Source organism: Photorhabdus cinerea (assembly GCF_011189575.1).
Lineage (GTDB): Bacteria > Pseudomonadota > Gammaproteobacteria > Enterobacterales > Enterobacteriaceae > Photorhabdus > Photorhabdus cinerea.
On record NZ_PUJW01000020.1, the window covers coordinates 1 to 57,671 of the forward strand.

The window sequence follows — 57,671 nt, forward strand, 5'->3', positions numbered from 1 at the left end:
TAACCGGGGATAGGACGGTGAGAACCGTTTCTGACGCCCGGGATTGGCAGGGCACGGGCGGAGGGGGATGCGGAAACGCGCGCTTAGCGGTTTCGGATTGACCCTCTTTATTGTCTGCCTGTGGATCCTCAAAACCCGTTATAGTCATAGCCGGCCCGAAAAATAACTGAAACCCGGTTTCTGCAGGCGGATAGACTAAGGGGGCATGACATGCTACAGTTAGTCCGTTATTATCATTTTCTTTTAGAATATCGTTATTTCCTATCTCTTTTATAACCATATTATCACTATATTTATCATTGGAATTTGATTTAAATTGGCTTGTTGCCAGAGAAAGATCTGTATATTCCGGCTTTGAATATAAATCTCATGGTTCAATATTAATAATTAAACTGATTTGTTAAGTAATATTGTTCCTTTCGCGAGGTATATTACTTTAGTGTTATAGACTATAATTTAATTTCTTAATTTCTTTTTATTAAATATACCCGCGGTTTCGCATAGTAAGTACAACATAAATGGGTATAAAGCCTTCACTATTGGTAGTCCTGAGAAGGTGCTATAAATCATTCCCTTAAATCAGACTATAAATATTTTCATGATGGAAAGATATCCTTTTATATCTCTTCGAATAATCACCCAACTGTTTAAAAATTAAGTCCCGCAGAATTAATCGTTTTATTCATTCTTTATTTCTTTGGCCGTTTTTTTAGCTTTATTAAAAAATGATTGAGGTAAAGATGCTTGCTATATTAACAGAACGCCTTTCTGAAAAAATGCACTTGTATCATAGTAATTATGGTGGTTAGCTACCATCATAAGAAACAAGGTGAACCTCAGATTGCACATTTAAGCGAGATTTTGTTAATAAGCTAAAGCCCTTGTTTCACTTTCCACGCCAGCACCAATATTGAACGGTAACCAAGAGCAATGACTCTATATATACAAGTGAAATTGGCGTGATGGCATCAATAAGAGAGGGGGTTATCATGTATTATGTCGGAATAGATGTTAGCAAGAATAAACTGGATATTTGCTTGTTATATGATGGAGTTAAAGGTAAACGCAAAACAAAATCCCTTCTGAATAATGCGCATTCAGCCTGTATGTTAATAGAGTGGTTAGCTAAGCATATTCCTGCCCTACAACAAGCAAATATCGTTATGGAAGTCACTGGAGTCTATCATGAACGGTTGGCTTATGACCTTTATCAGGCTGGGGGAAGGATTGCAATCGCTAATCCTTTACGCATGCGTGATTTTGCTAAAGGTATGGGGATATTGACTAAAACAGACAAAGTAGATGCCTCTATTTTAGCCTGCTACAGCGCATTAAAACAACCCGATGTCTGTCTCCTATAGAAATTCGCGAATTGAAGGCTCTCCTATGCCGTCGGGACGCGTTATTAGAGGATATCCAGCGTGAACGTAACCGGTATGAGAAAAGCTGTTCAATCCCTATCCCAAAAGCAAAGCAGTCAGGCACATTGGTGCATGGTCGAGTGCGCTTATCTAAAACGGGTCCTGCTGAAATCCGTGCTAAGTTGTTTATGTCTGTACTAACTGCAATTCGTTTTAACCCCCATATAAATGATTTATATAATCGATTAATAAAGGAAAGGAAAAAATATTGGCTTTAGGAGCTGCGATGCGTAAGTTAGTTCATTTGTGCTACGGAGTACTAAATACGCAGCAATCATATGATGAAAACTATGCTATCAGAATTTGACCATCAAGACGGTAGCTTATTAGTCGAATTTGACACCCATTTTTACCGAAAATATCATTGAATTTTAAGGTGCTTCATCTCGTAATTGAATTAATCTGCCTTATTTCTTTTCTATGTGACAAATGAAATTCAAATTGTTTCCAAATTTAAATGTTAAAAATTTATTATCTATTATCACGTTGAACATCATGATATGACCAAAAATGAAATAATTTCAGCTTACTTGTAAAGCCTCGACATTCTGCTAATACTTAGTTAGATTTAGCTATCTAGAAGTCTAAACGTGTGAATGGATAAAAAGTCGAGGTTATAGCATGCCAATTTGTATACCGGATGAACTACCTGCAGTGAATTTTTTACGAGACGAGAATGTGTTCGTGATGACATCTACTCGTGCAAATATTCAAAATATACGTCCGTTAAAGGTATTGCTGCTTAACTTGATGCCAAAGAAAATTGAGACTGAAAATCAATTTTTACGGTTGCTATCCAACTCACCTTTACAGGTGGATATTCAACTGCTCAGGGTGGATAACCGGAAGTGCAGGAACACGCCTGCTGAGCATTTGGACAATTTTTATTGTGATTTTGAACAGATAAAACACCAAAATTTTGATGGTTTAATTGTCACTGGTGCTCCATTGGGATTAGTTGAATTCGAAGATGTGGCATATTGGGGACAGATCGAAAGAATAATGAGTTGGGCAAAGGAACATGTGACTTCGACTCTGTTTATCTGCTGGGCTGTACAAGCTGCATTGAATATTTTGTATGGTTTGCCCAAATTTACCAGAGAAGTGAAATTATCCGGTGTTTATTCTCACTCCACTCTGGACCCTCTGGCATTATTGACTCGTGGCTTTGATGAGTCTTTTTTTGCCCCTCATTCCCGCTATGCAGATTTTCCTGAGCATATTATCCGTGAACATACTGATTTGGATATTCTTTCCAGCTCTGAAGATGCAGGGGTATACTTATTAGCTAGCAAAGATAAACGTATGGTATTTGTCACCGGCCATCCTGAGTATGATAGTGAAACACTGGCTAGTGAATACTTACGTGATTTAGCGGCAGGTTTAGATCCAAAGATCCCAATAAATTATTTCCCGGATAATAATCCAAAAAGAAAACCACTGGCATCATGGCGTAGCCACGGGCATTTATTATTTTCTAACTGGCTGAATTACTATGTGTACCAGATTACGCCATATGATCTTACCTACATGAATCCAACACTGGACTAATACCTTCTGGGTGGCTGGATTTCAGCCACTCTACCACCCTGATTTTTTCTCATCTCTGCCAAAATACCGCACTTTTTGTAATTGATCTTACATAACAAAAACTTAATAAAGTAACTCTATATTTTATGGAATCAATTTCTCTAATTTAAAATAGTTATTTTTGTTTTTAACTAATTGTTTTTTATATAATAAAAATAAATTTTTTAAAAAATGGAAATCGTTTTTGATTTATTTTAAATATCTATTACTCTTATTCAGGTGTGTTTTAAAGTGAGGATGGATGGATGACGCAGCAAACTTTGGCGACTGAATTATCGTTTATTAAGCGATTTTGTGCAGCAGAACAGGAGATCTTGACGCCGCAGGCGGTAGATTTTCTGGTGGATCTGATTATTCGGTTTACTGATACTCGGAAAAAATTATTAGCCGATCGGGATATTTGGCAAAAGAAAATTGATAATGGTGAATTGCCTGATTTTATTTCGGAAACCAGTTCCATTCGTGATGGTGAATGGGAAATTCAAAATATTCCAACAGATCTCCGTGACCGCAGAGTAGAAATCACTGGACCGGTAGAACGGAAAATGGTTATCAATGCTTTGAATGCTAATGTAAAAGTTTTCATGGCGGATTTCGAAGATTCCTTAGCACCGGCTTGGGATAAGGTTATTGAAGGACAAATCAATTTACGTGATGCTGTTGATGGAACAATTTCTTACGTTAATGATCAGGGTAAACAATACCAGTTGCGATCAGATCCTGCTGTTTTGATCGCCCGAGTAAGAGGGCTTCATTTACCGGAAAAACATGTTCTCTATCAGGAAGAGCCAATTGCCGGCGGATTGTTTGATTTTGCTCTTTATTTTTATCACAACTATAAGCAATTGCTAGCAAAGGGCAGTGGCCCCTATTTCTATTTACCGAAAATTCAGTCTTACCATGAGGCACAGTGGTGGAATGATGTATTCAGTTTTGCAGAAGATCGCTTTGATCTGCCGAGAGGTACAATCAAAGCAACGGTGCTGATTGAAACTCTGCCTGCTGTATTCCAGATGGATGAGATTCTTTACCACCTCCGTCATCACATTGTTGGTCTTAATTGTGGTCGCTGGGATTACATTTTCAGCTATATAAAAACACTGAAAAGCCATGGAGATCGGGTTCTTCCTGATCGTCAATCAGTCACGATGGATCAACCTTTCCTTAGTGCTTATTCCCGTTTATTGATCAAAACCTGCCATAAGCGCGGTGCGTTTGCGATGGGGGGAATGGCGGCCTTTATTCCCAGCAAAGATACTGAACACAACAAATGGGTATTGGATAAAGTTAGAGCGGATAAAGAGTTGGAAGCACGTAATGGTCATGACGGTACATGGATTGCACATCCAGGTCTTGCGGATACGGTAATGGAGGTTTTCGACAAGGTATTGGGGAAACAACAAAACCAGTTGGATATCTTCCGTGAAGAAGATGCACCTATTATTGCGGTTCAATTATTGGAACCTTGTTCTGGAGATCGTACTGAGGAAGGTATGCGCGCCAATATCCGCGTAGCGGTTCAATACATTGAAGCTTGGATTTCAGGAAATGGATGCGTACCTATCTATGGCTTGATGGAAGATGCTGCGACAGCAGAAATTTCCCGGACATCCATTTGGCAGTGGATTCATCATGAAAAATCATTATCCAATGGTAAAAAAATTACAAAAAGTTTGTTCAGACAGATGTTGGTAGAGGAAATGGAAGTCATTAAGCAAGAGGTTGGGGAAACACGTTTCAGCCAAGGGCGATTTGGCGATGCGGCTAAGTTGATGGAGCGCATTACGACTCAGGACGAGCTGATAGATTTTCTGACTTTACCGGGATATCAATTGCTCGATTAAGCAACGAATAATAACAAAACACCATATCCGATTAATTTAATGAAAGATAGGAAGTAGACGTCATGACAATCTCCAGAACTCAACAAATCGCTCAACTGGAACAGGAATGGAAAAGTGACCGTTGGAAAGGGATTATTCGTCCGTACAGCGCGGAAGATGTGGTTAAATTGCGCGGTTCGGTTAATCCTGAGCATACATTGGCACAACTTGGTGCCAAAAAACTATGGGAATTACTGCATGGTAAATCAAAGAAAGGTTATGTGAACTCATTGGGTGCATTGACCGGTGGGCAGGCATTACAGCAGGCAAAAGCGGGCATTGAGGCGATTTATCTTTCTGGTTGGCAGGTTGCGGCTGATGCCAACACGGCATCCAGCATGTATCCGGATCAGTCTCTTTATCCGGTGGATTCGGTTCCGGCGGTGGTAAAACGTATTAATAATAGTTTCCGCCGTGCAGATCAGATTCAATGGGCAAATGGTATTGGTACTGATAGCCAGGAATATATCGATTATTTCCTGCCAATTGTGGCAGATGCGGAAGCTGGATTTGGTGGTGTCCTGAATGCTTTTGAATTGATGAAAGCCATGATTGAGGCTGGTGCGGCGGCGGTCCATTTTGAAGATCAACTGGCTGCTGTGAAGAAATGTGGTCATATGGGCGGTAAAGTTCTGGTTCCGACACAAGAGGCTATTCAGAAATTAGTTGCTGCGCGTCTGGCTGCGGATGTTGCTGGCGTACCAACACTGTTAATTGCCCGTACGGATGCTGATGCCGCTGATCTACTGACTTCTGATAGTGATACTTATGACAGTGAGTTTGTTACTGGCGAGCGGACTACTGAAGGATTCTTCCGTACCAGAGCCGGTATCGATCAGGCCATTAGTCGTGGTTTAGCTTATGCACCGTATGCTGATCTGGTGTGGTGCGAGACATCAACACCTGATATTGAAATGGCTCGTCGTTTTGCTGAGGCGATTCACGCTGAATATCCCGGTAAGTTACTGGCTTACAACTGTTCTCCATCATTCAATTGGAAAAAGAATTTGGATGATAAAACTATTGCGCGTTTCCAGGATGAACTGTCAGCAATGGGCTATAAATTCCAGTTTATTACTCTGGCGGGTATCCATAGCATGTGGTTTAACATGTTTGACCTGGCACACGCTTATGCGCAGGGTGAAGGCATGAGGCATTATGTGGAGAAAGTACAGGAAAGAGAGTTTGAATCCATTGAACGGGGTTATACCTTCTCTTCTCATCAACAGGAAGTTGGCACCGGTTATTTCGATAAAGTCACCACGATTATTCAGGGTGGCATATCGTCAGTAACCGCATTGACAGGTTCCACGGAGGAACAGCAGTTCTGATTGTTCCATTTCTGATTCTATTCAGCCTGCCTGTTGCAGGCTGAATATATTGAGGAGTTGCGATGGGGATAGATTCTGCACATCTGATAGCACAGACTATTTTACAGGGATTCGATGCACAATATGGCCGCTTTCTGGAAGTAACTTCAGGCGCACAGCAACGCTTTGAACAGGCTGATTGGCACGCTGTTCAGCAGGCCATGAAAAAGCGTATTAATCTTTATGATCACCACGTTGGTCTGGTTGTTGAACAGCTTAAATGTATACATGGTGTTTTCGGATACGATGAAGATTACCTTGCTAAGGTAAAGGTTGTTTATACCAATTTATTACCGGATTATCCCCGGTTTGAAATTGCAGAGAGCTTTTTTAACTCTGTTTATTGTCGTCTATTTGAACATCGTAACTTGACGCCAGATAAGTTATTTATTTTTACTTCCCAGCCTGTTCGCAGATTTCGGGATATTCCCCGTCCGTTATCGCGAGACTTTTTCCCTGATGGCAATCTCAATTCAATGCTACGGACAATGCTTAATGATTTGCCACTGCGTCTGCCTTGGGAAGATCTAGAGAGAGATATTCGTTATATCACGAATTATCTACAACGCACATTTCCAGATGGAGAAATATTACAGGCGACTTTTCAGATAGCTAATGAACTGTTCTATCGCAACAAAGCGGCTTGGTTGGTGGGTAAGATTCGAATTGGAAATAAAGTTTATCCTTTCTTGTTGCCGATCCATCATAACGAATCCGGCGGAATTTTTATTGATACCTGCCTAACCGATCATGCTGATGTCAGTATTGTATTTGGTTTCGCTCGCTCCTATTTTATGGTTTATGCTCCCTTGCCTGCGGCGTTAGTTGAATGGTTAAGAGAAATATTGCCTGCCAAATCAACGGCTGAGCTTTATATGGCTATTGGCTGTCAGAAGCATGGTAAGACAGAGTATTACCGGGAATATCTAGCATTCATTACCTTTTCTAAAGAGCAATTTATGATTGCTCCTGGTGTTAAGGGGATGGTGATGCTGGTGTTTACTTCACCGTCACTCGATAGAGTCTTCAAGGTGATTAAAGATAGATTTGCGCCACAAAAAGATGTCACTCAAGAGCGGGTACAGGAGTGTTACCGTCTGGTCAAAGAACATGACCGCGTGGGGCGGATGGCCGACACACAGGAGTTCGAAAATTTCGTTATTGATAAAGCTCGCATCAGCCCTGAACTGATGGACGAGTTGCAGAAAGAAATACCAGAAAAACTGGAAGATCTCGGGAGTAAGATCCTTATCAAGCATCTGTATATGGAGCGCCGGATGACACCGCTGAATATCTATATGGAACAGGTGGATGAACAGAAACTGAAAGATGCTATCGAAGAGTATGGTAATGCAATCAAACAACTTGCTGCGGCGAATATTTTCCCTGGAGATATGCTATTTAAAAACTTTGGCGTGACACGGCATGGACGCGTGGTGTTCTATGACTATGATGAAATCTGTTATATGACGGAAGTTAACTTCCGGGATATACCACCACCGCGTTACCCGGAAGATGAACTTGCCAGTGAACCGTGGTACAGCGTGGCGCCAAATGATATTTTTCCTGAAGAATTCCGGCATTTTCTTTGCACTGACAGTCGGGTTCGCTGTTATTTTGAAGAGATGCATAGTGATTTATTTAAAGCAAACTACTGGCGGGCGTTACAGGAACGGATCAAAAGTGGTCATGTGGAAGATGTGTTTGCCTATCGTCGTAAACAGCGGTTTAGTCAACGTACTGAGATAGAAACTTACTCTATTGCCAAAGTTTCAGCCTGATTTTATTGGGAATTGGCGTTTGCTGTTAGCGACCGCCATTTTCACCAATAGTTAATATACCCTTCATCTTTCAAGCTGCTGCTTTGTTGGCTGCTTTCACTTACCGCCGCGCTGCAACTTGAAATCTATTGGGTACATTATTATCCTCATTAAATTATTTCCCTAAGTTAAATATAAATTCATTCCTATTTGTTTTTCTTGTGCGGGGTGTGAATATTCTTAATAAAAATAAACCTGGAATTCAATATGAAATATATTAATTATTAGGAAAGCATAATTGGGATGTGAGTTAAAAATATATATTTAATGATTGCTTTAAGAAATAAAAATAGATCCACTTATTTGTGGAGGTTCTATAATTTTATAGAGTTTGGAAATCAAGGGTTTTTAGCCACAGTTAATGGCTGGAAAAATAATTGATATTTTTGACTCTTAATTAAGTAAGGTTCTCATATAACTTCGTGGAAGTATTTAAGGATATAATAATGGCTAGTGTAATTTTATACGGTGATAAAATTCATATTAAAAATAACTATCTTGGAAATGGTGGCTATCTGGACACTAATGGTTATGCAACCGCACAAGGAGCAAAATATAACGTATACACGGCTGCTTCGCCGAATCGCGCTCCGGGTACAGGTACGGGTACATGGCAAATTTTTTCTGCGAGCGGAAAAGGCATAGGGCAAGAGGTTTACAGTAGTGATATCGTGTTTCTTGTCAATCTTTACCAGAATAATGGGGGATATCTTGGTACTAATGGTTATGCGCAGTCACCTGAACTCTATAATGTTTATACAGCTGATAAAGTAGCACGTCCGGTTGAGAGCCTGACATGGTATATTTTCTCAGATACAACCAATGGATATGATGGTAGAGTCCGTGAAGGCAATATAATCCGTTTTCTTAATGGTTATAATAACGCACATGGAGGATTCCTCGATACTTGTAACCGTGCCAATGTTAATGGCTCATTATATAAGGTATATACCTCAATTCTTTCTAATCGAGATAATGGAACAGGCACTTGGAATTTATCAAAAGTGGTTTAATTAGTTAATGACCCATTAACTAATTCTTCTGTTATATAAGAATCTGGAAATGTTATTATTTTCGGATTCTTTATCTTATTTTTACTGATGTTATTTATAAACTGGTTAAATGGTTTTGCTATTATTCTACTATATTGCCGATAATGTTTTCAGAGGGATAATAAATTAAGTTGAATTTATTGGTCTGAAAAGACAGGGCACGAAAAAATCAATGCCCTGAGAATCATATGATAATTTAAGAAAAAGAATTAACGAATCCCGCCATATTCTTTACTGATCTCTTTTGCTGCCCGGATAACTAATGCACCAAGTTCAGTGATACGATCATCAGTGATCCGTGAGACTGGGCCGGAAATAGAAATAGCTGCAAAGGCTTGGTGATGCTCATCATAAATACAGGCTGCAATACAACGCAGACCTAAAGCATGTTCTTCATCATCGAACGAATACCCTTGTTTACGTGCTTGTTCCAGATTTTCTTTTAAACTGGAAGGCGTTGTCTTGGTGTGCGGCGTGTAAGAATGAAGCCCTTTCTTATGCAGTAACTGAACCAGTTGGTTATCTGATAATGTTGAAAGGAATGCTTTGCCAGCCCCGGAAGCATGCATAGGTAACTTACCCCCAATAGGAGCGGACATTCTCATCAATGCATTGCACTGTACTTGATCGACAATAACCGCTTCATATTCACTGTGATCAAGAATGGCTAAATTAACGGTTTCACCAGAATCCTCCATTAGGCGACGCAGGATAGGGTGAATAAGTGCCAATAAATTGCGGCTCTGTAAGAAACTACTACCGATAATAAAAGTGTGTGAACCGATAACCCACAACCCTAAATCGCCAACCTGACGGACAAAACCGTGTTGTTGTAGGGTGGTGAGAAGGCGGTGAGTGGTGGAGTTTGGTAATCCGGCTTGTTGTGCCAAATCAGTCAGTGCGATACCGCCTGGTGACTCGGAAATATATTCCAAAAGAGTCAGTCCGCGACTTAATGACTGTACCTGCCCGTTAGCAGCAGCATTATTCGCCGTAATCTTAGTTCTTTTTGTTTTTTTAATGGTAACGGCAGTGCTCATCGAAATACCCTCTGAATGATAAGATGGAATTCATTTTCATTTCTTATTATGGACGATAAACCAGAAAAACACTCATCCGATGTGTGGAGAATACTGCTTGTCATTGAGATCTGAAAAAATCGTAGGGATTAGACCAATACTTAAGAAAAATCGTTATCACAGGATGAATTATGATTTATTCGTGTGATTTTTTCAGGATGGAGGGAAATAAGACCCCTATTTTAAAGATTGCCTCACAATGTAATAATATTCCAGTAGTAAGAATGTATAAATAATATATCTGAATAGAGGGTGTTAAATAATTTCATTGGTGATTGATGAAAATAAAAATATAATCTTAATTTTTTCTGTATGATTACAAAAGGAAAACTATCCTTATTAATGACGGTGATTTATATTATTTTGAATTAATTGTAATTATTCTGATTAACTTGTTTTAATTGTAAAAAACAATATGGAACGTTATTAATTATGTGAAAAATAATAAGTTATGATTAATAAATGAATTTTTAAATACATATTTTTGGAAATAGATCACTATTATTATAATGGGAGGGGTTAATCATGAGATTTAAATTCGTTATCATGTTTTCCGTCCTCTATAATAATCTAATTTTGAAATCTATTTATTTTGTTATTTTTCTGATTAGTCAGATTATTATTGCGTTAAAAGGTTTGTAAACAATAAGACAAGTATGAAAATGCGGTTTAATTAAAACATCTATTTTGTGATTTTATTTTTAATTACAATAACTTAAATAGCAAAATTAAAATATATAGCGTTATGCTGTGAACTTAGGATATTGTTTTAAAAAAATACCCATGATAGCTTGTTTTATAATCAATGTGGCGTGAGTTTTTAATATAATCTCTTACCTTTTAACTCAGTACTTCCCTGACAAAAAATATCAAAAAATAGACCTAACGAGATTGGATATTATATTCTTATTAATTCATAACGCAATGTATTAATATATATATGAAATGGTTTTTTTCTGAAATTAGGTTATAAGCAGCATGTAAAATAATTTTTCCAGCGAAGAATTTGTAAAATAGGATATGTTCCTTGCTTTATCTATAGCCTGTTACTAAGAAAGTATAAGGGGCTTTATATTAGTTAATAATAAATTCTAAAATTACCAATGCCCCAGAGAGAGACGAGCATTTAACATTTGTGGCGTTCAAAGCACGAATGTTTTTCTGGAGAGCTTATCTCCAGTACCCGTCACTGGGGTATGAGGTCAATGGAAGCGCGAATATATGAAAAATAGTATTGAAGGTGATAGTTTTGAAGTAGCTGGTAAGTTTCTCTGTAAGTATAAGATTTATCGGGGAGATAGTAATGGTAGGGTTATTGTATTGTTACCGGCTATTGGTGTAGAAATCAGGAAATATGAAACTCTGATACAGCAACTGGTAAAAGAGGATTTTCAGGTTGTGACTGCTGATATGCCAGGCTATGGGGACAATCAACCTAAACCCAACAGAAAAGATGATTATAACTATTCCGATCTGTTGCGGGATTATCTTCCGGCAATGTTAGACAAAGCTGTTGAATTAAATGCTAAAGAAATTCCTATTGTCTTTGGCCACAGCCTTGGTGGGCATATTGCGACGCTTTTTGCCTGCTCAACTAACAGACCGTTTTCTCTGTTTTGTGTGGCGACAGGGAACGTGTGGTACAAGAATTGGCAGGGCATGGGGCAGATACAGATAATAACAGCCGCCGTTATTTTTCGCATTCTGACGGCATTATATGGTTATCTTCCTGGGAAAAAGATTGGTTTTGGCATAAGAGAAGCTAAGGGGTTGATGAGAGACTGGTCCAAAACTGCCTGTACGGGAAATTACTATCATGTTAGTGCCTATAAAGGTAAAGAGAATAATAATTTATCCAAAGCTGTTTATATATGTTTCAAAGGAGATAATTGGGCTCCGTTAAAATCTACTAAGGAATTAGCAAGGCTTATACCTCACTCAGAAGTTAGCGAAATAGCCCAGGATGTTAAGGGTAATCCTCATAGTGCCTGGATTAAGCAGCCAGGGGAGATTATTAAAATCATGAAGAGAAAAATGCTGGAGAATAAAAATGATTAACACATTGAAAATGCTACGTTGGGAATTTCTTGGGTTGTTTTTTATTAGTTTATTTCTGACTTGGCAACTTGAGGATTATATAAGCTGGTGGCAATTTATTTTGTTATTTTTTCTGATTGATATTGTTGGCTATTACCCAGGGCGAATCTGGAGTTTGCTGAATAAAAAAGTGGTTCCTCCCCCGGGGTTTTATACTGTTTATAATATTTGCCACAATGTGTTTACGCTTAGCATAATTAGTTTGGTCTGGTTATGGTTATTTAAGGATAATTACAGCATTATTGCATTATTTGTTCATATCTGTTTAGACAGAGGCATACTGGGAAATTTTCCTAAGTTATCAATTAATGTGTTTAAGCAGCCAACTGTTCATTGAAGTAAATTATCACAGAGAGATACGTTATTTAAAGAGGAATTGACATCATGGGTTTAATTAAACAGGCATCGGAAATAGAAATGCAGGCTCAGGAATGGGGATTAGATGAATGGTTTGCTGAACAGATAAAGGTTGAACAAAGGAAAAAAACCAGCTACGCCAATGATCCTAAATTAACCTATTTGCCAGGCGATTTACGGGAATCTCTGATTAGGGAGCTTTCTTTCAAATCGATTTCAGAATATGAAGCGACTAAAGCCCTGCTGTTGCTTGCAGATAAAGCTCCAGACAACATTAACTTTGATTATATGCTGACCCAAATATTTGACGAAGGCAGGCATGCCAAATTATTCAGAGAACATCTGGTCAAAATAGGCTTCGCAGATATCAATAATGTGACTAACAAAATGGAAAGCCTCTTACGGGGGAAAATGACCAATATGTTGGAGACATTGAGAACCTATTTTGACAAGTGGGTGGTGTTGAAAAATGACTACATCGCAGGAGTGCTGATCATTACCGTCGTTCTGGAAGGTGTGCTTGCACCCACTTCAGAGCTAAGTGAAATCAAGTGGCGGCCCTTTGATATTGCGGCTGCCGAGACACAAGCCAGAGCTAACGCTGATGAATTAAGGCATCTGACCGTATGTGCAAATATTGTCAAAACGGCTATCGAAAATGACAGTTCTCTAAAGCAACCGGCCCTCGAATGTATAGAAGAAGGATTGGCGTTGTGGAATCAGGTGTCTGTTGATGATCTGTTTGTGGAGCGTGAGACGTTCTATCAACGGGGTATGCAAAGCAATTTGCGCTTTATTGAAGGTTATGAGCTGGCACCAGGGGTATTGTTGTCCGAATCTACTGTGGAGTCCCGACTTGAATTGTCTCATTTCTTGGTTGAACAGATGCAGCAGTCACGCCTTGAATATATGGGTTTAGTGTAGATATAAAATTTGTAGTGAGCTGTTTGGGTGTTCAGAGGAGAGTTGAAAATGACAGATATTGTTGAAGAAATTAGGAAAGGTAGCGAGAAATACCAGAACTTAACACCTGATGGGTTGAAGAAATTATTATTGGGTTCTGGGGCCGCTTCACAATGCCTGCGTTTAGCGGCTCAATCCAATATAAAAGGACTTTGCCAGGTGGGTAATACAATCCGTGAGGTGTCATCATGGCTGCCCTCAGTCGGTATTGCCTTAACCATGCATAATCATATTGTGTTGGCTTGTGCTAAATTTCCCGACATATTCGAAGATAATAATAAATTATTAAATGAAGTTATGGTTTCAGAAGTGCTGGTCGCTTCTGCTTTTGCTGAAGGTCTGCCAGGGACAAATATTTTTGCACCAGCACTTAAAATGCATTCTAAGGAAGGAAAGCTGTTTGTTAATGGTTCGAAGAAACCTTGTTCTCTGTCTTCGATTGCTGATTATTATGTGCTATCGGTCAGCGATACCGATAATGACAATGAGATGAGGGTAGTATTGGTTTCTAAATCAGCACAGAATATTAATGTTATTCCTTTCTGGCGGTTAAAGATTTTGTCTGAAAGTGATAATCAAGAAGTTAAATTTTCTGATACCGAAGTTTCGCCGCAATTACTTTCCCACTATAAGGGGATTGAGCAGCAGGTTGTGCTTTCTTACGGTTTATCACTATTTAATTACTTTGCTGCTAATACGTATTCAGGAATTCTGAATGGGCTTGCTCGTTTTATTCCGGAGAAAGTAGCAGAACAGCAACCAATTAAATATACCCTAGCCCAAGCTGATTATAAGATTAATGCTATTCTTGGTCAGATGCTAACTATAGCTCATGATGCTCATCGGGATGAAAATGCTATTCGTAACATCCTTGCATTGCGTTATACCTTGGAAAAGATCCTTGAAGAAACCGCCAGTTTTATACTCCGATGTTGCGGTGGTATTCAGGTCATGACAACGCCAGAAATTATGAATTTCTATTCTGCTGTACAGTTATTCAAATTTCATCCTATAGGAGAATTCCAGATGGTTAGCCAAATAATGCAGCAAATTTAATGACTTTTTAGATCACCTATTTTAACTCAAGTATTTTCCCATGCTGTTTACAGCATGACATTGTGCACCTATAAAAAAAGAGAGAGAACTATGTTTGTTAATCAATATCGTGAGAGTTTATTAAACTCTGTGGGCCTTGAGTTGGATATTCAGTCTGCTGAGAATAACCAGCTTACATTATCGGATGGCCGGGTTGTTAAGGACTTTTTGGCTCAATATGGTGCATTACCATTTGGGCATAATCCCGATTTCGCTATCTCCGAAGTCGACAAATTCATTAAAAATAAAGAACCTATCTTTGTTCAGCCCAATATTCACAACAAGGTACGGTTATTGGCGGAAATGCTTTCTGAGCAAATAGACAAGGAGAAATATACCCACTGCGTTTTTACTAATAGTGGTGCTGAAACGGTAGAAGCTGGGATTAAGTTTGCGCGCTTGGTTACTGGCAGAAAAAGTATTTTGAGTTTACATCGTAGTTTCCACGGTAAAACTTATTCGGCGTTATCTGCTACAGGTTCAAATCGGTTTAAAGCTGATTTCATTCACGATGATAAACTGTATGAACATGTTGATAGTGAAGATTTAGCTGACATCAAAAGAAAACTGGAGAGCCGAGAATTCGCTGCATTTATTATTGAACCAGTGCAGGGAGAAGGTGGAATGAAAGTCATTCCATCGGATACATTGTCCAGTATTCTGAAATTGTGTAAGGAAAATGGCACATTATCAGTATTTGATGAAGTTCAGACTGGTATAGGCAGGTTGGGGGCATTCTGCGCAGCCACACTTTACTCTCTGAAACCGGATGTCATTCTGTTTTCTAAGGCGCTGGGTGCAGGTATTTCGCCTATTGGTGCGATGTTGTATTCAGATGAACTTTATTTATCTGAGTTCGATAAGAAACACAGCTCCACCTTTGCCAATAATGTACTGGCTGCGACGATGGGAATTGCTGTTATCCAGCATCTGACTAAAGATGATGGCAAGGCATTAACGCACGTTCAGGAAGTTAGCCGTTATGTTGATGAATGCCTTGAACAATTATCGGCTAAATATCCAGAACATTTTTGTTGGCAAGGTGCTGGGTTGATGCGTGGCCTTGAAATACAGGACAGTAAAGCGGTTGCCAACGTATTTATCAACTTTAGCCAAAGAAGTGGTGGTCTGGCTTATATCATTTGTAGTTTCTTATTGAAACACTACGGTATTTTCACCATGCCGTTAATGTCTCGCCCTTGCTCTGTACGTTTTGAGCCACCGCTTAACGTTTCTAAAGAAGATATTAAGACATTTTTTACGGCTTTTGATGAAGTATGTAACTTGGTTCGGAATGGGCGATATGATGTTTTATTTGCGCACTTGATAGACATGCCTATAACGGATCTACCGCCACCTGCGGTCAGTTATCCTATTTCAATAAACAACAGTATTGCCCAGATTAAAGCGCCTATTCCTCAATTGGTTGAGGGGAAGAAATTCGCTTTCTTGATTCATTCCACTTCGGTTAATGAATTTGCGCATTCCTATTGCCTGTCAATAAAGGAAAATTATACGCCGGAACAGCAGAGACAACTTGGTAGTTGGATCATGCAAATTTCTGCTATTGATTTTAATCCTGATATCGCTGTTGAATTTGGTGTTGAAAGCTCAACGGCATACGTCAATGGCATGCTTTTGTTCTCACCTATCAGCCCTGAAGATATGATGGCATTGCCAACCAAAGAACGGGCTGCTCTGATGAAGGAATACCTTGATTTGGCGGAGAAAAATGGCGCGGAAATTGTCGGTTTAGGTGCTTACACCTCTGTTATTACTGACGGAGGTAATAGCTTGGTGAATAATCGGCAGGGCCGGATATTGACTAATGGTAACTCTCTGACAGCGATGGCGGTAGTTGAAGGTATCCGCTCAATGCTGACCGAAAATGCACATCTGCAAACTTTGGCGGTGGTTGGTGCCAGAGGCTCCGTTGGCAGGCTGTCAGTCACTGGCTTGGCCCATAACTTTGGCCGGATTATCCTGGTTAGCCGACCTAACAAAGGACGAGTACTGCTCTCTGAGCTGACTAAGGCACTGCTTTCCACGGTGTTAAAAACTCGTGATGTTATCCAGCCAGATTCAGTTATGGATAAAATTAGAAAATGGCTGTTTAAACAAAACCCGGGTGTGACAGATGCTCGTGTATTGCATGAACAAATTCTTGAAGTCATAGAAACTCTTGGTTTGGAAGTAATAGAGAGTTATGAACAATCCTTAAGCCAGGCTGATTTTATCGTCTCAGCAACCAGCGAAGGTAAACCTTTCTTAAATACCCATTATCTGAAAGGCTCTGCCATCGTTTTTGATGCAGCCAGACCTTTCGATTTTATTCGTGATGGTAACCGTCACATTTACGAGGGCGGTTTGGTTCATCAACCTGAGAAAGTTACCTATAGCGATTGCAACTTGATTGACGTGCCTGCGGGGGTAAATCTCGCCTGTTTGTCGGAAACTATTGCTGTCGCACTTGAAGGAGTCAGTGTGCATCAAAGCATCGGTAAATCTATTGATTACAATGACGCACTCACTATCCGGGATATTGCAAGAAAGCATGGGTTCGTCCCTGTCCAATATACCCGCAATGATCAAGGTGAACATTATGAGCATGTTGCCTGATGTTCCTCAGGTTATTACCACTGGGAACGCTCAGGGTGTTCTTGGCAACAATCATCTCAGAAAAGTGCTTTGCTATTCCAGGCACCCGTTGAGTAGCTTGTTGTTCAATACTGAAACACATTGGTTTACCAATCAAAAGGGGGCTATCGGTTTTTTCCAGGACAAAAATCTGCATATGTGTGTGGGTGGCATTTTGGCTCCTGGCGAAGAACGAGCTGAACTTTTGCAGTCATTTCTCCGTTTCACCAAAGAAAAACGGGCTTTTCCGGTGTTTCTGCATGGTGATGAGAGTGATTTTTCGCTGTTGAGGAATAACGGCTTTTTTGTTAACCAACTTGGGGCGAGTTATTCAGTGCTCCTTGATGGATATAGCATGAAAGGCAAACGCTTCCAGCAGCTTAGAAATAAAATTAGTAAATCCAGAAGAGCAGGAATTTCTATTCGAGAGATCTGCTCACAAGAGGAATATTATCGGCTTAAACCACAACTAGAACATATTAATCAGCTTTGGTTGAAGGAAAAACATGCAAAGGCCCTGAGAAAACTGGTGATTGATTTCAACACCGTAGAAGTGAGTTCAGGTGAGCACAGAGTATATATTGCAACTCGGGGAGAACAGATTCAGGCATATATCGTTTATAGTTACACTTGGGGGGAGACATCGGGATGGTTTCATAATTTATCTCGAAAAAAACCGGATATACCCGATGGAACCATGCAGTTTATTAATGAAACAGCGATTAATGACTTCTTGGCTGAGGGGGCAGTTTCTTATCTTCATTTGGGCTTCACGCCGTTGGTGGAGTTTGAAGAGCAGAGCTGCTTCAACGACTCGGCAATGTTCCATAAAATTGCCAAATGGATGTCATCAAAAGGCGGCATTGTTTATCCTGCTGCTTCGCAACGCCAATATAAAATGAGCTGGCGGCCGTCGTTAATTGAGCCGGAATACATTGCTTTCCCTAAAGGAAAGGCAATGAAAGCATTGTGGTCAACATTGCGAACGACCAACAGCATTTGAGGCTATAAAAAGTATTTTTCTAACGTGGAACAACAGGTGATCAGGATGGTGCTGTAAGTGCCAGAATGATCACCTGTCATGGTGAACATTGTTTGTTGGTTTATATTATTGCTTGTAAAGGAATTTTTGAGGTTTTTTACAAGAACTTTCTATGCTGGGCAAGATTCTTCTTTTGCCCAGTATCAAAACATCAAAATGGTGATCATCATTGGTTGATTTATTGATGCAATTCCATCCTTACCGATTTTTAACAATATAGTTGTTTTAGTTAAGAAAAACTCATTCTCTCTTCAATCCTTTCATTAACACCTCAAAAATAAGCAGATTTATTCGTTGTGAGACTTCCGGATCAGACAGATACGCATGTGAATGTTTTTCAAAAGCGCCCATACTTTCTATAACCGCACTCTCTACTGCGTTAGGAAAGTCACCATGCATGATCTGATCAACACTGTTATTCAATAGTTGTGCCATAACAGATTCATTTTCAGAGACTTTAGTTGCAGTACCGTACAGCCATGTGAGCTTATCGCCTTCTGTAGTTTCTGCTCCAAACAGGTCATTCATTTGCTCAAGGATGTGCGAAAGCAAATCTTTGGGGCGTTGTGAGATAGAGCTACCTACGCTGGTAATGCCTTTTAACCCTTCGCCACCGGCCTGAAGTTTCAGATCCTGAGTACGTTTTTCCCACAAACGGTAATGAGTCAGTTGTATTTGACTGATATCCAAATCGTCATCCAGACGCTCTTCGCGTAGCAGAGGCAGCAAATGTCGGACGAAAACATTTAATCGTTCAAGATCCTCGTCATGTAGATCGACAATCTGTGAAGCAAATTCGTAAAAGCGGGTAAAGCTGTTCATATCCTTTTTGAAGGTGTCCAGCACATCTTTCGCTTCTCGTGCCTGGTTTAGGCTGCGTTCACAGTTCACTTGCCAAGTCTTATCGCCACTTTGTTTTGCCTGCTCTAAGCTTGAGAGCGTATCACGTAATACATCCATGGCTGAACGATAACGTTTGGTGAAACGGTCCACGGCTGGTTTGCAGTAAGTCGTTAACGCTTCTGGTCCACGTTTTGGGTCAAAGTAGGCATCAGAGAAGTTCGTTACTTCGTTCCATTGCCAGATGTGCTGCTCGTTGAGTTTGTGGTAAATGGCATAGACCAGATTGGGATCTGATACCGTTATCAACTCAGCATTCTGGTAATATTCTTGAAATTCAGCTAGTACGTCCTGCGGATCGTTCACGAAGTCCAGCACGTAAGTGGTATCTTTGCCGGGATAGGTGCGATTAAGGCGTGATAAAGTCTGGATACAGTCCACACCTTTAAGCTTTTTATCGACGTACATCGCTACTAGTTTCGGTTGGTCAAAGCCGGTTTGGAATTTATTCGCCACCAGCATCACTTGATAATCATCGGTATCGAAAGCTTTACGCATATCGCGTCCCTTCAGACCAGGGTTCATTGAATTCTCTGTGTAGCTTTCTCCTTCATCAACCACTTCACCTGAAAACGCTACCATAGCGGTGAGGCGCTTATAACCTTTTTCAGTGACATAGCGGTCAAATGCCTGCTTGTACTTTACGGCTTCCAATCGGCTGCTGGTCACTACCATTGCCTTAGCCTCGTGGTTAAGCAGCTTTGCCACGTTTTCACGGAAATGTTCAATGATCACCTGTGCTTTCTGGGCGATATTATGCGGATGCAGGCGAACCCATTTGTTGAGCTTAGTTTTGGTTTTTTTGCTGTCGACTTCTTTATCTTCTGCTTCTAGTGCCAGTTTGTACGCTTGACCGTAGCTGGTGTAATTCTTCAACACGTCAAGAATAAAACCTTCTTCAATCGCTTGGCGCATAGAATAGAGGTGAAAGGGCTTTGGTCTGTTGTCATTTGCCAATGGCATATCTGGGTGAGGCGGGCGGCCAAACAGTTCAAGCGTTTTCGCTTTAGGTGTAGCTGTAAAAGCAAAATAACTGATATCCGATGAGCCCCGACGCGCTTCCAGTGTGGCGTTTATCATGTCCTGACTGTCTATCTCTTCTTTATCAATCTTCTCGGCCATCAGCACTTCGCGTAACTGGCGTGCTGTACTGCCGGTTTGGCTGGAGTGCGCTTCATCCGCGATAATGGCAAAGGCTTGACCTTTTAAGCCAGTGGTTTCCTGAATGGCTTTCAGCACATGTGGGAAGGTTTGAATGGTGACAATGATAATTGGTGTCCCTTGTGAAAGCGCCTCTGCCAGTTGTGACGATTTACTGCCGGATTCTTCGTGGTTAATACGACTAATAACACCGGAGGTATGTTCAAACTGGTAAATAGTATCCTGTAACTGGTTGTCGAGTACCGTGCGGTCGGTAATCACAATCACTGAGTTAAAGATTTTATGACCATCTGGTCGATAGAGTGTGGCTAACTGATGCGACAGCCAGGCAATAGAGTTGGATTTACCTGAACCCGCGCTGTGTTGAATTAAGTATTTTTTACCAATGCCTTCTGCCCGCACTGCTGTGAGTACTGACTGGACAGCGCTTCATTGGTGATAACGTGGGAATATTAGGAGAGTAAATTAGTTCCGGTACTACGCGCAGACGGTTGGCTTTATAGCGGGCCATTAAATCTGGGTTAAGTTCATGGTCTGGCTTAAAAGTGCAAAGCTCAAACCGTGCACCCCGGTCTTTTACCGCATGGCGCAGTGTCCAAAGCGTACCGTAGTTGTTCAGGTGTTTTTCAATGGCATTAAAGAAGTGTGTTTCAGTATCTTTTGGATAAATACTACAGAACTTTTCCCAGGCATCGGGTTGGGTTTCTTGCACATAGGTCAGTGCATCTTCCGGGTATAAGGCACGTTTGCGGTCATAATTGGCCGAAATACCCAACAGCCAGCCCTGAGATTGCAAGCTGGCGATAATGTCATTTTGGAACAGAAGTTCTGCGGATTTAGATACCAAAATTAATTCTCCTGATAAGTGTGTTCAGTAATAATTTTTGCCTTGTTTAGATCATGTTTATACCCTATGGATTTCAAGATGCATCGCGACGGCAAGGGAGCGAATCCCCGGGAGCATAGATAACTATGTGACCGGGGTGAGTGAGTGCAGCCAACAAAGAGGCAACTTGAAAGATAACGGGTATTTGCGGAATAACTGAATATGACTCATGCGACATCCTTGAGCTGCTTGCCAATCGCGCACGTCGATTTTGCCAGTGACCGCAGCGGAGATTAGGGTGGAACGGCGTTCTTGCATTAGTTCAATACAATTTAAGGCTTGCGCTGTTGTTGTATCGATTCTTTTTGTCATAGTTTGTAAATAATTAATTATTTTTGATTGTTCTTCTGGAGATGGATAAGGAATTTTGCATTCAGCCAGGGACTCGCGATTTATCTTAGGCATAGCTACCCGATCGGCTTGATTTACAGCAAATCTAGTAAATACAGAAGAAAGTAAGAACCATAAAAGATATTCATTTTTTAACCCTAGTTTTGCCGTCATCGGATACATGTCTGCACTACATAGCACATTGTTGCTTGGGCATAAGCAAGCTTTTACAAGGGCGGGCCGTATCTTGCTATAAATTATTTCTCCCTTTTTACATAGGTACTTATTACTATCAGCACCTTGCTCTTCAGCAGTTTCCAATTCCATAATCCGACCTTCACCGCTTGCTATGTGGTTAGGTGCTATTAACCAAAATCTTAAATATTTTGGGATAGTGGGATCTACCAAGCCGTTTCGGATGGATACGCAGTGGCTAAATTTAACTAAATCCCAATGCTCTGGCACGTCCCCAAGCCACTCAATGCCGGAGTTCTTCATTTTTACATCAGGATTTAGTCCTTTAGTCACCGCATGAGAAATTACCGCCTGCCGTTTTTCTTTCAGAAGTTCAATGAGTTGTTTTTGTTTGGCGATAAGTTGGTCGATTTGGGTAGTTTCTATATCGAGAAAGTTTGCAATTATTTTTTGTTCATTTAGTGAAGGCAGCAAAAGCTCAAGAGCACACACTCAAGACGGCGTAATACTGTAAATGGCAGAATGACGCGTCCGTATTGAGATTGCTTGAAATCACCGCGTAAAAGATCGGCTACTGACCACAAAAACGCGGCCATTGAAGAAAAATTAGTCATTGATTTTCTACCTAAAGTTTTTTCTCTATTGTCCATGATGTGAGACTGCTCGCAAGAACAATGAATACATTTCTTGCCTTGTTGCATGATTGTGGTCGTATATGGCTAAAAAATTTGATGGTAAAAGAGAGAAATAAGTATTGTACTGTCTATGTGTCTATGCATATTGTGGTTAGCTTTTTATGAGACGGAGTACAACATCTACAGGGAACAGATATTTCAGTAGATAAATTAGTATAGGTGAAGTGATGATGAAAATCTCTCTTGGTAGAAATGAATTATTATATTTTGCTAATAGTTCACTAGGGTTCTGTGATATTGATTTATCACGAATAAGTTCTGTGTTTATTGCTCAAGTTATGCAATTATATTACGGGGGAGTTATTAATATTTTTAATGTCACAGATAGGGTTAAATTTCTTGAATGAATGATGTAATCCTCGTGTATTAAAGATGAAGGGGAATTTCTCTATGAGCCATTAAAAGGATTAATGAAAGCGCATTTTACTGATGCCAGATTTATTTTTAAAAATATTAAAAATAAATGGGGTAGTGACAAGTATATGGGTAAGATAATAAATAAGGCATTTCATAATAATAAATCAGGGTATGTTGATGATGATTTTATTAATTACCTAGCCTATCAATTAACCATTGGTGCATATGATAAAAGAATTAAAAATAAAGCTATTACAGGTGAATGGATTGTATTTCAAAAATATCAAGGTAAAAATTATTATCTGACATTAGGTTCTCACAGTGAGGGGGGTGAAAATATATACAAAATAGTCTGTATGGCGTATGAGCAGTATTTTTCCTTTCTAAAAAATGCGTTATAAATTAAATATTTTAACTTATAATGTTAGGGAATTAATTCTCACCTTAATTTATTATTATAATCCTTGGGTATATTATTTTCAATATAATAACACAACATATCACTTACAGCTTCAGCCCATTTATCTACTTCTTCAAACGAATTTGTATGACTGGCAAGTCGTTCTCCTATTGATAACATCGTTTCTAAAAGTAACTTAGAGATAAAATATCGATGCTCATCGGCTATATTAGGAATAGTTTCATTAATGAATCTTAGTACAAGTAACATGGTCTCTTTTTCTTGCTGTGTTGTTTCATATGAATCACGAAAAAAAGGTGCTGCATCGGATAGTGCTGTGCGTAATACCGCTTCTTCACATTCTGTATGAAAAAATTTTTTTATTGCCAAATGTAGGCGTTGTAGTGGTGGAATAGTGAAATCAAATAGAATATTGGCTAAGTCTTGCTGAGTTTGTTTCCATTCGTTTTCTTGCAGGGAAAAAAGAATGGCCTGCTTATTGGGAAAATACTGATATAACGATCCAATACTGACTCCCGCTTTTTCTGCTATTCGACTTGTCGTAAAACAATGGACTCCTTCTTGGAGTAAAATGCGAGTAGCGGCTTCCAGAATATTTGCAACTAAATGCATAGAGCGTGTCTGTTTTGGTGCCTTTCTAATTGAAATAACAGGAGAATTTTTCTTTTGCATAATTTTTTTCCTGATATGCGAATATTAAATTTGAATAATTACTCGTATTCTATCACTCAATAGTTAGCGGAACTATTTATACATAGAGGAAATATGATGAATACATTAACCACTCATCCATTGAGCACAATATTAGAAAAACTTTTCTCCGAATCTGACAATTCTCAAGCCCGGCTTTTTCAAACATTGGGTGCTCTACCCGAAACCGAGCAGCAAGCATTGATGAAAGAAGCAGGTGGTGAGAACTATAAAGTATTTTATACTCGAGCTAAAGATCATTATATGTCAATATCAAGGGATACAGGCAATTTACTGTATATACTTTGTCGAGCTAATAATTCCAGGTCGGTAATTGAATTTGGTACTTCATTTGGAATATCTACTCTACATTTGGCCGCAGCCGTTAAAGACAATGGTGGTGGCAAGGTAATTAGTACCGAGTTTGAATATGAAAAGGTGGTACAAGCACGTATAAATATGGAAAAGGCGGGTGTCGAACATTTAGTTGAGATTCGGGAGGGAGATGCTATCGAGACATTAGGGCAGAATTTACCAGAAGGAATTGATTTTATTCTATTAGACGGCGCAAAAAGTCTTTATCACCCTATTTTAATGATGTTAGAAGATCGTATGCACACGGGAACATTGATCGTGGCCGATAATGCAGATTGGGCACCAGAATATTGTCATTATGTTCGTATTAGTGATAATTATGTTTCTGTCCCCTTTGCTAAAGATATTGAATTATCTATCAGATTATAGTCTGAAGTATAAAGCACATCTGGTAAGGTGTGCTTTACCAATGCATCAGAATAATATCAGTTAAATGATATCATTATTTTGATATTTGTATGAGTTTATAATGCTTTTTGCTTATTGTTGTGATCATAATGGAATTTTATCCCTTAAAGGGGATGGGTTCTATATTATCCCTTAAATAGGATAAAATTGACTTATCCCTGATAAGGGATAATATATGAAAATCCGTTATGGGGGATAATATGAGTATCACATCTGCAAAAATGTTAGCGCATGCTCTGCGTAATGAGCGTAAAAAGCGCAAATTAAGTCAGGATAAAGTTGCTGATAGTATTGGCATTAAACAGTCAACGGTTTCAGAGTTTGAAAATTATCCTGATGGAACTAGGCTTGAAACACTGTTTAAATTGCTCGCAGCTCTGGATTTGGAACTCCAGGTGACTAAACGAGGGGCGTTGTTACATGCCTGGTCATCATCTTCTAATAACAGCCAAAACCAAGAGGGTTTGCATGATCAACAAGGTTGGGATCAGGAGTGGTAAGTAATGAATAAACTCGTCGTTGCTCTTAACGGAACTGTTGCCGGATTGTTAGAGAAATCTGCTGGTGGTGTGATGTTGTTTACTTACCATGAAAGCTGGTTGTCCCGTCCGGGTGCACGTGCGATTTCTTTATCTCTTCCTTTACAGAGTGAACCTTATCGTGGAGATGTTATTTATAATTTTTTTGATAATCTACTTCCAGATAATGAACAAATTCGTAGCAGAATTCAGTCTCATTTTCATATACCGACAAAACAACCTTTTGATTTACTTTCACACATAGGTGCCGATTGTGTTGGTGCGATTCAGCTTTATCCTGAAGGCTATGATGTGGCTTCTGTGACAGAAATTCATGCTGAGCCATTGAGTGAATATGAAATTGAGCGCCTACTTCAAGGGTATAAATCTGCACCTTTGGGAATGGAATCTGAATTTGATGATTTTCGTATCTCTATTGCTGGTGCTCAGGAAAAGACTGCGCTGTTTTGGTATAAGAATAAATGGCATCGGCCCTATGGTACTACACCAACCAGTCATATTATCAAACTTCCTATAGGATATATCTCAGTTAATAATATTGATTTAAGAGAAAGTTGTGAGAATGAGTGGTTATGTTTGAAAATTGCTGAGAAATTTGGTTTACCGGTAGCAAAATCGGAACTAACGAATTTCGGGGAACAAAAGGTTTTAATTGTCGAGCGATTTGATCGCCGTTGGTCAAAGGATCGAAGTTGGTTAATGCGCTTACCTCAGGAGGATTTTTGTCAGGCATTGGGGATAGCGCCTGCATTAAAATATGAGGCAGGAGGGGGACCTAGTATTAAAGAGTCTATGAAGCTTTTAATTGGTTCACAACAGGCATTAGAAGATCGGGATATCTTTTTTAAGAGTCAGATTTTATTCTGGATGTTAGCCGCTATTGATGGCCATGCAAAGAATTATAGTCTATTTCTGGAACCTGGAGATACCTATCGAATGACACCACTATATGACATTTTGTCTGCGTTCCCTTTGATGAATTCTGGCGGTATTCCCAGGAAAAAAGCGAAAATGGCGATGGCACTAATTGGAAAAAATCGTCATTTTGTCTGGTATCATATATTACCCAGACATTTTATTTCGACAGCTCAAGCAGTCAATTACTCACAAGAAAAAGTGGTAGCTATGATGTCAGAAATGAAACAAAAAACGGAGAGAGTCATTGAGGAAGTACAAGCACTTATACCAGAAAATTTCCCGTTGAATATCAGTGAGCCAATATTTAGCGGTTTACGCCGTCAGGCAGCTAAATTGCCTTAAATTATTTCTTGTTAGATTCAGAGGGAATAGTGAATAGAGATAGGTTTGATCAAACTGGGAATTTAGCCAGTAACTTATTTTAGGTTACTGGCTGTCAAGTCAATAATGGCGTAACACTCTGCTTTATTACCTGTTGTAATCATTCAACTTTTGTCATTGAAATGCTGTACCCCTTGTACCGTTTTTTCAGTCGTTTTTTAACATATACCTCCCGTGTTATTGTTGAATACTGTGTGCATCAGAAGTAAATCTAATTTGGTGTCTGAGAGGAATCTTTCGTCTTTTAACTTGCAACGAGTCGATGAATGATCCAGCTCATGGCAGATGAATTTATGGATGTGCTTAAAACGTGGACCAAAATCCGTTTCGCTGCCTTTGTGTTTGATAGTAAGCAGAGTTTGTATTTCCTGCATCAGATTTGCATCCTCGATAGTTGCGGCTAGCAAAGTATCGAAGCGCATCGGTGGTGCGCCTTTACCTGCTTCTATCCAACGAACAGCCAGCAAGGGGCGCAGTACATAGAGGTATTTTTTCAGCCGTATTTCCTTACCTTGCAGGTGACCACGGAAGTTTTTTTTCGCCATGGATAGATAGTGATATCGCGCTCTGTTGTTGGAAAAATAGTCTGGTAGTAGGGCGCGTAGTGCCGTCATAAACTCCAGGTCTTCACAGTAAACGACTGGTGAATCTGCCCATTCCATCAATGTTGGGTTGGCCCGTTTCAGTAGTCCCAGCGTTTTGCGTAGTTCCCAACCAGAGATATCTAGTTCGTCGTTGATCGGTAATTCGATCACATCGCGCGGTGGATCAACGCGTAAATACCATGACGGGGCATGTACATAAATAAAACGTACATCGTAGTCACTGTTTGTTGAAGCAAATCCCCAACCACGGCTACCAGATTCACAGGCATAAAGTATCCGTATTTGCTGTTCTGTTTCAAGTTGCGCCAGCTTTTGGCGTATGTGTTGTTTCATAGTGTCACCGACGTCACATTTTTCTTTCATATTGTTATCCTTTTACGCAAACTACTTGACGCAGGGTGTGAACGATTTCTACCAGTGAAGACTGAGCAGTCATTACCGCCTCAATGTCTTTGTAGGTCATTGGGATTTCGTCGATTACGTCGCTATCCTTACGGCATTCCACGTGGGCCGTGGCGCGTTTCTGATCCTCTATTGTGAAACGCTTTTTTGCTGTTGTGCGGCTTAATACCCGTCCTGCACCGTGACTGCATGAATAGAAATTCTCTTTATTCCCCAGACCACAGCCGATATCTATCCCCACTGCTGTGGGAGTAATTGCTTTATGTGTTGGGATTACGCTGCCGATAGTTGAGCCTTTGCCGAGATGGACGTCAGGCATTACTGCCAAATGACTAAATATGAAGGGCATTTTTGCCGTGTTTAATAACTGCTCACTAGCCTCTGCTTCGACGGGGACGCCATGAGTCCACATTTTTATTGGTACACTGTTTGGCGCAGTGATCAACTCGTAATCATTTGTTTTCACGCTTCTCTCCTTGTTATTTACCCGTTACTATTACCATGGTTAAGCCCGTCCGATTAGGCTTTTTAATTTGCCATTTTTTATCGTGGAGAGCGATGTGAGTTATCTTCACGTACTACGTGTACGTTCCGCTGTGTGCTCCTGTGCTCGCTGTTCATTCATAAGAATGGCTTGTAACAATAACGTTTGTTAAATAGGTCGTTAGAGTGATTAGTCTTTTTCCCTTATTTAAGCAACTCTTCTGGATTTATTTCCTCATAGAAAGTTAAAAAAAGAGTATAAAGAGCAGATTTTTTTATTTGCAATACTATTGTATCTGATGAATATTGCAAATTTTTAATATTATTGTCTTGTTGAGTAATATTGAAATTGTGATGTCAATCTATATATAAAGGTATTTTGGAGAATTAATGTTAATTTATAATTGATTTTTTGATTTAATGAGTGATTGTAAAGTTAACAAATGATTTTTATACAATGATATTGTTTAAATATTATGTGTTAATGTTATTAAATTAGGTGGAAATATATACCTAATTATTGTGCGGTTATGGAATGATTTGATTTTTTAAATAAATAGTATTGTTTGTTTAGAAAATAATATTGTTGTTGGTTGAATTAAAATAATGGTTTTATTTAATGTGTTCATTGAAGTAATAAGGATGTGTCATTTGTTCATTAAGTGTTTTTATTGGTTTTTAATTGAAGTAAATTAAATGGTTTGATAAATAGGTAGTCGATGGCTTTTTTATTTTTTCGTCTGGAAGATTGTCTATTTCAATAAAACTTTGCGTTACAAAATAAAGTGAGCTTATGGGTAAAGTTGATTTGGTAAAGCAATTGTGGCAGGTAAAATCATTGTAATGGTTGATACCTGCCTAAAATATATCAACTTAATTGGTAGATACAATATATTGGTTTTCAATTGATTTTATTGATATGTGTGTAAAATCGGGAATTTTTAGCCATTCTGAATTACAAGCTGAATGACAATTACCGATAATACTCAAGGTTGCCTCACTCGATAATGCTGCAATAATGTCTGCTGTAGCATCTTCAAAGATTAAAATATCTTCGATACGTAAACCTAATAATTTGGCACCTAATAAATATCCTTCTGGATCAGGTTTTCCTGATTTAACATCTTCAGAGGAAATAATTTTTTTGGAACAAGGTAATCCTGCGGCTAATAAGTGCCTTTGAGCTAATTCTTTATTTGCAGACGTAACGATACCCAATGTGATGAATGAATGCAGTTAAGTAATTCCTTTGCTCCTGGAATCGCTGTAATATTATCTGTGTTATCAATTTCTTTTCTTTCTATAAATTTGGATATTCTATGACATCGTTAAAATTTAAGTGATATTTTTGAGAAAAAACTAGCCATGTTTTCTGAACAGCTTCCGTAGAATCAACTAAAGTTCCATCCATATCGAATAGAAAGCCAGTAAATGTGCGATACATATTAAGATTCCTTTTTAGAGTGAAAATATTCTTTGAGCCAATTAATATCAGAAATGATGAATGATGTGTCCGAAAATCTATAGTCATTTCCTGAAAAATAAATGAATTTATTTGATAAAAACCCTGGGGTCACTATTAACTGACTTAAATCTAAAATGAAATCACTATGCAACTTGTTTAATGCCATATTTGTAGGAGACTTAATATGAATCTGATTAAATATTAAATCTGTTAACTCATAAAAATAATAACTTGATGTTATGAATGCATTAAAAAATTAGCAGGATCTAAAAGTAATTTAAAATTACTCCTGTTAACTAAATTAAATAATTCTCTGCTGTGTCCGACGGATAATATATTCTCTGATGCAATAATAAAATCAGGATGTACTTGATCGCAGCACCATTGTAAAAAATCTGCACTATGTTTTATGTCAACTTTTGAAATTATTATGCTCTTACGTAAATACGGTATAAATATAGTATTGCATCCTAATTCTTTTGCTGAAAATAGTGCATTAGTAAAAATAGATTTACATGAATTTATATCATAAAGATTAGTTGAGTTGATACCAATGTCATTAAAAAGATTTAAAGCTAGCGCCGTGATCTTAACTTTCTTTGATTCCGTTGACTTTCTAATTAACCTTATATCTTGATTATCACAGTTATAAAGCGATAGTCTCCTGACTGATCATCAGGGATGCTGTTGTGAGTTTGTTATCATTAACCTGAACCTTAGATTTGTCATTCAAGAGTTCGTAGCTGAGAGTAAACCACAACAGTATAGCTTCTTTATCGCCTTTAAGATTGAACGGTATCTTGTGCCTTGAGCATCTATTTTAAATGAATGGATATTTTGGGATGTTGCAAAGCAAATTGCGCTATGATACTTGCCAATAATTCGCTCCCCACCTCACCAGGTATCGTCATATGCAAAGTCCCTGACAATAATTCAGAATGAGTAATCTGATTTATTGTTTCATCTAATTCTGCATACAGTTTTGTGCTTCGTTGTAATAGGATTAACCCTTGTTCTGTCAAACGCATGCGTCTGGTTGTACGCTCAAGCAAGCGACAGTTCTTACTGTTTAATTCCGTAGCCTACATTGGATGTAGGTATAGAGAGCTGTCCTGCCGCGCGTGCAATACTTCCCTGTGTTGCACCCATTATAAAAACCATTAATAAATTAAGGTCAATGCTCATATACTCTCCATGATAAAACTTTTTTCCATGATTAGCTGCGTGGCATTCATATTAACAATAGCCGATCGCCATAATTTTTTGATATCTGGCTTCAACCAATTTTCCGGTATCTAACAAACTTAACTCTGATAAATCTTTAATAAGTTGCTGTTTAAGGTTTTCGGCAGTCTGCTGATAATTGCGATGAGCACCGCCTAAAGGCTCCGGAATTATGCTATCAATAATACCTAAACTCTTAAGACGAGTGGCTGTCATTCCCATGGTTTCTGCGGCAAATTGGGCTTTTTGTACATCTTTCCATAGAATGGATGCACAGCCTTCCGGCGATATCGCAGCATAGGTACTGTATTCCAACATATTAATGCGATCACCTACTCCAATAGCTAAGGCGCCACCGGAGCACCCCTCTCCTGTGATGACACAAATAATTGGTGTCTTCATACGAGACATTTCCATAATATTACGCGCTATCGCTTCTGATTGTCCTCGTTCTTCCGCGCCAATTCCAGGATACGCTCCGGCAGAATCAATAAAAATAATGATAGGCAAATGAAAGCGTTCCGCCATTTTTATCAAACGTAATGCTTTACGATAACCTTCAGGTGAAGGCATTCCGAAATTACGCATGACTTTTTCTTTTGTACTGCGGCCTTTTTGTTGCCCGATCAACATGACCGGGCGATTATCTAACCGTGTTAATCCCCCCACTATTGCTTTATCATCCGCAAACATCCTATCACCAGCCAATTCCTGAAACTCAGTAAAAATCAGGTCAATATAATCTAATGTATAAGGTCTCATGGGATGCCTTGCTAACTGAACAATTTCCCAGGCACTAAGGGAGGAAAAAATAGATTGCGTTAACGACTGGCATTTTTTCTCCAGTAGACTGATTTCTTCTTCTATTTCAATCTGTACAGGATGACATTTTTGTCTATACGCTATTAACGCATCAATTTTTTCATACAACTCAAAGATTGGTTTTTCAAATGCAAGATAAGTTTTTGACATAACACCTTTACACCTTTGGTTCAATGACATTCCAAAAGAACCAGTGTAATGGGAAGGTTTACACTTATCTATGCCTCAATTTGGGATAATTTATTATCGAAATAGGGCTAAAGATGGGGAAAGAAGATGATTGAATAAGTATTCAACACTCTTTGGTTCATGAAATGGTAATCAAAGAATGGTGAATTGATCATCTTAAAATGACGATTTTTAGCAATAGTTTCTTACGTTCAATATTTATAAATAAAGATGTAGAGAATATGGCGGATATCCCAACAACCCATGCATAGCCAGTGACTATTAACCCAATTGTTCCAACAGATTTTTTATAGGTATCTCCTATTTCATGTAGGATACCTATAGGCAATAATTCTGCTGTAACAAAAATTACAGCAGCTAAAGATAATACGATAACGGATAACCAACTAGAATATGAATTTTCTCTCATCAGGCTATATCCTCATTTTTGTTTTTCATATGGCTATCCATAATATATTGCTTTCTTCTGATGCTTTATTTCTCAGGTTAATTTAATCCTTGACATCAGTGTGAAGGTCAATACTTTTGTTTTGTTAATCTCAATTTTATTTAATATTCTCAAATTTAATCCTCATTAATACTCGCCAACGCATTTCCTGCCTGTTGATAAGAACCTTTTTCTGCATAGATATTAATTTTGCCAGAACGATGTGCGGTCAGTTGTGTTTCCATCTTCATTGCTTCCATCACCGCAATGACATCACCCTGTTTAACTTCATCACCTTCCTGTACATACCAAGATTGTAAAATGCCGGATATTGGAGCGGGTACTTGATTAGGTGTGGTGATTGTTTCTTCAGCGGTGCTAGTGGCGTTTTTAGTCATCGAATTCTGTCCAGGATTGGACAATGAAAGTTTTTTCAATAATTCGGTGGAGAGTCCCAATTGATGACGACGGCCATCAATTTCGATAAAAGTGCGGGTTACTTTTTCTGGGTAATGATTTTCCTGACGCGGAGATATTTTTACCTGGTTGATAAAGTCAGTTTCGATCCAACGGGTATGGACCTTGAATGTATCATCAGAAATAAAATCAGGGTGCTGCATGACCGCTTGATGAAAAGGCAGTACTGAGGCGACGCCTTCAATGTTGAATTCCTGTAATGCGCGCTGCGCCCGGGCAATAGCTTGTTGGCGAGTTTTTCCGGTGACTATTAACTTAGCCATCAGAGAATCAAAGGTGCCAGGGATCACAGAACCTGTTACAACCCCAGAATCCAATCTTATTCCGGGGCCGGAAGGCGGAGAAAATAGAGTCACTGTTCCTGGCGTGGGCAGAAATCCTTTACCCGCATCCTCTGCGTTAATACGAAACTCAAAAGAGTGTCCCGACGGAATTGGTGTTGTTGCCAATGATAAAGGCTTACCTTCGGCAATCCGAAATTGCTCGATCACAATGTCGATACCCGTTGTCTCTTCGGTGATAGGATGTTCGACTTGTAAGCGAGTATTGACTTCCAGAAAGGAAATAGTTCCGTCCGCACTGAGCAAAAACTCCACTGTACCTGCTCCGGTATAACGGGCTTCGGTACAAATATCCCGGGCTGCATGATGGATACGTTGGCGCTGATTGTCAGTCAGAAATGGGGCCGGTGCTTCTTCCACCAGTTTTTGATTGCGTCGTTGTAGTGAACAATCACGTGTGCCAAGTACGACGACATTGCCGAGCTTATCAGCCAGAACTTGAGCTTCAATATGACGAGGTTTATCCAAAAACTGTTCGATGAAACATTCCCCACGTCCAAAGGCAGCGGTTGCTTCACGAACGGCTGAATTATAGAGTTCGCTCACTTCATCCAGTCGCCATGCTATTTTCAGGCCACGCCCACCACCACCATATGCCGCTTTGATTGCGATTGGCAGACCATATTTTTCAGCAAACGTCAGGGCTTCCTCTGCATTTTTCACCGGCTCTTCTGTACCTGGAACCAGTGGTGCACCTACACGTTGGGCGATTTTACGCGCTTTAACCTTATCACCAAGAATATCAATTGCTTCTGGTTCAGGACCAATCCAGATTAACCCAGCGTCAATGACGGCGCGGGCAAATTCTGCCCGTTCGGACAGAAATCCATACCCCGGATGTACCATGTTGGCGCCTGAACGTTTAGCGATATCCAGTAGTTGGGGAATATTAAGATAAGTCTCTGCGGGGCTGTTTCCCCCCAGACCATAAGCTTCATCAGCCAACTGTACATGTTGTGCATTGATATCCGAATCAGCATAAACGGCAATGGATTGTAAGCCATAATCTCGGCAGGCACGAATGATACGGACAGCAATTTCACCACGGTTGGCGATCAGAATTTTCTTCATTGGGTTATCCTTATTATTCATGAGTAGTTATCGCTTCCTGTATTTCGTGAAATTCATTAATTGGATTGAAGCGGATATAGGTATTGATAGGAATTTGTCCGGCAAGATCAAGATGATAGCTGGCGACTGAGCCAATAACAGGATAACCGCCGGTCAAGGGATGATCCGCCAGAAACAGAACCGGTTGCCCGCTGGCAGGAACCTGAATGGCTCCGACACAAGTTCCTTCACTGGGTAACTCTTCATGGTTGAAACGTGATAACGGTGTGTCTCCATTCAGGCGAATCCCAACCCGATTAGATTGTGGTGTTACCTGCCAGAGCTGATTTTGTAACAGAGATAGTGCTTCTTCTGTGAACCAATCAGTTCGAGGCCCCAGAATAATATCCAGTGTGACGATATCGTCAGGGGCAGGCATGTTGAAAGCCGGGCTTTCATCCATTGATACCGCGGAACTACGTGTGACGGAAAGAATATTCAGAAGATCGCCTGTAGCAACTGGTTTGGGGCCAATATGCGCCAGAGTATCGTAAGATTGGCTGGAAAGAATAGGTTGCTGCGCAAAACCTCCACGTACTGCCAGATAAGAACGCACCCCCGCTTTGGGCGTTCCTAACGTCACTTTATCCCCTTCGCTCAGATCAACAGGTTGGTAGCTATCCGCTTGAAACTTCCGGCCAGATGCCGTTTGGATAACGATAGGACAATTAGCCCCAGTGACCGAGATAATAACGTTACCATGGGAGATGAAGCTTAATCTACCTTCCGCAATTTCCAGACATGCGCTATCGGAAGGATTACCGACGATACGATTTGCACTTCGCAGCGCTGTTTTATCCAGTGCGCCAGCCGCAGAAATTCCTAAACCAGCCTGCCCGGAACGGCCCAAATCCTGAAAAAGCGTTTGTATCCCAGTTGATAAGATTGCCAGAGATAGGTGTTTATCAACCTGTGAAGAGATGATATCTGTGGGAGCAATTAGGCTTTCAGGCTTGGTAATGGTGACTGTTGTGCCTTTGCCTTTATCTCTGAAACGTACCCGAAAGCCCGGTTGTAACAGGGAAGGGGGATTGCGTAAGAGATCCCACATGCGTTCTGGCGTGATACCGATGATTTGCCATCCCCCAGGGCTGGCTTGTGGATATATACCACTAAATTCTCCTGCTAGCCCTACCGATCCCGCAGAGATACGAGCACGTGGGGTCATCCGGCGGGGAACCCGCAAAACATCAGAATTTGCCACTAAATAAGCAAATCCGGGAGCGAAACCCGTAAAAGCAACAGTGTATTCATTTTCTGTATGCCGTTTAATGACTTCTTTAATGGTTATTCCGAGGATATCCGCGACTTCAGCCAGATCTTCACCAGTGTAATACACTGGGATTTCAACGAGTTTGCCTGTTGTTCTATCGCGTGTATTCAGGTTGCGGCTGTTGATTTCTATGGCAAGTTGGCTGGCGGCAACAACATGAGGACGAAACCGAATCAGCAGTGTTCTGGCTGCCGGGATAATTTCTTCTACTCCTGAAATTGGACTGGCGTTAAGTGAATCAAATAAAGCCAGTGTTTCATCCAAATCGTAAAGTTCAACAATAATGGCATTCAAATTAACCGGTAGAAAACGCACGGAATACTCCTGGATATCAAGCAGCATTGAAATAAGCATGTAAAACGGTGCGTGATGCCATCCAAATTATTTACACGTTTGAATAAACGGCTGTATGGTGATTCCGGCTTGTTGCAATGTCATTTTCACCTGACGGGCCATTTCCACCGCACCGGGGCTGTCACCGTGTACACAGATAGAGTCAGCTTCAATGCGTACAAAGCTGCCATCAATCGCTTCAACACCACCTTCTGTCACCAATTGCAACATTCGTTGAGCGACCACATTGGCATCGTGCAGTACTGAGCCTTTTTCCCGCCGAGAGACTAGCGTACCTTGTGGGGTATAAGCTCTATCGGCAAAAGCTTCGGCAATGGTACACAAGCCTTTTTCCCTTGCCAGATCCAATATTTTTGAGCTTGCTAACCCAACCAGCGCTAAATTGTCATCCACTTCACGAATCGCCGTAATAACTGCAAGTGCCTGATACTCATTATTGGCAATGGTGTTATACAGGGCGCCGTGAGGTTTAACGTAACTTACGGTAGTTCCGGCTGCGGCTGCCAGCCCTTTTAGGGCGCCGATCTGATAGATAACATCGGCGATCAGCTCATCACTGGCAATATCCATATTACGGCGGCCAAATCCAACAAGATCGGGATAAGACACATGAGCACCAATAACGACCTGATTTTTATGGGCTGCTTTTAGGGTTTGAAGAATCCCGGCGGGATCACCCGCATGAAATCCACACGCTACATTGGCACTGGTGACAATACTTAGCATGGCGTTATCGTCACCCATCTTCCATTGACCAAAACCTTCACCAAGATCGCTATTTAAATCGATGGTTTTCATCATTGTTATCTTCCTCAAGCTGTTTTCAGAAACGAAAAGATAGGTTCTATAGACATAAAACCCATGTACCAGGTTAGAGCGCAGGTAATTGCTCCCAGCCATAACAACCAACGCGGGTAGTGATAGCCCTGCATCAGGTCTGCTCGACACCAGCCGACATAAATAAAAATGGTTAGCCCGATAGGGAGGATCAGCCCATTAAAGCCACCGGCAAAAACCAACAGAGCAGCGGGAGGTGTCCCTAAAACAATATAGATCAGGAGAGAGATGGCGATAAATATAATGGTTGTAATATTGCGCTTACGTTCAGTGAATTTCTGACTAAATACGGTAATAAAGGAAATAGAAGTGTAAGCGGCACCGATCACACTGGTGATTGCTGCTGCCCAAAGGATCAAGCCAAAAATACGTAAACCAAATTGCCCGGCTGCGGCCTGAAATGCTTGTGATGCCGGGTTTGCATCTTTGCTGGAGATGTCGATTATCACTCCGCTGGAGACTACGCCAAGAATGGCAAGGAACAGGATATAACGCATCAGGCCAACCACCAAAATACCGTTGGTTGCAGCACGGGAAACTGCCTGAATATTTTCAATTCCGGCAACACCTTTATCCAATAAACGGTGCGCCCCGGCATAACAGATATAACCGCCAACTGTGCCGCCAACAATCGTGGTGATAGTGGCAAAATTAATATTGTCAGGTAAAACTGTTTGCCGTAATGCTTCGCCAAGCGGAGGGTTGGAGACATAAGCAACAAACAGTGTCAGGGTGATCATGGCGACGCCCAGAACGATGATAATGCGGTCGATGGCAATACCTGCACGTTGAGATGAGAAGATAAAAATAGCCATGATCGCGCTCAATAACCCTCCTAACTTGGGTTCCAGCCCGATTAAGGCATTTAGTCCCAAGCCAGAACCGGCAATATTGCCGATGTTAAAAACCAAGCCACCAAATATCACTAATATTGCCAGCAGATAGCCGCTACCGGGTATTGCCGCGTTAGCAATATCCGCAGCCCGCATCCGGGTTAAAGTCACAATACGCCAGATGTTCTGCTGTACAAAAAAATCAATTACGATGGACGCCAGAATACCAAACGCGAAGGATGCGCCCATAGTTGCAGTAAATGTTGCGGTTTGAGTAATAAATCCAGGACCAATTGCAGATGTTGCCATCAGGAAAATGGCTGCGATTAATGATGAGCGTCGAGTCCTCACAAAATTAATGGCTTTCGGTGTCGCCATAGATTGCACTCCTGTGTATGTGTAGTAGATCAAGGGTTAAATGGAGAAATAGGGTAATGATTTATTGATTCTATTTATGGAGCCATTCAATTGTAGAGAACAATATCTTCTACCTGACGGCTATCTATCAACCTGCAATAACATTGCTTATCCTGGCTCACTTTGCTCAAAATAATCCACGGAATTAGATAACAAAATATGATAATTAATATCGGCATAACTTAAATAATTATCTTTAAAGTAACTTATCCCTGTAATTACGTTAAAAATATGATATAAATCACAAAATAAAACAAAAAATAAAATCACATCAAAATCATTAACATTGCTTATTAGGCCACTAAAAATAATACGTTTTTTTATTATTTTTAATAAAATGATAAAAGTGTAATTCATTGTTTTTATCCATTTCTTAATCAAACCCCCTATTTGGTTACCTGGTTGATAATCACTCACTCCTGACATAAAAAATGGTTTTTTGAAGCCGACGGATTTTTTAGGTTCAGCAGGCGCTGAATAGAACTTACGCAATCCCAACATAAATCAAAATCAGGATTGCAAAAAAGGGGGGACTATAGATTTATGGCTTGCTTGGTAAAATGACGGTGAGAAAGTACCTGAATATCAATCTATTCGGATAATATTCTTTTATGTACTGATTTCTTTTCAACTCTCTGTGAATAGTTACTATAAACTTAACCGTTTTTACGTTTTCTGAGACGTATTTAACTTTTTTATTTTTATTAAACTGATATTCAGGTTTTCTTGTTTTTACTTTTCCTGTATTTGATTTTTTAGGTTTAAAACCAGAAAGGTTAGCAGATCAGCTAATGGTATTAAGAGTAAAGCCCATTTCTTTAATCATTTTTAATGTTGTTAAATGTCTTAATATCATATCTTTGTTATTTGGTTAACGCTGTCATTTTGTCATATCATTAATCAATTTAAAACCCGTTTATCTTAATGTTTTATCTTTCAATGTCAGTATGGCATCTGATTTTTTACCCGATTTAAAAAATCATTAATCACTTATTTTTACTTTTGATGATTAAAGTTTTTATCTGTTTTCTCATGATGTGCGTGCCATTTTTTCCAGATTTTAAAAAAACATATTGATAGTTAAAAACGGGTTTTATTAAATTTGTTTTCTCATTAATGAAAACTTAGCAGTGATAGTTGAGGCACAAAAGTCAATAATCTCAAGGATAGTTTAGATTAAAACCACCCTTGAAGATTATCAGCTTATCGGAGTTATTAAGCTGGAAAGGGTAACGCCTTCGCAGGAGAAATAGGCGTTACGGCAATTAGCCTCTGGCCGTTCCTGTTTTTTTACGGCATTTATCCACATCTTTCAACAATTGGTTGACATGATCATCATCGAACATGCTTTCCAATGTGGTATTCAATTTACGTCGCCAGTTAGGGTATTCCATTATTGTGCCTGGAACATTGACAGGTTTATCCATATCCAGCCAATCTTCGGGTTGCAACCCCAGCAGTGAGCAAGTGCTATGAGAAATATAACGATGTAATCCCTGATTTATCACGGGTGACATTGCTACCTCTTTTGCAATGTGGCTGATGTGTTCTGGGATATAGCCGTAGCGATGTAAGCCTTCTAATAACCCTTGTTTGTTGGCTTGACGTTCGGTATATAACTCTTGAAGCAGGTCTTTATCCGGATATAACTTGAGAGATTCCCCAAGTGTCAAATCGTCGCTTTGCCAGAATCCACGCAAAGTAGGTAAATCATGAGTGGTTATGGTCGCCATTGCTTGTGTCGGGTAATTCTCAGGTGCGCGGTATTCCCCATTGCCATGACGCTCAAAGTAGAACACTTTATAAGAATAAACGCCGCTGTCGCGCAATTTGCCCACAATTTCTTCCGGCACGATACCCAAGTCTTCGCCAATGATCATACAGCGATGGCGTTGACTTTCCAGTGCCAGAATTGCCATCAGATCATCAACTGGGTAGTGTACATATGCCCCTTTGTCGGCAGTTTCACCATAGGGAATCCACCAAAGCCTGAGCATCGACATAACATGGTCAATGCGTAACGCGCCGCAGTAGGTCATATTTGTGCGCAGCAAATTAATGAAAGGTTGGTAAGACTGGGTTTGCAAAACATGAGGATTCATCGGTGGTAGGCCCCAGTTTTGACCCAGTGGTCCCAGAGCATCCGGTGGCGCTCCCACGGACGCTTTGGTGCAGTAGACAGCCCGGTTGCACCAGGTTTCTGCTCCTCCTTCGGCTACGCCAACAGCCAAATCGCGGTAAAGTCCAATCGGCATTTCACTTGTCTGGCTCTGTGCAAAGCAGTCTGCAAGCTGAGTATCGGCCAGCCATTGTAGCCAGAGAAAGAATTCCACTTCCTGCGCGTGAGACTGGCAAAACGCTTGTACGGCTTCGTTGTGTGGGTTGTTGTACTTTTCCGGCCACGCTGGCCAGCCCCAACAGGCACTATCTTTAGCGTATAGCTGGTAGTGCAGGGCATCATAGACTCCCTGATAATAAAGACACTCTCCGCCTTGAATAATAAATTGGCGGAAAGACACCTGCTGAAAATCAAGTTCTAGACGGGTATTGAACTGTTGATATGCCAGACGCAGCGCTGCTATCTTCAACGCCATAACGGTGGTGTAATCCACCCATTCCGCGTTGCGGGCATGTCGTAACATGTTCTGCGTTGTCTGTTTTTGCCACCATATCTGTGCTTCTTCACTACATTTGAAATCCTCAACCTGATTAACATCAATATAAATGATATTGAGCCAATTACGTGAAGAGGGACTGTAGGGACTGGCGCTTTCTGGCATGGCTGGATACAGGGCATGCAACGGATTCAGCCCGATGAAGGAGCCACCTCGTGTCGCGACTTCTTTTAGCATGTATTTCAGGTCACCAAAATCCCCGATTCCCCAATTGGTTTCTGAACGCAGAGTATAGAGTTGCACGCAGGCACCCCAGAGTTTTTCTCCCTTTAACAGGGAATCTGGCTCATAACAGCGTTTGGGGGCCACGATAATCTGCATAGGCCAGCATTGGCTTCCTTGCGTTAGAGTGAGGCAATGGTAGCCCAGTGTAAGCGTATTAGGGAGTATCAGTTTATGGCGGCAATGTCCCTGAAACTCTTCTCCTTCTTCTGTTCGTATCCGCCATTGGTAGTTCTCTTCATTTTTTAGCGTGATAGTGAAGCTCTGTCCTTGAGTAAAAACTTTTACCGGCGGCAAGGGTGATACCGGCGTGTTGGCCGGTTTGTTTACACTTATTGCCTCTAATAATCGATGTCGGGTTTCCGTTGGAATCGCTTGTGGCTTTCCATAAGCATTAATATAGCTGGCGACAATGCCAGCCTCGGTCGCTAAATGATCGAGGCTTTTCTCCTCCATGATTTTTCCTTATCTCTTTGCTTGCCAGATACGTTGCTGATAATCACGGATTGTTCGGTCAGAGCTGAACATGCCCATTCGAGCAGTATTCAGAATAGCGCTGTGTGTCCAGCTTTTAGTGTCGCGGTACAAGGTATCTATACGTTTATGCGCATCGCAGTATGAGGCAAAATCGGCCAGTACCAGATAAGGGTCGCCTCCATCAATTAGGCTGTGTAATAGCATGTCAAATGCGTGTTTATCGCTGTAGCTGAATTCCCCATTAGCCAGCGATTTGAGTATGTTGTCCAGGAGCTGATTTTCCTGAAGTAATTTCAATGGATCGTAACCGGTAGCTTTCAACGCTTTCACTTCTTCTACGGTGTGCCCGAAGATGAAAATGTTGTCGTCTCCTACCTGTTCGGCAATTTCAACATTTGCTCCGTCTAATGTACCAATAGTCAGGGCCCCATTCAGTGCCAGTTTCATGTTGCCAGTACCGGAAGCTTCTTTGCCGGCAGTGGAGATTTGTTCTGAAACGTCAGCCGCTGGGATCATGAGCTCTGCGACGGAAACTTTGTAATCGGGGATGAAGGCGATCTTTATGCGATCGCGGACAATAGGATCGTTATTAATTTTTTCTGCGGCTTGATTGATCGCAGAGATAATATTTTTTGCCAGATAGTAACCTGGCGCTGCTTTTGCACCGAACAGGAATACACGTGGCACGATATCCAAAGATGGATTTTCTTGAATTTGTTTATAGAGTGACAGGATGTGTAGAAGGTTCAGATGCTGACGCTTATATTCGTGTAATCGTTTAATTTGTATATCAAAAATGGCATTTGGGTCCAGCTTAAGCCCCATTACTTTATTCACATAATTGGACAGGCGGACCTTGTTGCCCAGCTTGATTGCTCGGTACTCGTCACAAAAAGCAGAGTCATCTGCATAGGGTTCAAGTAATTTAAGCGTATCAAGATTGTTAATCCATTCACGGTTAAGTGTACGATCAATCAGTCCTGACAGTGCGGGGTTACACTGCTTGAGCCAACGACGCGGCGTAACGCCGTTCGTTACGTTATGAAACTTGTTTGACCATAGTTGATGATATTCTGGGAAAAGATCTTTAACCACCAGAGCTGAGTGTAATGCTGCTACTCCGTTCACGGCAAAGCAAGCGACAACACAAAGATTAGCCATTCGCACCTGATGGTTATAGTGTACCGCTAATTTTTCCCATACCGCTTGATTGTCTGGCCAGGTTTGTTCCACCCGTTTTTTGAAGCGGAGGTTGATTTCTTGAATAATGCTGTAATGGCGCGGTAGCAAATGACTCACCAGATGCTCGTCCCAGCATTCCAGACCTTCTGGCATCAGGGTGTGGTTGGTATAGGCGAAGGTATGGCTGGTTATCTCCCATGCCGTTTCCCAACTCATCTGGTGTTTATCCAGCAGGATGCGCATCATTTCAGGGATGGCAATCGTTGGATGGGTGTCGTTAAGCTGGATAACTTCATATTTAGGCAGATCTTCTATTTTGCGGCCTGCCAGATGATGGTGGCGCAGAATATCTGCTACAGAGCAGGCACACTGGAAATACTGTTGCATTAAGCGCAGACGTTTGCCGTCTTGGTGGTTATCATTCGGGTAGAGAACTTTCGTCAGCTTGGCGGCCTCAACACCTTGCTGTTCCGCTTTCAGGAACTGCCCGTCGTTGAATAGGGAGAGATCAAATGGATCAGCATGTGTTGCTTGCCACAGGCGCAGTGGTTGGGTAACGTTATTGTGGTAACCAATAATCGGTAGATCCCAGGCTTCCCCAATTAAGGTAAATTCAGGAATCCAGGTTTCGCGTCCATCAGCTGTTTTAACGACTTTGCCACCAATATTAACTTCAACATCCAACTGGGCATTGTGGCGGAACCAAGGATAGGATTCTCTCTCCCAGTTGTCTGGTTTTTCAATCTGCTGTCCTTGCTCAAAAGATTGGCGGAATAGGCCGTATTGATAATTTAGGCCATAACCAATTGCTGGCTGATTAACCGTTGCCATAGAGTCGAGAAAACAGGCGGCAAGCCGTCCTAGTCCGCCGTTGCCTAATGCGGGGTCTGTTTCCTGTTCCAGAAGATCGCTCAGGACGATATTTTCTTCTGCCAGGTAATCCTGAACGTCTTCATACCAACCGAGGTTAAGTAGATTGTTTGCGGTCAAACGACCAATCAGAAACTCCATAGAGATGTAGTTCACATGGCGTTGTTGGTCGGAATGATTGATGACAGGGCATGCAGGCAACAGCTCTGACAGAGCCGTACTAACGGCTTGCCACCACTGATGCTGAGTCATTTCCTGTGCTGAACCGAGGCCAAAGCGCTGCCATTGACGTGTCAGCGTAGCCTGAAACTGGGCTTTATCTAATCTGGACTGTTGCATGGAGTCTTCATCCTGTAGCTGAAAAGGAAAATTTAGACACTATGCTGAATGCTCTCAGGATCTAAAGCATCATCCTGGAGCGGTATTAGTCAGGGAGGAGTAAAAGGGCGTAGTCAGTAATCATATTTTGCTTCATGTTGGTGTCCATTAAAGCCATTTTCTGTCTGGGGATCGATGAGGAAATTTGCTAATCGCTTCCACAACTTATCAGTGGAAGATGGAATTTGCTGTTCAAGAATGTGATAGGGTGCGCAACTTAATACATGGGGGTCGTAAACCTGTTTGCAAAGGCTGTGTATTTCACTAAATTTGGTTGGGATTACGGGTCGTGAAATAAATTATCTAATAATCATTACACACGGTTCCAGCACAGGTTTTACTTATTGCTTCTTATTGGGCACGGAAATTAATGCTTATCCCATCAAAACTGAGTCGTCCTGTTCGTCTGAATAATACGGTCTTGCGTAAGCGCTTGTTAATCAGACTGAATGAGTCGTCTAACTATCGTCTTGTGTTAATAACTAGTCCCGCTGGTTACGGCAAAACTACATTAGTCTCTCAATGGGCGGTCGGGCAGGATAATCTGGGATGGTATTCTTTGGATGAAAGTGATAACCAACCGGAACGTTTTGCTAGCTATCTTATCGCGGCGTTACAACAAGCTACGCAGGGGCACTGCGTTAAAAGTGAAGTGCTAGCCCAAAAACACCAATATGCCAATTTACCTGCTCTCTTTGCTCAATTGTTTATTGAACTCAATGAGTGGCAGCGTCCGATTTTCCTGGTGATTGATGATTATCATCTGATTATGAATAATGTTATTCATGAGGCCATGAGGTTTTTCCTGCGTCATCAGCCTGAGAATCTTACTTTAACGATCTTATCACGTAATTTACCTTTTCTTGGGATTGCCAATCTGCGTGTGCGTGAGCAATTGCTGGAAATCGATAGTCAGCAACTGGCTTTTGATCACCAGGAAACCCAGCAATTTTTTGACAAGCGTTTGACCCCATCGCTTGACGCCGACGATTGTAAACGCCTGTGCAACGAAGTGGCTGGCTGGGCAACGGCGCTTCAGCTGATTGCGCTTTCAGCGCGGCAGTCGTGTGATGCCGCTGAATTGTCGGCTAAACGTTTATCGGGCATTAACGCCAGCCATCTTTCCGACTATTTGGTGGATGAAGTATTGAATCAGGTGGATAAATCAACCCGTGAATTTTTGTTGCGCAGCTCTATTTTGCGCTCTATGAATGATGGTTTGATCGTTCGTCTTACCGGCGAAGAGAATGGTCAACAGCGTCTTGAAGAAACCGAGCGCCAGGGGTTGTTTATCCAGCGTATGGACGATTCTGGCGAATGGTTCCGCTTTCATCCACTTTTTGCCTCATTTTTACGTCAGCGCTGTCAGTGGGAAATGGCGTTGCAATTGCCGGAGTTGCATTGTGCTGCCGCAGAAGGCTGGTTGGTTCAGGGATATCCGGGTGAGGCTATTCATCATGCGCTGGCTGCGGGCGACACTGCCATGTTGCGTGATATTTTGTTGCAACATGCCTGGGCGTTGTTTAACCACAGTGAGCTATCTTTGTTGGAAGAGTGCATGAATGCGCTGCCTTATGAGCAATTGTTGGAGAGTCCGCGTCTGGTGTTGCTTCAGGCTTGGCTGGCTCAAAGCCAGCACCGTTACTCAGAGGTCAATACACTGTTGAACCAGGCGGAACAGGCGCTGCAACAGAAACAAATTGCTATTGAGCCGGATCTATTGGCTGAGTTCGACGCTCTGCGGGCTCAGGTGGCTATCAATAGTGGCAAGCCGGAGATGGCTGATAAGCTGGCAAAAAAAGCTTTGGCGACACTGCTTCCTCAGAATGAATACAGTCGTATTGTCGCGACCTCAGTGGAAGGTGAAGTATTACATTGTAGAGGTGAACTGGCGGACGCGTTGATGCGAATGCAACAAACCGAGCAGCTCGCACGCTGTTTCCACGTTCACCACTATACTTTGTGGGCACTTTTACAGCAAAGTGAGATTTTACTGGCCCAGGGGTACTTGCAGACGGCTTATGAAATGCAGAATAAGGCATTTGAATTGATTCGGGAACAGCATCTGGAGCAGCTTCCGATGCATGAATTCCTGTTACGTATCCGCTCACAACTTTTGTGGTGTTGGTCCCGTCTTGATGAAGCTGAAGAAGCAGCACGTCGTGGTTTGGATGTGTTGGCCAACTTCCAACCTCAACAGCAGTTACAATGCTTAACACAACTGGCTAAATGTTCTTTGACCCGAGGAGATATTGATAATGCCAGGCGTTATCTGGCTCGTTGTGAAAACCTATTGAATAATGGGCAATATCACAGAGACTGGCGAACAAATACTGACAAACTACGAGTCATTATTTGGCAGAGTATGGAAGATAAAAGCGCCGCTATTCGGTGGTTGGCACAGACCGAGCGACCAGAAAGCGTGAATAACCATTTTAATCAGGGTCAGTGGCGTAATATTGCCCGTGCTCAGATCTTGCTTGGTTTGTATGATGAAGCCGAACCCATTTTGGATACACTGAATCAACATGCCAGGGAATTGCAACTAATAAGCGATCTGAACCGAAATCTACTGTTATGTAATTTGCTTTATTGGCACACCGGGCGAAAAGGTGAAGCGCAGAGTGTCCTTATAGAGGCATTGGCTCTGGCTAACCGAACAGGGTTTGTCAGCCATTTTGTGATTGAAGGCGAGTTGATGGCCCAGCAGTTACGCCAACTTATTCAACTCAATACCCTGTCTGAACTGGAGTTGCATCGGGCTCAGCGTATTCTGCGGGATATCAACCGTCAACATCGCCATAAATTTGCTCATTTTGACGAAAGCTTTGTCACACAGTTGCTGACACATCCTGATGTTCCAGAGCTTATTCGCAATAGTCCACTTACTCAGCGTGAATGGCAGGTCTTGGGGCTGATTTATTCAGGTTACAGCAATGATCAGATTGCTGCGGAGTTGGATGTAGCAACGACAACCATTAAGACCCATATACGGAATCTGTATCAGAAGCTGGGGATTGCGAATCGCCAGGAGGCGATTCAGCAGGCTCAGCAACTGATGCAGATGATGGGGTTAGGCGTGTGACTCGTCACGGAACATGATTTATAAAGAGCGCAGCCGATAGAAACAGCTTACTTGGTGTGTTTTCTTCTTCCATTTTCCCAGTCATTCCGGTGTACAAAATCATTTCTCGGAGTCATTTCTGTGCGATAGATGTTAGGACCTTAGAGAGACGATTTGTCCCTTAAGGCTATGACTTAGTGAACGTGCTGATAGAGCCAACAGGGCACCTAGTAGCATCACCAGCATCAGAGACTGTTTAGGGGAAAATGGTAGCACCATCGCTATCAACGATATGATGGAGCCAATAGCCATTTGGATGAATCCTACTAATGCAGAAGCTATTCCCGCCTCGTCAGAATAAGGTTCCAGTGCATAACTGGTCGCGGGCCCCATAACAAACGCAAGACCTGCGCAAGCGAAAGCAACTGGCAACATATAACTTAACCAGTGTTGGCTGGCTACGTTTGGCAGCAGATATATTCCTGAGAATAGAGATAGGCTACCCAGTGCTATCAAAATTGAACCTAATAGCAAGCAGAAAGGACGGCCAGCTCGATGAATGATTTTATTGGCGATCAGGAAAGCGATCATAGTCCAGAGTCCGTTGCCACCAAAAATCAATGAAAATATTAGTGGTGAGATATGGCCTTCAGTCATGAGCACCGTTGGTGCAAATGAAATATAAGTAATTACTATTCCCATGACGACGGCGTTAACCAGTGCAAAATGCATAAATCGAGCATTGCTGAGAATTTGATAATATTGTTTCAGTGGAAGCCCATGAATTTGCTTGGTGTTTGCAGGGCGCGTTTCTGGCAGCCAGGTAGCAATAATAAACAATACAATAACGGAGTAGCAGACCAGAGACCAGAATGGTGCCCGCCAATTAAAAATTTCAGCTAAAAGACCACCGAGCAATGGAGCGAAAGCAGGAACAATATTCAACGTACTGTTAAGAAAACCGTAGGCTTTAGCTGCTTCGTCACCGTTCAGGCGGTCGCGTACACCGCTGATGCAGACGACACTGGTACAGCAGACAGCACATCCTTGAATAATCCGCGCAGCGATAAAGACTTCGGAATGGGTTGAAAGTGCTGCGATCATAGAACCGAGGATGTATAAAGTGATACCAATTAAGGCAACAGGCCGACGGCCAAATTTATCTACCAGTGGTCCGGCAATTAATTGCCCCAGCCCCATGATTAACAGAAATAAAGAAATCGTCGACTGAATAACTTCATTATTAACCTGAAAATCTTCAGCGATGGTAGGAATTGTAGGTAAAAACAAATCGATACCTAGCGGTCCAAAAAGGACCAGACTAAGTAGTAGAAGAATGTAATTTCGCATGTGTATTCTTTTTATATTTCAATAAGTGGTGGTGGTTTTATTGGCAAATAGGCTTAGTGGAATTCATTCTTTAGCACGACCAAAGATCTTGGATACACCATACTATTGGCAAGTCATTTCAAGCTGGCGATAGGTATGTTCAAGGATCGCGCACGGATTAAACCCTTTACTTTTTTTAAAGCCTGAACTTTATACGAGCTATTCATCGGTGTAAACCAACTAGCTCGTGTGGGTATTTTTATATCGGTCGAGAGTCTGGCTATCTTCAGATAAAAAAGCACACCGTTTCTGGCAAATCAGAAATGATCAGGAATCTTTTAATACATTTCATCACCTATCAGAGAATAGTCTCAGGCCATAAAATGCCCTTATCGCCTCAGCAGAGCTGTAAGATGGAAAATCTTTGGCACAGTTTCACAGGATTTTAAACATAATTTCTTGTCACTAACCATATGAACCAGCAGTTCTGTTTGTAATTGACTATTCATTCAAAATAATAAAGTATTTTATACAAAATACTTTAATTTTTTAAATGTTTTTTGGGTGCTTGTGGGTTTTTTGTTGATCTAAATTAATTTTAAGTCAATATTCTCTTATCTGTTAAAGATTATTGTGCTTTCTTATGGTTAGAAATGGTTAATTAAGGTAATAAGATCATGGAAAATGGAAAACGGTTTGAAGATATGCTTTCTCGCTTTGTTGGAAACGGCCCTTATCTAGAAATAGATGGTGAAAAGTATATTGATGCGGCTTCGGGAACATTTAACCTTCCACTTGGGTACACTAATCGCAGAATAGCAGAAAAATTAAAACAGCAGATCGATAGATGTATACATCTAAGTTCAGCTTATACTCATGAAATGTCCCAATATATTTTGGGAAAATTAGTTAAACATACCCCTGAAGGCATTAATAAGATATGGTTGCGCGATGTTTCCGGCTCTGGTGCGGTTGAGTGTGCAATTCGTATTGCTCAAAAAGCAACAGGTCGGTCTGGGGTTATCTCCTTCTTTCTGGCTCATCATGGTCAATCTTTAGCCACAGCACAAATTTCTGGTAATGCTTTTAGAATTAAAGACTTCCATGTCAATATTGATGGTTCTTTAAAAGTTCCGACTCCTGCCAGTGTCATGTCTGAATTGGGGCCGAACACAGAGCCAAATCAGTATTTTGACCTGGAACAATTTATCCAATTGGGGTCAAATGACAATATTGCCTGCTTAATCATTGAACCTATCCAGGGAAATGGCGGAAATATCGTTTTCCCTGTTGATTTTTACCGTAAGATCAGAGAGATCTGCCATAAACATAATATTATTATTATTGCAGATGAAGTGCAGACTGGGTTTGGACGCACAGGGACATTCTTCGCCTCAACCGGTTACGCTAAAGAGCTAGAACCAGATATTATTGTCTTTGCTAAAGGCGCTGGTGGTATCGGTATTCCGACTGGTGGTGTGCTGATGCGCAGTTCATTGGATGTATTGGAATCATTCGAACATTCTAGTACATCAGGCGCTAATCCCCTTTCATTAACCGCTCTCAACGAAATTATCGATATCATCGAAGACGAACATGTTCTGGAGAATGTGCAGCGTAACGAAGCTTATTTGCGTGATGGCTTATTAGCATTACAACATAAATATCCAGAAATTACTGGTGTCAGGGGAGTTGGTTATATGTTTGGCTTTGATACGCCATCACCGGAATTTGCGGCACAAGCGATTGCAATAGCGAATTCTCATAACTTAATTATCCGTGGCTCTCGTTATGGTAAAGGCCGTGCACTTAAAGTTCGTCCGCCGTTAATTTGTACTCAGGAACATTTAAACGAAATTCTGCATAAACTTGATCTAACTTTTACTGATCTGACTTTAGGGATGCTGGACAACAAGGAGGTAGCATAATGAAAGCACTGAAATTTAATCGCGTGTGGGATGTTGAAATCCGGGATGTTGAACCGTTACGCTGTGTTGAGCCTGATGATGTTGTCGTTGATATTGCGGTGTGTGGTGTTTGTGGTACAGATGTTGGGATTATCACCGGATCTTATCCTGTTGCCATTCCGGGAACTACTCTGGGTCATGAAACAACAGGTGTTGTTGCTCAAATAGGAGAGAGTGTAACTCGTTTTAACGTGGGTGATCGTGTGGTGATCAACCCAACCTATTCCTGTGGACACTGCCGGATGTGCCAGACAGGAAGTCCAAATCATTGCGAAAGAAAATTGGGAACCGAAGCTGGAGTTTCCTATGACGGGGCATTTGCTGAGCAGTATCTGGCTAAAGAGAGTGCCCTGATAAAACTGGATGATCATGTCAGTATGGAAGAGGCATCTCTGACTGAACCACTTAGCTGCACATTGACCGGTGTCGATAAGCTGGCGATTACTCACACTAATATTCGTGCAGCGGTCACTGGGGCAGGCCCAATGGGGATGCTCTATATTTGGGCTTTACACGCAAGAGGTGTTAAGGCTTTCATGGTCGAGAAAAACGAAAGTCGTGTTCAGTTTGCCAGAGAAAATTTGCCGCCAGAATGTGAGTTGTATACTGATTTTGATGAAGCTTTAACACAACAATATGGTGACAAATCGGCGCTTATCGATCTATGTGTGGATACTACCGGTCAGCTAACTGAGTACGTTTTCGAACATTTGGCTCCCGGAGGGAAATTGTTGAATGTTGCACTTAAAGATAAACATGCCAATCTTGATATCCTTAAAATTGCCGATAAGAGTCTTTCAGTCATTGGTTCGATTGATTCTCTGAATAACAGCTTTGAACGTGCTTATACTATGATCCGTGATAGGGTTATTCCGGCAGGTCGTCTGGTCAGTCAGGTTTTTGATTTTAATGATTACTTGCAGGCTTTTCTCACTGTGGGTTGTGATATTGCGGGCAAAACCCAAAAACCGCTCTCTACCCCAAACTGTAAAGTATTGATCCGTATTTCTGATCTCAAGTAATGGAATTTTTCACATGGATAACTTTAATGTGATTTTTGATATTGATGGGGTCATCGTTGACAGTGAACAACTGCACTTTGATGTTCTTCGTGCTTTAGCACCTGATTACACGCATCATGTGCAACCGCAGCAACTTATTGGTCTGAGTTTAGAAGAAACGTTGAATTACATTGGCGTTCCCGCTCAGCAGCAGGAAGCGATCACCGTCCAAATTGTCTCTGTTTATAAGGATAAGCTGTCTCGAAGTTATCTTCGTCCGGGAATTTCTGAGCTGATATCAGCTTTACAACAGCACAATATCCCTTTTGGCTTTGTCTCTACTGCGCCGCGGGAAGTATGCTTGGCTAATATTGGATTATTGGAGCTGCGCGAAAGCCCGGCGTTGATCTCTGGTGACGATGTTGTGAGGACTAAGCCTAATCCCGATCCTTATCTTGCTATGTTGAAATTGAAGTCTATGGATGTTCATCAGACATTAGTAATTGAGGATACGGATTTAGGGATTACAGCAGCAACACTGGCGGGTATTCCCTATGTATATGCCTGGCCTCATGCGTTATCCGTTGCAGAGCAATATCAGCAAGCAACCCGTGTTATTGGGGCGCTGACAGATATTCCGCAATTTTCTAAAATTAATTTTGTGTAACTTAATGCCCTCCATTATTAGTCATATCGGAGGGCATTTTATTTATATAGAAGGAACATGAGTTGTCTGATCAGAATATTGTCTCTTTGGTAAAACAACCCATTATGGCGACACGTGCCGCTTTTTTTATTGCTGGTTTTAGCCTTGCAAGTTGGGCTCCCCTCATTCCTTTAGCTAAAGAACGTCTGCAACTTGATAATGGTGCTATGGGGCTCCTAATGCTGGCATTCGGTATCGGTTCTTTCATTATGATGCCGATGGCTGGAATGTTAGCAGCACGTTTCGGATGCCGACAAATTTTTACTTTATGTACCTTATTGGTGTTAGTGATGTTGCCAGGGCTAAGCGTATTACCTACACCGCTGACGCTGGCTTGTGCTCTATTTATCTTTGGTGCTGGCATTGGTGCAATGGATGTTGTGGTAAATATCCATGCTGTCATGGTTGAGAAAATGGCCCAGCGGTCAATCATGTCTGGTTTTCATGCATTGTTCAGTCTGGGGGGAATAGCCGGTGCTGGCTCGGTTAGTGCATTATTGTATCTGGGAGTATCACCTTTTCAGGTGACGATCATGGCGGTGCTACTTATTATTCTGTTGCTGCTGCCTGCATGGAGTGGATTATTGAACGAAGCAGAATCGGGTAATACACCATTCTTTGCTGTACCCCGTGGAGTCGTTATTTTGTTGGGTTTTCTCTGTTTTGTTGCCTATATTATGGAAGGATCAATGCTGGATTGGAGCGGTATATTATTAACCAGCGTGCATAATATTAGCAGCCATCAGGCCGGGATAGGTTATACCCTTTTTGCTATTGCTATGACATCCGGTCGCCTTTTAGGTGATAAGATCATTGCCCTTTATGGACACAGACGAGTTTTTATTAGTAGTGCTTTATTAGCTACTTCTGGATTTATCCTTATTTACTCAGCATCAACAGCAACGATACTGGGACTTTCCTTCTTAATGGTTGGTGCAGGATTATCTAATATCGCTCCAATGCTTTTTACCGCTTCTGGACAACAGAAAATTATGCCTGACTCGCTGGCAGTTGCTGCGGTTTCTACCATGGGATATTCAGGGATCTTGTTGGGACCTGCCATTATTGGTGGGGTAGCGCATATTGTGACATTACATGGTGCTTTTGCGTGTGTTGCTTTACTCTCTGTTTCCTTACTTGCAGGATATAAATTTGTTCATTCAAGCGGAAGATAACAGGAGGAGTTTCTATGAGTTTGTCACAATATCATTGGCTTAATGAACCAGTTGATTGGAAATGTGGAAGCGACTGGCTTGATGTCACTACAGATCATAAAACCGACTTTTGGCAACAAACATGGTATGGCTTTGAACGTCATAATGGTCATGTTTTTGGTCGTTATATTGAGGATGATTTCACCTTTCAACTCTGTATTGAAGGCTGTTTTGAACATTTATACGATCAAGCGGGAGTCATGTTATTAGTCGATGAGAAACATTGGCTGAAAGGGGGAATTGAATATTCTGATGGTCAGGCCACGATTGGTAGTGTATTGACACGTAATCATTCTGATTGGTCTATGGGAGTATTTCCCGGTAATTGCAATAAATTCTGGTTACGCCTGACCTGTGAAGAAGGGTATTTAAGGCTTCAATATTCTGTTGATGGTTTACTATGGCCACTATTAAGACTATCTCCTTTTTTTGAGGGTAAACAACGTGTCTTTGTTGGCGCAATGTGTTGTTCTCCAGAACGGCATGGATTACAAGTGCGGTTTTCTGATTTCAGGCTTACACCGCCAATAAAAAAACCATTGCATGATTTAAGTTGACCAAGGCTATTTCAAAGAATTGTGCCTACTGGAATAAGCCTTAAAACGCCCGGAGCAGTGAGCTGCGGGCGTTTTAATATCAAACTATGTCGAAGCTAAATATTTAGGCTTTCTCTAAAATAAAACCGGTGAAGTCAGCGGTTTCTCCGTCTGGTCGATGGCCAACTTGGTCTTTCAACAAGTAAACGCGTAAAAGTCCTTCTTGATCTGTGCTTAATTCTACTGAGCCAGTTGTAAAATTGGTGCTGTTTACAGCAAAAGAGTTGGGGCCATCTGTGCGACTCTGTAAACCAAAATAAGCTGATGAGGCCCATTCTGCTGAAACGCGCGCTGTACCTGTTAGCTTATATTTAGTGTTAGGTTCTAGTCCTTCTATGATTTGATCAATGACGCCAGAACCAGTAACGCTTTGGATTCTGATAAAGTGAATACCATCTTCAGATAAGATGTTTATTGATTCAGGGGCTGGGATTCTCCAGCCGTTATATCCCTCTTCGAATGAGCCGTTAACCAATTCTTTATAAGAGAGTTTCTTATTATCAGAATAATCTTCGTTATTCAGGATTTCTTGTACGTTCATATATTAGTCCTTTTTAAATGAATAGGAATGAGTTTAATTTCTTTAATCGCTTTGTTTTTCGGGGGGGCACTTTATCAATAATAGGATAATACTCAATTGTATTTTTTGTTGGTGGAGAGTTGTAATTTGTGTCAATTAATAAAAAATAAATGGATGTAATTACCAATATATAGTGAGCATACCTATTACCTCATTTAATATCAGATTGTATATTAATAATAAATATCAATTGTCATTGTTTTACTTTAATACTTTATTGTTTTTTAATAAAATATTTTAATTGTTTAATTCTTATGGGTTTTTATCTTATTAGTGTAAATATTGTTCTTTTTTATCTCAAATAAAATTAAAAACAGAATGAAATATCAGTAATATTATGAAAATAGATTAAACTTTCTCAATGGAGAGTAAATTATCTTTAATTTTATTATATTAATGATTTTTCGATTTCGGTTATTTTTTATTTAATTTATTAAAAAATTTACAAGTCATTTGATAAAAAAGCGTTATATACCCAATAGATTTCAAATTGCAGCGCGGCGGCAAGTGAACGCCTCCCCAGGAGCATAGATAACGATGTGACTGGGGTAAGTGAAAGCAGCCAACAAAGTAGCAACTTGAAAGATGAAGGGTATAACATTAATCAAGTATTATCAGATAGGAGTCCTTTCCTTACGATAAATCCCTGTTAAATTATCGGCCTAAATAACCATCCCAATCTTTCCAGACAGGTTGTAACCCCGCTTTAATTAATGCGTCCGCGACCTGAGAAACAGAACGGTTATCATGCGGAATAAATTGCTCCAATTCTTCATGGCTATTATCTGCGTAACCACCGGGTTGGGTTTTTGAACCAGCACTGACATTGTTGATTGCCAGTGGGATGACGTGATCGCGAAAGAATGGAGATTCACGGGTAGAAATAGAAAGTTCTACGTCTGGCGCAAATAGACGAAAAGCACAAATCAGTTGTACCAGTTCAGCTTCATTCATTAATGATGCAGGTTCAATACCTCCGGCACAAGGCCGCAAACGGGGAAATGAAATTGAGTAACGGCTCTGCCAGTATGTGCGTTGCAAAAAGAATAAATGTTCAGCCACCATATAGCAGTCTGTTCGCCAGTGACTGGAGAGACCCATCAATGCCCCTAAACCGATTTTGTCGATCTTGGCATGACCAAGGCGATCTGGCGTTTCCAGTCGCCAGTGAAAATCCTGCTTCCTTCCCTTCAGATGATGAAGTCGATAAGTTGGCTCATGATAAGTTTCTTGATAAACCATCACACCATCCAGTCCCAGGGCTTTCAGCTCTGAATATTCTTCCTGAGTCAGTGGCTGGACTTCCATCATTATTGAGCTGAAATGTTCGCGGATAAGTGGCAGGTAACGGCGGAAATAATCCATACCTACCTTGCCTTGATGTTCTCCAGTGACTAATAGCAGATTGTCAAAACCCAACGCTTTAATCGCTTGGCATTCCGCAATAATTTCATCTTTATTCAATGTTTTGCGTTTAATGTGGTTACTCATTGAGAACCCGCAATAAGTGCAATCATTAGCACATAAATTGGAGAGATAAAGTGGTACATAAAAACCAACAGTATTACCAAAGCGTTGACGAGTCAGTTTCTGTGCTCGTTGTGCCAGCGGTTCTATGTATGGTTTCGCTGCTGGTGAGAGCAGTGCCATCAAATCATCCAAATTTAGTTTGCTGCTGTTCAATGCTCGTTCAACATCCTGAGCAGTTTTGCTGTTAATGCGTAGGGTAATGTCATCCCAGTCTAATTGTCGCCAGCGGTGACTAAAGCTACTAATCATAAGATTATTAGCCATTAGAGCACCCCCAGAAAATTAGTCAGTGGGCTGGATGCAACAGCATGTTGTTTTGGACTTGCCAGGCCAGCTTCATAGGATAGCTCGCCCGCTTCAATTGCCACTTTGAAGGCTTGAGCCATTTTTACTGGATTACGTGCAACGGCAATAGCGGTGTTAACTAATACAGCATCCGCGCCTAGTTCGATCGCTTCCAGTGCGTGACTTGGTGCGCCGATTCCTGCATCAACAATGACGGGTATTTGTGCTTGTTCAATAATGATTCGAAGGAAATCTCGGGTTAGTAGCCCTTGATTAGAGCCAATCGGTGCGCCTAAAGGCATGACCGCTGCACAACCCACTTCTTCCAGACGTTTACACAAAACCGGATCAGCACTGCAATATGGCAGAACGATAAATCCGTCTTTGACTAGCATTTCAGCACCTTTAAGGGTTTCGACCGGATCAGGCAATAAGTATTTCACATCAGGATGGATTTCAAGTTTTATCCAGTTTGTTGTCAGCGCTTCACGGGCCAGACGGGCAGCGAATAGGGCCTCTTCGGCAGTTTTTGCCCCGGAAGTATTTGGCAGTAATTTAACGCCGAGTTTCTGTAGTGGGGCCAGAATAGCGTCGTTGCCTCCTTGTAGATCAATTCGTTTCATCGCCATTGTGACCAGTTGGCTGCCAGAGGCTTTTATAGCCTGAATCATTAAATCTGAATTGGCAAATTTACCTGTGCCGGTAAACAGACGGGAATTAAACGTAGTATCAGCGATTTTTAACATATCAACCTCCAGCAATCGCCTGAAATAGAAGGATACTATCCCCATCATTAACCTGATACGTATTCCACTCTGAGCGCGGAATAATGGTTTGATTAATGGCAAGTGCTGTTCCCGGTTGCATTCGTTCAAGGTGTTCCAGCAATTGCTGTACAACCAGAGGGGAGATAATCTCCATTGGCTGGTCGTTTACCGTAATTTTCATGCAATATCTCCGCAAATCGGGCACTGCTTAGACTGGCTGAGTTGTAATGTGCTCCAGCTTTGCTGCTTACCATCAAATAATTGAAGCTTGCCGCTTAATGGGGAGGGAAGCCCGGTTAACATTTTGATGGCTTCCAATGCCTGCAATGTGCCGATGACACCGACTACCGGACCTAATACACCCGCAGTCCGGCAATTTCGCTGGGGTTCTTCTTGATCAGGGTAGAGACAGGTATAGCAGCCGTGAGGGTAAGGAGGCTCAAATACCATCAGTTGGCCACTGAATCCGACTGCACTGCCGCTAATTAATGGTTTTCGCATTGCCACACAAGCGGCATTGATAGCGTGACGGGTTGTCATGTTGTCACAGCAGTCGAGAACCAGATCGACCTGTTTCACGATTTTTGTCAGGGATTCCACATCCTGACGTTGATTAAACACAGTTGTTTTTACCAGCGGATTCAGTGCATTGAGTTGATTGGCTGCGAGTTCTGCTTTTGCAGAAGGAATATCTCCGGTACGGTAAAGTATTTGCCGTTGTAAATTGGAGATGTGCAATTGGTCATCATCAGCGAGATAAATTGTTCCCACACCCGCCGCAGCCAGATAGAGGGACGCAGGAGCACCTAGCCCCCCCAGACCAACAATCAGTACACTACTAGATTTCAGTTTTTCCTGCCCTTCAGGGCCAATATCTTCCAACAGTAGTTGTCGGCTGTAACGCATA

At 41.1% G+C, this 57,671-nt stretch carries 42 protein-coding genes and 3 pseudogenes (1 of these 45 running past the window's edge); 21 read left to right on the forward strand and 24 right to left on the reverse strand.

Translation table 11 applies throughout. The features are described 5' to 3' along the window. Positions 1-280 (reverse strand): hypothetical protein (locus C5469_RS23260; RefSeq protein WP_207629128.1); only part of this gene is annotated, 280 nt, incomplete at its 3' end. A gap of 709 nt (positions 281-989) precedes the next feature. Between C5469_RS23260 and C5469_RS24535 the strand changes: the two are divergent. From C5469_RS24535 to C5469_RS17365, 6 genes and pseudogenes are all read left to right on the forward strand, one after another. Then, positions 990-1,728 (forward strand): annotated as a pseudogene (locus C5469_RS24535) (IS110 family transposase). Between the two features lie 314 nt (positions 1,729-2,042). Further along, on the forward strand, positions 2,043-2,972 hold the full coding sequence (metA, locus tag C5469_RS17345; RefSeq protein ID WP_166309383.1) for a homoserine O-acetyltransferase MetA: 930 nt from the start codon (positions 2,043-2,045) through the stop codon (positions 2,970-2,972). Positions 2,973-3,256: 284 nt separating this feature from the next. Next, positions 3,257-4,855 carry a malate synthase A gene (gene aceB, locus C5469_RS17350; RefSeq protein WP_166309385.1) on the forward strand — a complete coding sequence of 533 codons (1,599 nt, stop codon included), beginning with the start codon at positions 3,257-3,259 and terminating at the stop codon, positions 4,853-4,855. Positions 4,856-4,917: 62 nt separating this feature from the next. Then, complete coding sequence (aceA, locus tag C5469_RS17355; protein ID WP_166309387.1) at positions 4,918-6,225, forward strand: isocitrate lyase; 1,308 nt, start codon at positions 4,918-4,920, stop codon at positions 6,223-6,225. 62 nt (positions 6,226-6,287) lie between these two features. Beyond that, the gene (gene aceK, locus C5469_RS17360; protein WP_166309389.1) at positions 6,288-8,045 is read left to right on the forward strand and encodes a bifunctional isocitrate dehydrogenase kinase/phosphatase; all 1,758 of its coding nucleotides are present in this window, start codon (positions 6,288-6,290) and stop codon (positions 8,043-8,045) included. A 485-nt stretch (positions 8,046-8,530) separates the two neighbouring features. Beyond that, the gene (locus tag C5469_RS17365) at positions 8,531-9,097 is read left to right on the forward strand and encodes a hypothetical protein (protein WP_166309391.1); all 567 of its coding nucleotides are present in this window, start codon (positions 8,531-8,533) and stop codon (positions 9,095-9,097) included. Positions 9,098-9,345: 248 nt separating this feature from the next. Here C5469_RS17365 and iclR read toward each other — a convergent pair whose 3' ends face one another. Continuing rightward, the gene (iclR, locus tag C5469_RS17370) at positions 9,346-10,176 is read right to left on the reverse strand and encodes a glyoxylate bypass operon transcriptional repressor IclR (protein ID WP_166309393.1); all 831 of its coding nucleotides are present in this window, start codon (positions 10,174-10,176) and stop codon (positions 9,346-9,348) included. A 1,260-nt stretch (positions 10,177-11,436) separates the two neighbouring features. Here iclR and C5469_RS17375 point away from each other — a divergent pair. The 5 genes from C5469_RS17375 (at position 11,437) to C5469_RS17400 (ending at position 18,367) form a co-directional block, all read left to right on the forward strand. Next, a complete protein-coding gene (locus C5469_RS17375) occupies positions 11,437-12,273 on the forward strand; it encodes an alpha/beta fold hydrolase (RefSeq protein WP_166309395.1) in 837 nt (278 codons plus the stop codon). A 423-nt stretch (positions 12,274-12,696) separates the two neighbouring features. After that, complete coding sequence (locus tag C5469_RS17385) at positions 12,697-13,593, forward strand: hypothetical protein (protein ID WP_166309399.1); 897 nt, start codon at positions 12,697-12,699, stop codon at positions 13,591-13,593. 48 nt (positions 13,594-13,641) lie between these two features. Further along, a complete protein-coding gene (locus C5469_RS17390; protein WP_166309401.1) occupies positions 13,642-14,688 on the forward strand; it encodes an acyl-CoA/acyl-ACP dehydrogenase in 1,047 nt (348 codons plus the stop codon). 90 nt (positions 14,689-14,778) lie between these two features. Beyond that, complete coding sequence (locus C5469_RS17395; protein ID WP_166309403.1) at positions 14,779-17,346, forward strand: aminotransferase class III-fold pyridoxal phosphate-dependent enzyme; 2,568 nt, start codon at positions 14,779-14,781, stop codon at positions 17,344-17,346. Beyond that, a complete protein-coding gene (locus tag C5469_RS17400; protein ID WP_166309405.1) occupies positions 17,330-18,367 on the forward strand; it encodes a DUF2156 domain-containing protein in 1,038 nt (345 codons plus the stop codon). Before C5469_RS17395 ends, C5469_RS17400 begins: the two co-directional genes overlap by 17 nt. A gap of 279 nt (positions 18,368-18,646) precedes the next feature. Here C5469_RS17400 and C5469_RS17405 read toward each other — a convergent pair. From C5469_RS17405 to C5469_RS17415, 3 genes and pseudogenes are all read right to left on the reverse strand, one after another. Continuing rightward, positions 18,647-21,317: pseudogene (locus tag C5469_RS17405) on the reverse strand (type I restriction endonuclease subunit R). 120 nt (positions 21,318-21,437) lie between these two features. Further along, a complete protein-coding gene (locus C5469_RS23715) occupies positions 21,438-22,181 on the reverse strand; it encodes a restriction endonuclease subunit S (RefSeq protein WP_339414571.1) in 744 nt (247 codons plus the stop codon). 179 nt (positions 22,182-22,360) lie between these two features. Further along, positions 22,361-22,492 (reverse strand): annotated as a pseudogene (locus tag C5469_RS17415) (type I restriction-modification system subunit M N-terminal domain-containing protein); the annotation flags it as partial. A 491-nt stretch (positions 22,493-22,983) separates the two neighbouring features. Here C5469_RS17415 and C5469_RS17420 point away from each other — a divergent pair. Continuing rightward, positions 22,984-23,331 carry a hypothetical protein gene (locus C5469_RS17420; protein ID WP_166309409.1) on the forward strand — a complete coding sequence of 116 codons (348 nt, stop codon included), beginning with the start codon at positions 22,984-22,986 and terminating at the stop codon, positions 23,329-23,331. A gap of 38 nt (positions 23,332-23,369) precedes the next feature. Here the strand turns inward: C5469_RS17420 and C5469_RS17425 are convergent, their stop codons facing one another. Then, positions 23,370-24,023: a TetR/AcrR family transcriptional regulator gene (locus C5469_RS17425; protein WP_166309411.1), complete on the reverse strand. Its 654-nt coding sequence runs from the start codon at positions 24,021-24,023 to the stop codon at positions 23,370-23,372. A 96-nt stretch (positions 24,024-24,119) separates the two neighbouring features. Between C5469_RS17425 and C5469_RS17430 the strand changes: the two genes are divergently transcribed. From C5469_RS17430 to C5469_RS17440, 3 genes are all read left to right on the forward strand, one after another. Then, entirely contained in the window at positions 24,120-24,785 is a 666-nt protein-coding gene (locus tag C5469_RS17430; protein ID WP_166309413.1) for an O-methyltransferase, read from the forward strand. A gap of 239 nt (positions 24,786-25,024) precedes the next feature. Continuing rightward, a complete protein-coding gene (locus tag C5469_RS17435; RefSeq protein WP_242689511.1) occupies positions 25,025-25,324 on the forward strand; it encodes a helix-turn-helix domain-containing protein in 300 nt (99 codons plus the stop codon). 3 nt (positions 25,325-25,327) lie between these two features. Continuing rightward, positions 25,328-26,623 carry a type II toxin-antitoxin system HipA family toxin gene (locus C5469_RS17440; protein WP_166309417.1) on the forward strand — a complete coding sequence of 432 codons (1,296 nt, stop codon included), beginning with the start codon at positions 25,328-25,330 and terminating at the stop codon, positions 26,621-26,623. A 197-nt stretch (positions 26,624-26,820) separates the two neighbouring features. Here the strand turns inward: C5469_RS17440 and C5469_RS17445 are convergent, their stop codons facing one another. From C5469_RS17445 to malP, 12 genes are all read right to left on the reverse strand, one after another. Continuing rightward, complete coding sequence (locus C5469_RS17445) at positions 26,821-27,630, reverse strand: nucleotidyltransferase domain-containing protein (protein ID WP_166309419.1); 810 nt, start codon at positions 27,628-27,630, stop codon at positions 26,821-26,823. A 4-nt stretch (positions 27,631-27,634) separates the two neighbouring features. After that, a complete protein-coding gene (locus tag C5469_RS17450) occupies positions 27,635-28,135 on the reverse strand; it encodes an RtcB family protein (protein ID WP_166309421.1) in 501 nt (166 codons plus the stop codon). An 890-nt stretch (positions 28,136-29,025) separates the two neighbouring features. Beyond that, positions 29,026-29,370, reverse strand: a complete 345-nt coding sequence (locus C5469_RS17455; protein ID WP_166309423.1) for an HAD-IA family hydrolase — start codon at positions 29,368-29,370, stop codon at positions 29,026-29,028. A gap of 1,483 nt (positions 29,371-30,853) precedes the next feature. After that, a complete protein-coding gene (gene accA / locus C5469_RS17460; protein WP_166309425.1) occupies positions 30,854-31,813 on the reverse strand; it encodes an acetyl-CoA carboxylase carboxyl transferase subunit alpha in 960 nt (319 codons plus the stop codon). A 190-nt stretch (positions 31,814-32,003) separates the two neighbouring features. Further along, on the reverse strand, positions 32,004-32,261 hold the full coding sequence (locus tag C5469_RS17465) for a hypothetical protein (protein WP_166309427.1): 258 nt from the start codon (positions 32,259-32,261) through the stop codon (positions 32,004-32,006). 155 nt (positions 32,262-32,416) lie between these two features. After that, complete coding sequence (locus C5469_RS17470) at positions 32,417-34,189, reverse strand: acetyl/propionyl/methylcrotonyl-CoA carboxylase subunit alpha (RefSeq protein ID WP_207629130.1); 1,773 nt, start codon at positions 34,187-34,189, stop codon at positions 32,417-32,419. Next, positions 34,182-35,795 (reverse strand): 5-oxoprolinase/urea amidolyase family protein, encoded by a 1,614-nt coding sequence (locus tag C5469_RS17475; RefSeq protein ID WP_166309431.1) that lies wholly within the window; start codon positions 35,793-35,795, stop codon positions 34,182-34,184. The genes C5469_RS17470 and C5469_RS17475 overlap by 8 nt, the downstream gene beginning before the upstream one ends. Positions 35,796-35,861: 66 nt before the next feature. Then, positions 35,862-36,635: a LamB/YcsF family protein gene (locus C5469_RS17480; protein ID WP_166309433.1), complete on the reverse strand. Its 774-nt coding sequence runs from the start codon at positions 36,633-36,635 to the stop codon at positions 35,862-35,864. An 11-nt stretch (positions 36,636-36,646) separates the two neighbouring features. Beyond that, positions 36,647-37,882 carry an NRAMP family divalent metal transporter gene (locus C5469_RS17485; RefSeq protein WP_166309435.1) on the reverse strand — a complete coding sequence of 412 codons (1,236 nt, stop codon included), beginning with the start codon at positions 37,880-37,882 and terminating at the stop codon, positions 36,647-36,649. 147 nt (positions 37,883-38,029) lie between these two features. Continuing rightward, positions 38,030-38,422: a hypothetical protein gene (locus C5469_RS17490; protein ID WP_166309437.1), complete on the reverse strand. Its 393-nt coding sequence runs from the start codon at positions 38,420-38,422 to the stop codon at positions 38,030-38,032. Between the two features lie 764 nt (positions 38,423-39,186). Next, entirely contained in the window at positions 39,187-41,274 is a 2,088-nt protein-coding gene (gene malQ / locus C5469_RS17495; RefSeq protein WP_166309439.1) for a 4-alpha-glucanotransferase, read from the reverse strand. Between the two features lie 9 nt (positions 41,275-41,283). Next, positions 41,284-43,686, reverse strand: coding sequence for a maltodextrin phosphorylase (malP, locus tag C5469_RS17500; protein ID WP_166309441.1), 2,403 nt, complete (start codon positions 43,684-43,686; stop codon positions 41,284-41,286). A gap of 409 nt (positions 43,687-44,095) precedes the next feature. Here malP and malT point away from each other — a divergent pair, with 409 nt between their 5' ends. Further along, the gene (malT, locus tag C5469_RS17505; protein ID WP_166309443.1) at positions 44,096-46,810 is read left to right on the forward strand and encodes an HTH-type transcriptional regulator MalT; all 2,715 of its coding nucleotides are present in this window, start codon (positions 44,096-44,098) and stop codon (positions 46,808-46,810) included. A gap of 132 nt (positions 46,811-46,942) precedes the next feature. On the opposite strand, the gene C5469_RS17510 is transcribed toward malT, so the two are convergent. Continuing rightward, positions 46,943-48,139 (reverse strand): multidrug effflux MFS transporter, encoded by a 1,197-nt coding sequence (locus tag C5469_RS17510; protein WP_166309445.1) that lies wholly within the window; start codon positions 48,137-48,139, stop codon positions 46,943-46,945. 656 nt (positions 48,140-48,795) lie between these two features. Here C5469_RS17510 and C5469_RS17515 point away from each other — a divergent pair. The 5 genes from C5469_RS17515 (at position 48,796) to C5469_RS17535 (ending at position 53,563) form a co-directional block, all read left to right on the forward strand. After that, positions 48,796-50,046: a class-III pyridoxal-phosphate-dependent aminotransferase gene (locus C5469_RS17515; RefSeq protein WP_166309447.1), complete on the forward strand. Its 1,251-nt coding sequence runs from the start codon at positions 48,796-48,798 to the stop codon at positions 50,044-50,046. Continuing rightward, a complete protein-coding gene (locus C5469_RS17520; protein WP_166309449.1) occupies positions 50,046-51,107 on the forward strand; it encodes a zinc-dependent alcohol dehydrogenase in 1,062 nt (353 codons plus the stop codon). Before C5469_RS17515 ends, C5469_RS17520 begins: the two co-directional genes overlap by 1 nt. 13 nt (positions 51,108-51,120) lie before the next feature. Continuing rightward, positions 51,121-51,753, forward strand: coding sequence for an HAD family hydrolase (locus C5469_RS17525; protein ID WP_166309450.1), 633 nt, complete (start codon positions 51,121-51,123; stop codon positions 51,751-51,753). Between the two features lie 62 nt (positions 51,754-51,815). Next, the gene (locus tag C5469_RS17530; protein ID WP_166309452.1) at positions 51,816-52,967 is read left to right on the forward strand and encodes an MFS transporter; all 1,152 of its coding nucleotides are present in this window, start codon (positions 51,816-51,818) and stop codon (positions 52,965-52,967) included. Positions 52,968-52,981: 14 nt separating this feature from the next. Continuing rightward, on the forward strand, positions 52,982-53,563 hold the full coding sequence (locus tag C5469_RS17535; RefSeq protein WP_166309454.1) for a DUF1349 domain-containing protein: 582 nt from the start codon (positions 52,982-52,984) through the stop codon (positions 53,561-53,563). A gap of 103 nt (positions 53,564-53,666) precedes the next feature. Here C5469_RS17535 and C5469_RS17540 read toward each other — a convergent pair whose 3' ends face one another. The 5 genes from C5469_RS17540 to C5469_RS17560 all read right to left on the reverse strand — a co-directional run. Then, on the reverse strand, positions 53,667-54,143 hold the full coding sequence (locus tag C5469_RS17540) for a carbohydrate binding domain-containing protein (protein WP_166309456.1): 477 nt from the start codon (positions 54,141-54,143) through the stop codon (positions 53,667-53,669). A 693-nt stretch (positions 54,144-54,836) separates the two neighbouring features. Then, positions 54,837-55,961: a 2-iminoacetate synthase ThiH gene (gene thiH, locus C5469_RS17545; protein ID WP_166309482.1), complete on the reverse strand. Its 1,125-nt coding sequence runs from the start codon at positions 55,959-55,961 to the stop codon at positions 54,837-54,839. Positions 55,962-55,975: 14 nt separating this feature from the next. After that, a complete protein-coding gene (locus tag C5469_RS17550; protein ID WP_166309458.1) occupies positions 55,976-56,743 on the reverse strand; it encodes a thiazole synthase in 768 nt (255 codons plus the stop codon). Between the two features lies 1 nt (position 56,744). Continuing rightward, positions 56,745-56,945: a sulfur carrier protein ThiS gene (gene thiS / locus C5469_RS17555; protein ID WP_166309460.1), complete on the reverse strand. Its 201-nt coding sequence runs from the start codon at positions 56,943-56,945 to the stop codon at positions 56,745-56,747. Next, a protein-coding gene (locus tag C5469_RS17560) for a HesA/MoeB/ThiF family protein (RefSeq protein ID WP_166309462.1) crosses the window boundary here: on the reverse strand, positions 56,942-57,671 show its 3' portion. Its footprint extends 20 nt past the window's final position; 730 of the gene's 750 nt are visible here — the last part of the coding sequence; the start codon falls outside the window, past its right edge; the stop codon is at positions 56,942-56,944. Before C5469_RS17560 ends, thiS begins: the two co-directional genes overlap by 4 nt.

Excerpts from the sequence above, each read along its gene's own strand:
- metA (WP_166309383.1), top strand. The coding sequence starts at position 2,043 with ATGCCAATTTGTATACCGGATGAACTACCTGCAGTGAATTTTTTACGA.
- aceB (WP_166309385.1), top strand. The coding sequence starts at position 3,257 with ATGACGCAGCAAACTTTGGCGACTGAATTATCGTTTATTAAGCGATTT.
- aceA (WP_166309387.1), top strand. The coding sequence starts at position 4,918 with ATGACAATCTCCAGAACTCAACAAATCGCTCAACTGGAACAGGAATGG.
- aceK (WP_166309389.1), top strand. The coding sequence starts at position 6,288 with ATGGGGATAGATTCTGCACATCTGATAGCACAGACTATTTTACAGGGA.
- C5469_RS17365 (WP_166309391.1), top strand. The coding sequence starts at position 8,531 with ATGGCTAGTGTAATTTTATACGGTGATAAAATTCATATTAAAAATAAC.
- iclR (WP_166309393.1), bottom strand. The coding sequence starts at position 10,176 with ATGAGCACTGCCGTTACCATTAAAAAAACAAAAAGAACTAAGATTACG.
- C5469_RS17375 (WP_166309395.1), top strand. The coding sequence starts at position 11,437 with ATGAAAAATAGTATTGAAGGTGATAGTTTTGAAGTAGCTGGTAAGTTT.
- C5469_RS17385 (WP_166309399.1), top strand. The coding sequence starts at position 12,697 with ATGGGTTTAATTAAACAGGCATCGGAAATAGAAATGCAGGCTCAGGAA.
- C5469_RS17390 (WP_166309401.1), top strand. The coding sequence starts at position 13,642 with ATGACAGATATTGTTGAAGAAATTAGGAAAGGTAGCGAGAAATACCAG.
- C5469_RS17395 (WP_166309403.1), top strand. The coding sequence starts at position 14,779 with ATGTTTGTTAATCAATATCGTGAGAGTTTATTAAACTCTGTGGGCCTT.
- C5469_RS17400 (WP_166309405.1), top strand. The coding sequence starts at position 17,330 with ATGAGCATGTTGCCTGATGTTCCTCAGGTTATTACCACTGGGAACGCT.
- C5469_RS23715 (WP_339414571.1), bottom strand. The coding sequence starts at position 22,181 with ATGAAGAACTCCGGCATTGAGTGGCTTGGGGACGTGCCAGAGCATTGG.
- C5469_RS17420 (WP_166309409.1), top strand. The coding sequence starts at position 22,984 with ATGAAAGCGCATTTTACTGATGCCAGATTTATTTTTAAAAATATTAAA.
- C5469_RS17425 (WP_166309411.1), bottom strand. The coding sequence starts at position 24,023 with ATGCAAAAGAAAAATTCTCCTGTTATTTCAATTAGAAAGGCACCAAAA.
- C5469_RS17430 (WP_166309413.1), top strand. The coding sequence starts at position 24,120 with ATGAATACATTAACCACTCATCCATTGAGCACAATATTAGAAAAACTT.
- C5469_RS17435 (WP_242689511.1), top strand. The coding sequence starts at position 25,025 with ATGAGTATCACATCTGCAAAAATGTTAGCGCATGCTCTGCGTAATGAG.
- C5469_RS17440 (WP_166309417.1), top strand. The coding sequence starts at position 25,328 with ATGAATAAACTCGTCGTTGCTCTTAACGGAACTGTTGCCGGATTGTTA.
- C5469_RS17445 (WP_166309419.1), bottom strand. The coding sequence starts at position 27,630 with ATGAAAGAAAAATGTGACGTCGGTGACACTATGAAACAACACATACGC.
- accA (WP_166309425.1), bottom strand. The coding sequence starts at position 31,813 with ATGTCAAAAACTTATCTTGCATTTGAAAAACCAATCTTTGAGTTGTAT.
- C5469_RS17465 (WP_166309427.1), bottom strand. The coding sequence starts at position 32,261 with ATGAGAGAAAATTCATATTCTAGTTGGTTATCCGTTATCGTATTATCT.
- C5469_RS17470 (WP_207629130.1), bottom strand. The coding sequence starts at position 34,189 with ATGAATAATAAGGATAACCCAATGAAGAAAATTCTGATCGCCAACCGT.
- C5469_RS17480 (WP_166309433.1), bottom strand. The coding sequence starts at position 36,635 with ATGATGAAAACCATCGATTTAAATAGCGATCTTGGTGAAGGTTTTGGT.
- C5469_RS17485 (WP_166309435.1), bottom strand. The coding sequence starts at position 37,882 with ATGGCGACACCGAAAGCCATTAATTTTGTGAGGACTCGACGCTCATCA.
- C5469_RS17490 (WP_166309437.1), bottom strand. The coding sequence starts at position 38,422 with ATGTTGGGATTGCGTAAGTTCTATTCAGCGCCTGCTGAACCTAAAAAA.
- malQ (WP_166309439.1), bottom strand. The coding sequence starts at position 41,274 with ATGGAGGAGAAAAGCCTCGATCATTTAGCGACCGAGGCTGGCATTGTC.
- malP (WP_166309441.1), bottom strand. The coding sequence starts at position 43,686 with ATGCAACAGTCCAGATTAGATAAAGCCCAGTTTCAGGCTACGCTGACA.
- malT (WP_166309443.1), top strand. The coding sequence starts at position 44,096 with ATGCTTATCCCATCAAAACTGAGTCGTCCTGTTCGTCTGAATAATACG.
- C5469_RS17510 (WP_166309445.1), bottom strand. The coding sequence starts at position 48,139 with ATGCGAAATTACATTCTTCTACTACTTAGTCTGGTCCTTTTTGGACCG.
- C5469_RS17515 (WP_166309447.1), top strand. The coding sequence starts at position 48,796 with ATGGAAAATGGAAAACGGTTTGAAGATATGCTTTCTCGCTTTGTTGGA.
- C5469_RS17520 (WP_166309449.1), top strand. The coding sequence starts at position 50,046 with ATGAAAGCACTGAAATTTAATCGCGTGTGGGATGTTGAAATCCGGGAT.
- C5469_RS17525 (WP_166309450.1), top strand. The coding sequence starts at position 51,121 with ATGGATAACTTTAATGTGATTTTTGATATTGATGGGGTCATCGTTGAC.
- C5469_RS17535 (WP_166309454.1), top strand. The coding sequence starts at position 52,982 with ATGAGTTTGTCACAATATCATTGGCTTAATGAACCAGTTGATTGGAAA.
- C5469_RS17540 (WP_166309456.1), bottom strand. The coding sequence starts at position 54,143 with ATGAACGTACAAGAAATCCTGAATAACGAAGATTATTCTGATAATAAG.
- thiH (WP_166309482.1), bottom strand. The coding sequence starts at position 55,961 with ATGATTAGTAGCTTTAGTCACCGCTGGCGACAATTAGACTGGGATGAC.
- C5469_RS17550 (WP_166309458.1), bottom strand. The coding sequence starts at position 56,743 with ATGTTAAAAATCGCTGATACTACGTTTAATTCCCGTCTGTTTACCGGC.
- thiS (WP_166309460.1), bottom strand. The coding sequence starts at position 56,945 with ATGAAAATTACGGTAAACGACCAGCCAATGGAGATTATCTCCCCTCTG.